The sequence below is a fragment of the Rhodococcus sp. 05-2254-5 genome, from assembly GCF_002258575.1.
In the GTDB taxonomy this organism is placed as follows: domain Bacteria; phylum Actinomycetota; class Actinomycetes; order Mycobacteriales; family Mycobacteriaceae; genus Rhodococcoides; species Rhodococcoides fascians.
The window spans coordinates 1-56,636 of record NZ_NOZG01000034.1 but is presented as its reverse complement, the minus strand read 5'-3'; the positions used below and the strand labels follow the sequence as shown (position 1 = coordinate 56,636).

General features: G+C 64.4%; 56 protein-coding genes (1 of these 56 running past the window's edge). 27 read left to right on the top strand and 29 right to left on the bottom strand.

Going from position 1 to position 56,636, the window contains the following annotated elements; all coding sequences use genetic code 11:
* On the bottom strand, window positions 1–2,170 hold the 5' portion of the coding sequence (locus CH278_RS26625; protein ID WP_081701697.1) for an AMP-binding protein. It extends 431 nt beyond the left edge of the window; the window shows 2,170 of its 2,601 coding nt (coding positions 1–2,170); its start codon is at window positions 2,168–2,170; the stop codon falls past the left edge of the window.
* 135 nt (window positions 2,171–2,305) lie between these two features.
* On the opposite strand from CH278_RS26625, the gene CH278_RS26620 reads away from it, so the two are divergent.
* From CH278_RS26620 to CH278_RS26605, 4 genes are all read left to right on the top strand, one after another.
* Window positions 2,306–2,965, top strand: a complete 660-nt coding sequence (locus CH278_RS26620) for a response regulator transcription factor (protein ID WP_027496156.1) — start codon at window positions 2,306–2,308, stop codon at window positions 2,963–2,965.
* A 1-nt stretch (window position 2,966) separates the two neighbouring features.
* Complete coding sequence (locus CH278_RS26615; RefSeq protein ID WP_256991910.1) at window positions 2,967–4,382, top strand: sensor histidine kinase; 1,416 nt, start codon at window positions 2,967–2,969, stop codon at window positions 4,380–4,382.
* Between the two features lie 122 nt (window positions 4,383–4,504).
* Window positions 4,505–5,869: an MFS transporter gene (locus CH278_RS26610; protein ID WP_032372988.1), complete on the top strand. Its 1,365-nt coding sequence runs from the start codon at window positions 4,505–4,507 to the stop codon at window positions 5,867–5,869.
* A gap of 25 nt (window positions 5,870–5,894) precedes the next feature.
* Window positions 5,895–6,833 carry a TAXI family TRAP transporter solute-binding subunit gene (locus tag CH278_RS26605; RefSeq protein WP_052068625.1) on the top strand — a complete coding sequence of 313 codons (939 nt, stop codon included), beginning with the start codon at window positions 5,895–5,897 and terminating at the stop codon, window positions 6,831–6,833.
* Between the two features lie 18 nt (window positions 6,834–6,851).
* Here CH278_RS26605 and araA read toward each other — a convergent pair whose 3' ends face one another.
* The 9 genes from araA to CH278_RS26560 form a co-directional block, all read right to left on the bottom strand.
* Window positions 6,852–8,336 carry an L-arabinose isomerase gene (gene araA, locus CH278_RS26600; protein ID WP_032368850.1) on the bottom strand — a complete coding sequence of 495 codons (1,485 nt, stop codon included), beginning with the start codon at window positions 8,334–8,336 and terminating at the stop codon, window positions 6,852–6,854.
* A gap of 36 nt (window positions 8,337–8,372) precedes the next feature.
* The gene (locus CH278_RS26595; protein WP_032401214.1) at window positions 8,373–9,050 is read right to left on the bottom strand and encodes an L-ribulose-5-phosphate 4-epimerase; all 678 of its coding nucleotides are present in this window, start codon (window positions 9,048–9,050) and stop codon (window positions 8,373–8,375) included.
* Window positions 9,047–10,720, bottom strand: coding sequence for a ribulokinase (araB, locus tag CH278_RS26590; RefSeq protein WP_094623324.1), 1,674 nt, complete (start codon window positions 10,718–10,720; stop codon window positions 9,047–9,049). Before araB ends, CH278_RS26595 begins: the two co-directional genes overlap by 4 nt.
* Window positions 10,710–11,735 carry a LacI family DNA-binding transcriptional regulator gene (locus tag CH278_RS26585; protein WP_052068631.1) on the bottom strand — a complete coding sequence of 342 codons (1,026 nt, stop codon included), beginning with the start codon at window positions 11,733–11,735 and terminating at the stop codon, window positions 10,710–10,712. The genes araB and CH278_RS26585 overlap by 11 nt, the downstream gene beginning before the upstream one ends.
* A 32-nt stretch (window positions 11,736–11,767) precedes the next feature.
* Window positions 11,768–12,805 carry a galactofuranose ABC transporter, permease protein YjfF gene (yjfF, locus tag CH278_RS26580; protein ID WP_256991909.1) on the bottom strand — a complete coding sequence of 346 codons (1,038 nt, stop codon included), beginning with the start codon at window positions 12,803–12,805 and terminating at the stop codon, window positions 11,768–11,770.
* Window positions 12,802–13,866: an ABC transporter permease gene (locus tag CH278_RS26575; RefSeq protein ID WP_080730100.1), complete on the bottom strand. Its 1,065-nt coding sequence runs from the start codon at window positions 13,864–13,866 to the stop codon at window positions 12,802–12,804. Before CH278_RS26575 ends, yjfF begins: the two co-directional genes overlap by 4 nt.
* The gene (locus CH278_RS26570) at window positions 13,863–15,494 is read right to left on the bottom strand and encodes a sugar ABC transporter ATP-binding protein (protein ID WP_052062875.1); all 1,632 of its coding nucleotides are present in this window, start codon (window positions 15,492–15,494) and stop codon (window positions 13,863–13,865) included. The genes CH278_RS26575 and CH278_RS26570 overlap by 4 nt, the downstream gene beginning before the upstream one ends.
* Before the next feature lie 10 nt (window positions 15,495–15,504).
* Entirely contained in the window at window positions 15,505–16,506 is a 1,002-nt protein-coding gene (locus CH278_RS26565; RefSeq protein WP_094623368.1) for an ABC transporter substrate-binding protein, read from the bottom strand.
* 116 nt (window positions 16,507–16,622) lie between these two features.
* A complete protein-coding gene (locus CH278_RS26560) occupies window positions 16,623–17,633 on the bottom strand; it encodes an aldose epimerase family protein (protein ID WP_179274528.1) in 1,011 nt (336 codons plus the stop codon).
* Window positions 17,634–17,730: 97 nt separating this feature from the next.
* On the opposite strand from CH278_RS26560, the gene CH278_RS28120 reads away from it, so the two are divergent.
* From CH278_RS28120 to CH278_RS26550, 3 genes are all read left to right on the top strand, one after another.
* On the top strand, window positions 17,731–17,862 hold the full coding sequence (locus tag CH278_RS28120) for a hypothetical protein (protein WP_256993741.1): 132 nt from the start codon (window positions 17,731–17,733) through the stop codon (window positions 17,860–17,862).
* On the top strand, window positions 17,841–19,058 hold the full coding sequence (gene fdhA, locus CH278_RS26555; protein WP_027496167.1) for a formaldehyde dehydrogenase, glutathione-independent: 1,218 nt from the start codon (window positions 17,841–17,843) through the stop codon (window positions 19,056–19,058). Before CH278_RS28120 ends, fdhA begins: the two co-directional genes overlap by 22 nt.
* 108 nt (window positions 19,059–19,166) lie before the next feature.
* A complete protein-coding gene (locus tag CH278_RS26550) occupies window positions 19,167–19,370 on the top strand; it encodes a zinc-ribbon domain-containing protein (protein ID WP_027496168.1) in 204 nt (67 codons plus the stop codon).
* Between the two features lie 56 nt (window positions 19,371–19,426).
* On the opposite strand, the gene CH278_RS26545 is transcribed toward CH278_RS26550, so the two are convergent.
* Window positions 19,427–20,584, bottom strand: coding sequence for a beta-ketoacyl synthase N-terminal-like domain-containing protein (locus tag CH278_RS26545; protein ID WP_032368854.1), 1,158 nt, complete (start codon window positions 20,582–20,584; stop codon window positions 19,427–19,429).
* Window positions 20,585–20,775: 191 nt separating this feature from the next.
* Between CH278_RS26545 and CH278_RS26540 the strand changes: the two genes are divergently transcribed.
* Entirely contained in the window at window positions 20,776–22,383 is a 1,608-nt protein-coding gene (locus tag CH278_RS26540) for a diguanylate cyclase domain-containing protein (RefSeq protein ID WP_032401217.1), read from the top strand.
* Window positions 22,384–22,495: 112 nt separating this feature from the next.
* Entirely contained in the window at window positions 22,496–23,398 is a 903-nt protein-coding gene (locus tag CH278_RS26535) for an arabinofuranosidase (RefSeq protein WP_094623367.1), read from the top strand.
* Window positions 23,399–23,413: 15 nt separating this feature from the next.
* Here CH278_RS26535 and CH278_RS26530 read toward each other — a convergent pair whose 3' ends face one another.
* The 3 genes from CH278_RS26530 to CH278_RS26520 form a co-directional block, all read right to left on the bottom strand.
* Window positions 23,414–24,433: a phosphotransferase family protein gene (locus CH278_RS26530; protein ID WP_094623322.1), complete on the bottom strand. Its 1,020-nt coding sequence runs from the start codon at window positions 24,431–24,433 to the stop codon at window positions 23,414–23,416.
* Window positions 24,430–25,638: an acyl-CoA dehydrogenase family protein gene (locus CH278_RS26525; protein ID WP_094623321.1), complete on the bottom strand. Its 1,209-nt coding sequence runs from the start codon at window positions 25,636–25,638 to the stop codon at window positions 24,430–24,432. Before CH278_RS26525 ends, CH278_RS26530 begins: the two co-directional genes overlap by 4 nt.
* An 82-nt stretch (window positions 25,639–25,720) precedes the next feature.
* Window positions 25,721–26,350, bottom strand: a complete 630-nt coding sequence (locus CH278_RS26520) for a TetR/AcrR family transcriptional regulator (RefSeq protein ID WP_094623366.1) — start codon at window positions 26,348–26,350, stop codon at window positions 25,721–25,723.
* 153 nt (window positions 26,351–26,503) lie between these two features.
* Here CH278_RS26520 and CH278_RS26515 point away from each other — a divergent pair, with 153 nt between their 5' ends.
* The 4 genes from CH278_RS26515 to CH278_RS26500 all read left to right on the top strand — a co-directional run bounded on the left by CH278_RS26515 (window position 26,504) and on the right by CH278_RS26500 (window position 30,691).
* Entirely contained in the window at window positions 26,504–28,141 is a 1,638-nt protein-coding gene (locus tag CH278_RS26515) for a class I adenylate-forming enzyme family protein (RefSeq protein WP_057473993.1), read from the top strand.
* Window positions 28,138–29,430 (top strand): MFS transporter, encoded by a 1,293-nt coding sequence (locus tag CH278_RS26510; protein ID WP_094623320.1) that lies wholly within the window; start codon window positions 28,138–28,140, stop codon window positions 29,428–29,430. Before CH278_RS26515 ends, CH278_RS26510 begins: the two co-directional genes overlap by 4 nt.
* A 70-nt stretch (window positions 29,431–29,500) precedes the next feature.
* Window positions 29,501–29,836 (top strand): DUF2834 domain-containing protein, encoded by a 336-nt coding sequence (locus CH278_RS26505; protein WP_143536322.1) that lies wholly within the window; start codon window positions 29,501–29,503, stop codon window positions 29,834–29,836.
* 30 nt (window positions 29,837–29,866) lie between these two features.
* A complete protein-coding gene (locus CH278_RS26500) occupies window positions 29,867–30,691 on the top strand; it encodes a dienelactone hydrolase family protein (protein ID WP_032364700.1) in 825 nt (274 codons plus the stop codon).
* A gap of 41 nt (window positions 30,692–30,732) precedes the next feature.
* On the opposite strand, the gene CH278_RS26495 is transcribed toward CH278_RS26500, so the two are convergent.
* On the bottom strand, window positions 30,733–31,098 hold the full coding sequence (locus tag CH278_RS26495; protein WP_094623318.1) for a DUF1330 domain-containing protein: 366 nt from the start codon (window positions 31,096–31,098) through the stop codon (window positions 30,733–30,735).
* Between the two features lie 159 nt (window positions 31,099–31,257).
* Between CH278_RS26495 and CH278_RS26490 the strand changes: the two genes are divergently transcribed.
* A complete protein-coding gene (locus tag CH278_RS26490) occupies window positions 31,258–32,157 on the top strand; it encodes a 3-hydroxyacyl-CoA dehydrogenase (protein WP_080966328.1) in 900 nt (299 codons plus the stop codon).
* Between the two features lie 113 nt (window positions 32,158–32,270).
* On the opposite strand, the gene CH278_RS26485 is transcribed toward CH278_RS26490, so the two are convergent.
* Window positions 32,271–33,473 carry a helix-turn-helix domain-containing protein gene (locus tag CH278_RS26485; RefSeq protein ID WP_143536321.1) on the bottom strand — a complete coding sequence of 401 codons (1,203 nt, stop codon included), beginning with the start codon at window positions 33,471–33,473 and terminating at the stop codon, window positions 32,271–32,273.
* 128 nt (window positions 33,474–33,601) lie between these two features.
* On the opposite strand from CH278_RS26485, the gene CH278_RS26480 reads away from it, so the two are divergent.
* The 6 genes from CH278_RS26480 to dctA all read left to right on the top strand — a co-directional run bounded on the left by CH278_RS26480 (window position 33,602) and on the right by dctA (window position 40,768).
* Window positions 33,602–35,266, top strand: a complete 1,665-nt coding sequence (locus CH278_RS26480; RefSeq protein WP_032393403.1) for an FAD-binding dehydrogenase — start codon at window positions 33,602–33,604, stop codon at window positions 35,264–35,266.
* Between the two features lie 2 nt (window positions 35,267–35,268).
* The gene (locus tag CH278_RS26475) at window positions 35,269–36,198 is read left to right on the top strand and encodes an MBL fold metallo-hydrolase (RefSeq protein ID WP_094623317.1); all 930 of its coding nucleotides are present in this window, start codon (window positions 35,269–35,271) and stop codon (window positions 36,196–36,198) included.
* Between the two features lie 113 nt (window positions 36,199–36,311).
* On the top strand, window positions 36,312–37,358 hold the full coding sequence (locus CH278_RS26470) for an ABC transporter substrate-binding protein (RefSeq protein WP_027496182.1): 1,047 nt from the start codon (window positions 36,312–36,314) through the stop codon (window positions 37,356–37,358).
* Between the two features lie 59 nt (window positions 37,359–37,417).
* Window positions 37,418–38,407: a FecCD family ABC transporter permease gene (locus CH278_RS26465; RefSeq protein ID WP_080729059.1), complete on the top strand. Its 990-nt coding sequence runs from the start codon at window positions 37,418–37,420 to the stop codon at window positions 38,405–38,407.
* The gene (locus CH278_RS26460; protein ID WP_027496184.1) at window positions 38,404–39,183 is read left to right on the top strand and encodes an ABC transporter ATP-binding protein; all 780 of its coding nucleotides are present in this window, start codon (window positions 38,404–38,406) and stop codon (window positions 39,181–39,183) included. The genes CH278_RS26465 and CH278_RS26460 overlap by 4 nt, the downstream gene beginning before the upstream one ends.
* 154 nt (window positions 39,184–39,337) lie before the next feature.
* Window positions 39,338–40,768, top strand: coding sequence for a C4-dicarboxylate transporter DctA (gene dctA, locus CH278_RS26455; RefSeq protein ID WP_094623316.1), 1,431 nt, complete (start codon window positions 39,338–39,340; stop codon window positions 40,766–40,768).
* Here the strand turns inward: dctA and CH278_RS26450 are convergent.
* The 7 genes from CH278_RS26450 to CH278_RS26420 form a co-directional block, all read right to left on the bottom strand.
* Window positions 40,690–41,970, bottom strand: a complete 1,281-nt coding sequence (locus CH278_RS26450) for a PP2C family protein-serine/threonine phosphatase (RefSeq protein WP_094623315.1) — start codon at window positions 41,968–41,970, stop codon at window positions 40,690–40,692. The genes dctA and CH278_RS26450 overlap by 79 nt on opposite strands.
* A 17-nt stretch (window positions 41,971–41,987) precedes the next feature.
* On the bottom strand, window positions 41,988–42,422 hold the full coding sequence (locus CH278_RS26445; protein ID WP_032368860.1) for an ATP-binding protein: 435 nt from the start codon (window positions 42,420–42,422) through the stop codon (window positions 41,988–41,990).
* Window positions 42,419–42,808, bottom strand: a complete 390-nt coding sequence (locus tag CH278_RS26440) for an STAS domain-containing protein (RefSeq protein WP_027496186.1) — start codon at window positions 42,806–42,808, stop codon at window positions 42,419–42,421. The genes CH278_RS26445 and CH278_RS26440 overlap by 4 nt, the downstream gene beginning before the upstream one ends.
* Before the next feature lie 31 nt (window positions 42,809–42,839).
* Complete coding sequence (locus tag CH278_RS26435; protein ID WP_139278545.1) at window positions 42,840–43,190, bottom strand: STAS domain-containing protein; 351 nt, start codon at window positions 43,188–43,190, stop codon at window positions 42,840–42,842.
* Window positions 43,191–43,347: 157 nt separating this feature from the next.
* Window positions 43,348–44,940 carry a phytoene desaturase family protein gene (locus tag CH278_RS26430; protein ID WP_094623314.1) on the bottom strand — a complete coding sequence of 531 codons (1,593 nt, stop codon included), beginning with the start codon at window positions 44,938–44,940 and terminating at the stop codon, window positions 43,348–43,350.
* Complete coding sequence (locus CH278_RS26425; protein ID WP_094623313.1) at window positions 44,937–46,307, bottom strand: APC family permease; 1,371 nt, start codon at window positions 46,305–46,307, stop codon at window positions 44,937–44,939. The genes CH278_RS26430 and CH278_RS26425 overlap by 4 nt, the downstream gene beginning before the upstream one ends.
* 171 nt (window positions 46,308–46,478) lie before the next feature.
* A complete protein-coding gene (locus CH278_RS26420) occupies window positions 46,479–46,916 on the bottom strand; it encodes an SRPBCC family protein (RefSeq protein WP_027496188.1) in 438 nt (145 codons plus the stop codon).
* 237 nt (window positions 46,917–47,153) lie between these two features.
* Between CH278_RS26420 and thiD the strand changes: the two genes are divergently transcribed.
* From thiD to CH278_RS26405, 3 genes are all read left to right on the top strand, one after another.
* The gene (thiD, locus tag CH278_RS26415) at window positions 47,154–47,945 is read left to right on the top strand and encodes a bifunctional hydroxymethylpyrimidine kinase/phosphomethylpyrimidine kinase (protein ID WP_094623312.1); all 792 of its coding nucleotides are present in this window, start codon (window positions 47,154–47,156) and stop codon (window positions 47,943–47,945) included.
* A 154-nt stretch (window positions 47,946–48,099) separates the two neighbouring features.
* On the top strand, window positions 48,100–48,405 hold the full coding sequence (locus CH278_RS26410; RefSeq protein ID WP_032364705.1) for a membrane protein: 306 nt from the start codon (window positions 48,100–48,102) through the stop codon (window positions 48,403–48,405).
* Window positions 48,402–49,907: a Mur ligase family protein gene (locus CH278_RS26405; protein ID WP_094623311.1), complete on the top strand. Its 1,506-nt coding sequence runs from the start codon at window positions 48,402–48,404 to the stop codon at window positions 49,905–49,907. The genes CH278_RS26410 and CH278_RS26405 overlap by 4 nt, the downstream gene beginning before the upstream one ends.
* Window positions 49,908–49,918: 11 nt before the next feature.
* Here the strand turns inward: CH278_RS26405 and CH278_RS26400 are convergent, their stop codons facing one another.
* The 6 genes from CH278_RS26400 to CH278_RS26375 form a co-directional block, all read right to left on the bottom strand.
* Complete coding sequence (locus tag CH278_RS26400; protein ID WP_027496191.1) at window positions 49,919–50,134, bottom strand: hypothetical protein; 216 nt, start codon at window positions 50,132–50,134, stop codon at window positions 49,919–49,921.
* A gap of 28 nt (window positions 50,135–50,162) precedes the next feature.
* Window positions 50,163–50,420 carry a lipopolysaccharide assembly protein LapA domain-containing protein gene (locus CH278_RS26395; RefSeq protein WP_174557318.1) on the bottom strand — a complete coding sequence of 86 codons (258 nt, stop codon included), beginning with the start codon at window positions 50,418–50,420 and terminating at the stop codon, window positions 50,163–50,165.
* Window positions 50,421–50,508: 88 nt separating this feature from the next.
* The gene (locus CH278_RS26390) at window positions 50,509–50,679 is read right to left on the bottom strand and encodes a CsbD family protein (RefSeq protein ID WP_008718579.1); all 171 of its coding nucleotides are present in this window, start codon (window positions 50,677–50,679) and stop codon (window positions 50,509–50,511) included.
* Window positions 50,680–50,793: 114 nt separating this feature from the next.
* Window positions 50,794–51,600, bottom strand: coding sequence for a transglutaminase-like domain-containing protein (locus tag CH278_RS26385; RefSeq protein WP_027496193.1), 807 nt, complete (start codon window positions 51,598–51,600; stop codon window positions 50,794–50,796).
* Window positions 51,601–51,684: 84 nt separating this feature from the next.
* On the bottom strand, window positions 51,685–52,704 hold the full coding sequence (locus tag CH278_RS26380) for an LLM class flavin-dependent oxidoreductase (protein WP_027496194.1): 1,020 nt from the start codon (window positions 52,702–52,704) through the stop codon (window positions 51,685–51,687).
* Between the two features lie 80 nt (window positions 52,705–52,784).
* Window positions 52,785–53,366 (bottom strand): TetR/AcrR family transcriptional regulator, encoded by a 582-nt coding sequence (locus tag CH278_RS26375; protein WP_179274527.1) that lies wholly within the window; start codon window positions 53,364–53,366, stop codon window positions 52,785–52,787.
* A gap of 93 nt (window positions 53,367–53,459) precedes the next feature.
* Here CH278_RS26375 and CH278_RS26370 point away from each other — a divergent pair, with 93 nt between their 5' ends.
* The 4 genes from CH278_RS26370 to CH278_RS26355 form a co-directional block, all read left to right on the top strand.
* Window positions 53,460–54,602 carry an acyl-CoA dehydrogenase family protein gene (locus tag CH278_RS26370; RefSeq protein WP_094623310.1) on the top strand — a complete coding sequence of 381 codons (1,143 nt, stop codon included), beginning with the start codon at window positions 53,460–53,462 and terminating at the stop codon, window positions 54,600–54,602.
* 43 nt (window positions 54,603–54,645) lie between these two features.
* Window positions 54,646–56,256 carry an acyl-CoA carboxylase subunit beta gene (locus CH278_RS26365; protein ID WP_094623309.1) on the top strand — a complete coding sequence of 537 codons (1,611 nt, stop codon included), beginning with the start codon at window positions 54,646–54,648 and terminating at the stop codon, window positions 56,254–56,256.
* Complete coding sequence (locus CH278_RS26360; RefSeq protein WP_032393277.1) at window positions 56,253–56,480, top strand: acyl-CoA carboxylase epsilon subunit; 228 nt, start codon at window positions 56,253–56,255, stop codon at window positions 56,478–56,480. Before CH278_RS26365 ends, CH278_RS26360 begins: the two co-directional genes overlap by 4 nt.
* Window positions 56,481–56,494: 14 nt before the next feature.
* The coding region (locus CH278_RS26355) for a biotin carboxylase N-terminal domain-containing protein (protein ID WP_143536319.1) at window positions 56,495–56,636 on the top strand (142 nt) is incomplete at its 3' end.

Genomic DNA, 56,636 nt, shown 5'->3' with positions numbered 1-56,636 from the left:
CCGCTTGCGCCGCAGCCCAACCCAAGGCGAACAACCAGAAGACCACCGACGCGGTCAGAATGCGGTTGGGGCTGTCGTCGATGTCGATCAGGCCGTAGCGGGCGACGAGTCCCAGGCCCACGAGTCCCATCGGGAACCAGAACGGGTGACAGCGTTCGAGACGATCGACGAACGGCACGAAAAGCAGAGCAGCTACGGCGAGAACGATGTACACGATCGCTTCGACGAACCAGTACCGCCATTCCGCAGACCACCCGTCCGGGCCGAGGATTCCGTTGAGTAGAAATGCACTGGTGATTCGATAGTCCCCGGTGAGGGCGATGACAGATCCGATCCACAGCATGCTGGGAACGGCTATTCGGGCGACGCTCCTCAGTACACGCCGCAACCGCTCGTTGCGGTCGGCTGCGCCGAGGTGAAAGCGGGCGAAGTTGTAGCCGGCAATTCCGAGTAGTACGTGCGCTCCGCCGAGTACCGCGAACAGGTGAATGTGTGAGCCTACGATCAGAACGATCGCCAGGGCGCGCAGCAGAACGTTCGTCTCCACTCGGCGCCAACCGCGGCGCATGCGCGGGCCGCGATCCAACTCTCGCACCGGTGTGGTGTGCCAATTCTCGGGGAGATGGCCCAGCATGGCCTCGAGTCGCAGGGACATACGGACGTACGACAGGGAGTCGCCGCCCGAACTCACGAACGTACTGTCGTCGTCCACCTGCGCGCAGTGCAGGATCTCGGCGAACAGCGCCTTCACGTCGGCGGTGGTCGAGACGGCGTACGACGGGTCGAGCCCGTGCCGGTCCGCGATGTCCGCGACCGCTCGCAGATCGGGTTTGCCGGTGGGCGTTCTCGGCAGTTCGTCGACGAGGCAGACTCGGACCGCGGCAACGGGGAGGCTGCTGGTCCGAGCGGCCGTGCGGCGGACCTCGTCGACGTTTCCGCCCTCCACGACGACGACCAGCTCGTCGACACCACCGGTGCAGCACGCCGTCAGCCCGTGCTGTGCGAGTGCGGACTCGACGTGCTGCAGGTCGATACGCAGACCGAACACCTTCGCGAATCGACTTCGTCGCCCCACCACCTCGTAGAACCCGTCGTCCGTGAGCCGCGCGAGGTCGCCGGTGTGTAGTTCGCCCGCGAGGGTGTCACCGAGGCGAAGGTCGTCGGGACCCTCTGCGTAGCCGAGCATGACATTCGGCCCGGAGTAGACGAGTTCGCCTGTCCCACTCGGGGAGTCGTCGACTGTCTCCAGGCGGAAGGAACCTCCGGGAATCGGACGGCCGATTGTGTGCGGGTGGGCGGCGGCGAGATCGGATGGCAGATAGGCCATTCGGGCGGTTGCCTCGGTCTGCCCGTACATGACGAACAGATCCCATCCCCGACGTCGACCCAGCTCGGCATATTTCCGGACGCGATCCGGCGGCATCTTGCCACCGGCCTGCGTGATGTAGCGCAGCTCGGGCAGATCCAGCCCTTCGAACCCCATCCGGTCGAGTAGATCGAAGGTGTACGGCACGCCGGCGAACGTTGTTCCGCGCTGAGTCCGCACGAGGTTCCAGAAGTTGGGATCGGTGACGGAAGAATCGGTCAGAATCAAGGCGGCACCGCGTAGAAGGTGGCTGTGCACGACCGATAACCCGTAGCAGTAGTGCATGGGCAGCGTCGTCACCGCTCGGTCGGTGGCGCGGATGCCGAGATACTCCGCGATCGACTCGGCGTTGGACTGCACGTTTCGGTGCGAGAGTCGGACGAGCTTGGGCGAACCGGTCGAGCCGGACGTGCTGAGCAGCAACGCGAGGTCGGGGTGCAGGTGATGCCCAGGTTGTCGGTCATCCTTCTCGATGACGCTGTGGCCGTCGACGGTGCGAACCACCACATCGGGCCGGTAGGCGTCGATCAGGCCGTCGAAGTGGCCGGAACTGTCGCCCGGAGCCAGCAGTACCGGATGCCCGGCCCGCAGCGCCGCCAGATACGTGACGATCACGTCGACGTCGTTGGAACCGGCGATCAGCACGAGACAACGCGTCGTCCCGAGTTCCGATACCCGACGCTCGACACGTTCGTCGAGGTCACGGTAGGTAAGCGTCTCGTGTGCCGCGATCAGGGCAGCTTCGTCACCGAAGCGGCCGAGGTCGCGCGCGAAGCGCACACCGGGGCGGTCGAGGTACGTCATCTCGCTGAGCACCGACGGAGTCTATATAAGGAATGCCGAACCTAACTAGAGGTCCTGTAGTGTTTACATCGCTCGGCATTGTCATGGTCGCTCCACGGGGGGCGAGGCGGCAGATCGTGGCCTAATCTCGAGGCGATGCGAATAGCGGTGGTGGAGGACGACGACGGCGTCGGCGACGCGTTGGTGGATGCGCTGACCGAGGTGGGGCACGACCCTGTCCGGATGCGCCGCGGTGCCGACCTGCTGCTCGGGTACCACGGCATGGGTGTCGTTCTCCTCGATCTCGGCTTACCCGACATGGACGGCCTCGAGGCGCTTCGTAAGCTGCGGACCTTGAGTTCGGTGCCCGTGGTGGTGCTGACCGCGCGGGACGACGAGCGGTCGGTGGTCCGAGCTCTGCGCGCGGGCGCGGACGACTACGTCGTCAAGCCCGCTCGATTGGGGGAGTTGCACGCGAGGCTGGAAGTGGCGGCGCGGCGTCGGAGCGCAACGAGTGATGCGGCGGTGGATCGGCTCGAGTTGGGCGACGTGGTCGTCGATCTCGTCGGGCGCAGTGTCGAAGTCGACGGGCGAGACATCGGGCTGACCACCAAAGAGTTCGACCTGCTTGCGCACCTGGCGACCCGAAGTGGTGAAGCGGTGAGCCGCGAACAGCTGATGGATGCGATCTGGGGCGATGCGTACGTGGCGATCTCGCGATCGCTCGACGTGCACATGACGACGTTGCGTGCCAAGCTCGGCCGACCCGGGACCATCGCCACGATCCGCGGCTTCGGCTACCGCTGGGACGGCTGACGTGCGGCGCCGGGTTCTCGTGGTGCTGATGGTCTACTCGGCCGTCGTCGTTCTCGCGCTGTCGGTTCCGCTGGGATTGTTGCTGGGGCGCGAACGCGCCCAACGATTCGGTGAGAATCGAGCTGCCGCTGCAACGTACTTCGCGGAACTGAGCTCCCGGGAGGACGAGTCGGGTGATTCACGAATCCGAGAGTCGGTGCAGCGCTACAACGATCTGTACGGCGAGGGGATCGTGGTGGTCGACCGCACCGGAGCGGTCCGTGCTGCATCGGGTCTGGATACGACGCGCACGGACGTTCAACAGGCGGTGGCCGGTGCCCTGCGCAATCAACGCGGTGGCCTTCCGTCGAGTGTGACGCCGTGGTCGCCGTCGTCGGTACTGGTGGCAGCACCGATCGGTGGGGGAACGCAGGTCGACGGTGCCGTGGTGATCGCAGCCTCCACCGACGCGGCCCGCCGGGATGTGGCGATCGGGTGGGCGGTGATCGCTGTCGGTGCGCTGCTGATCTTGGCCACGGTGGCGCTGATCGCTGCTGCGTTGTCGCGCTGGGTCGTTCGTCCACTGACGTCGTTGTCGATGCGAGTCCAATCGTTCGGCGACGCCTTTCACGATCGCCGGCCTCTCGACGACTCGCCACGTCTCGAGTCGGACGCACACGTCGGTCCGCCCGAGGTTCGAGCGCTCTCGCGTGCGTTCGACGCGATGGCAGACGATGTGGAGAACGCGACCGCTGCGCAGCGTCGTCTCGTGGCCGACACCGCCCATGCATTGCGTAACCCGTTGGCGGCATTACGAATTCGACTGGACGTGTTGGGAATTCGGGTGCCCGAATCGGTCGCCGAAGCGCACCAGCGAACGACACTGGAGGTCGATCGGCTCGACTCCGTTGTCGAGGATCTTCTCGTTCTCGCTGCTGCCGAGACGCCGGTCCTGCATCGCGAGACCGCGTGCGACGTACTGTTCGTGCTCACCGACAGAGTCCGATTCTGGTCGAGCGCACTGACAGTGGCCGGGCTGACCGTCCATGTCGCGGATCCCGACCCGGGAGCCGATCACACTGCTGCGGTACCGGAGGAAGACCTGGTGCGCATGCTCGACGCGATCCTGAGCAACGCGACCAAGTACGCCGGTTCGGGAGCGGAGGTCGATATCGACTGCCGAGCCGGCGACGATCACGTCGTGGTGTCGATCACCGACACCGGCCCGGGTGTATCCGCTGCCGAATTGCCGATGATCGCGGACCGGTTCTTTCGGGCATCGAGTGCTCACGGGGCCGGAACGGGGCTCGGCCTGGCAATAGTCGCGGCCCTGATCGAACGAGTGGGAGGACGCCTCGAGGTCGACGCTCATCGACCGTCCGGTTTGATCGTCCGAATGCTGCTCCCGCGTCACGGCTCGAGCGGGTCCCTGTCCTAAGGGAGTGTTAGGAAACGCGAAACAGCTTGGTTCTCGCTGTGCTGGGGGTCACAGTAGAAGGACTTCGGTTGCCGTCACGCGTTCGGCGACCACCCGCAAGCTATCTGTGGAAGGACCTGCCCATGGCCAACGAGGCCACTTCGACCGCTGGTTCGTCTCGTGCGAACCCGCCGGTCTCGTCTCCCGCAGCCACCCGCCGCGCCGTGTACAACACACTGCGTGGGTCGTCGGGCAACCTCGTCGAGTGGTACGACGTGTACGTCTACACCGTCTTCGCGACGTATTTCGAGAATCAGTTCTTCGACTCGGCGGACAAGAATTCGACCATCTACGTTTACGGGATCTTCGCGGTCACGTTCCTGATGCGTCCGGTCGGTTCGTGGTTCTTCGGACGATACGCAGACCGGAACGGTCGCCGAGCCGCACTGACATTCAGCGTCTCGCTGATGGCGGCCTGCTCGATGGTCATCGCGTTCACCCCCGGCCGGGAGAGCATCGGTGTGTGGGCCGCGGTCATTCTGATTCTGTGCCGTCTGGTGCAGGGCTTCGCCACCGGTGGTGAGTACGGAGCGTCGGCGACATACATGTCCGAGGCCGCCACTCGTGAGCGTCGCGGATTCTTCTCCTCGTTCCAGTACGTCACGCTGATCGGTGGCCACGTTCTGGCGCAGGTCACGTTGCTGCTGATGCAGGTCTTCTTCGAGCGGGAGCAGATCGAGGACTTCGGTTGGCGCATAGCGTTCTTCATCGGTGGCGTCGCCGCAGTGGTTGTCTTCTGGCTGCGCCGCAGCATGGACGAGTCCCTGACGAAGGATCAGCTCGAGGCAGTTCGTAGCGGTGCTGACCAGGCGTCCGGATCTCTCAAGGAATTGGTCGGAAAGCACTGGCGCGCTCTGCTGATCTGTTTCATGGTGACCGCCGGTGGCACCATCGCGTTCTACACCTACAGCGTCAATGCACCCTCGATGATCAAGGCAGCGTACGAGGATCGCGGAATGACCGGGACCTGGATCAACCTGTTCGGGCTGATCTTCCTGATGTTGCTGCAGCCCATCGGCGGCTTGATCAGCGACAAGGTGGGACGCAAGCCTCTGCTGGTCTTCTTCGGCGTCGGCGGCGTGCTCTACACCTACGTGCTCATCACGTACCTGCCGTCGGCTACGTCGGTGGTGCAGTCCTTGGCGCTGGTCTGCGTCGGCTACGTCATCCTCACCGGTTACACCTCGATCAACGCGATCGTCAAAGCCGAATTGTTCCCCTCGCACATCCGCGCATTGGGAGTCGGCCTCGGTTACGCGCTGGCGAACTCCGCGTTCGGCGGTACCGCTCCGTTGATCTACCAGGCCGCGAAGAACGGTGGGCACGTCGGGTGGTTCATTCTGTACGTGACCGTCGTCATCGGCATCTCGCTCCTGGTGTACATCTTCGTGCTGCGGAACAAGACCGAGACCGTCCTCGACAGGGAGCAGGGCAAGGCCTTCGCGTGACCTGTGACGACTTACAGTGAGTGACATGCTCCGGCCCGCTGCGTTGTTCTCCCGAAGAACAGCTCTGCGGGCCGGTGTCGTGTCGCTGACCGCGGTGGCCATGGGAGCCTGTGCCACGGACCCGCCGATGCAACTGCGCCTGGCGGCGGGCGAGGTGGGCGGCTTCTTCTGGGAGTTCTCCGGCTTGCTGTCCGACGCGGCTGCCGGACTGTCGGAGGTCGAGGTAGTGCCGCTCACGACATCCGGTTCTCTCGACAACCTCGACGCGTTGATCTCCGGTCGTGCCGAACTGGCGATGACGCTGATCGACGCCGCATACAGCCACCCGAGTACCGACCTGGCCGCGGTCGGATGTGTCTACGAGAACTACTTTCAGGTCGCTGTGCGGGCGGACTCGACCATCCTCGCAGCGAGCGATCTACGGGGACGACGAGTGAGTACCGGCGCGCCCGGATCGGGGGCAACGGTTCTCTCGCATCGGATCCTCGACGCGGCCGGCGTCTCGGGACCGGATGCAGTTCGTGAAGTTCAATTGTCGATGAAGGCGGCTGCGACCGCGTTGTCCGACAACGAGATCGACGCGGTGATGTGGGCGGGTGGATTGCCGACCCCGGCTTTCGCCGACCCGAGTAGCGAGATCCGCTTGCTCGAATTGGGCAGTCTCGTTCCGAACCTGCGTCGGGCGTTCGGCACCGCGTACGAGGCGGTCCCGGTTCCGGCGAACGTGTACGGCTCGCACCCGGAGGTGACGACCGTCGGAATTCCGAATCTGCTGTTGGCCCACCCCGATGTGCCGAACCGAGTTGTCGCAGCCCTAGTGAGCGTTCTGCTCGACCGATCGTCGGCCCTGGTCCCCGGGCAAGCGATCGGCAGCCAATTTCTCGACGCACGCTCACTGGTCATGACGGGCGGTATTCCTCTGCACCCCGGGGCCGAAGAGGAATACCGCGCTCGCCACGGTTAGACGGCGGGCACTACCAGCTCACAACCTCGCTGCGAGTCGGTGGTAGGCCGCATTCCATCGGAGAGTCTGCTGGAACCCACGCGTCGTGGTGCCGGAATCGATAGCGAGCAGCTCGACACCGATCATGTCCGAGAATGCCTCCAGCACAGGCAGACCGATGGCGGTGCTCAACACCGTGTGGTGGGGTGCGCCTGCAGTCAACCACGATTCGGCCGACACCGACAGCGAGGGCTGCGGTTCCCACACTGCGCATGCCACGGGTAGTTTCGGCAGCGCCTCGTCGGGCTCGACCACGTCGATCACGTTGGCCGTCAATCGGAATCGCTCACCGACGTCGGACAGTCCGACGACGACGCCATGCCCCGGATCGGCGGTGAATCGCAGCCGCACCGGATCCTCGCGGCCGCCGATCGAGAGTGGATGAATTTCCAGTGTGGGGCGAGACGTCGTGATGGACGGGCACACCTCCAGCATGTGTGCACCGAGGATCTTCTCCTCACCGGGGACGAGGTGGTAGGTGTAGTCCTCCATGAAGGACGTACCGCCCTCCAGTCCCTCGGCCATCACCTTCATGCCGCGCAACAACATCGACGTCTTCCAGTCGCCCTCGCCGCCGAAGCCGTAACCGTCGGCCATCAGTCGCTGCACCGCCAATCCCGGCAACTGACGCAGGCCGCCGAGGTCCTCGAAATTGGTGGTGAACGCCTTGAACCCGCCGTCGGTGAGGAACTGCCGCATTCCCGCTTCGACGCGTGCGCCGTAGCGGAGGGAGTCGTGACGATCCCCGTCCTTGTCGAGGCTCGGTGCGATGTCGTAGAGCGACCGATACTCGTCGACGAGTTCCGAGACGGCCGACTCGCTGACGCTGTCGACCACGTCCACGAGATCGTTGACGCCGTAGGTGTTCACGGAGACGCCGAACCGCAGCTGCGCCTCCACCTTGTCGCCCTCGGTGACCGCGACGTCGCGCATGTTGTCGCCGAAGCGGGCCAGTTTCAGCGAACGCAATTCGGCCCGGCCGAGTGCCGCGCGCGCCCACTGCTCCGCCCGCGTCCGTACCGACGGATTGTCGACGTGGCCCGCGATGGTGGTGCGCAGTACGCCGACCCTGGACTCGATGTGCCCGAACTCGCGATCACCGTGCGCAGCCTGGTTCAGATTCATGAACTCCATGTCGATCGTGGACCAGGGCAACGACATTCCGGCCTGCGTGTGCAGGTGCAGCAGTGGAACATCGAGCGCGTCCAAGCCTGCGATCCACATCTTGGCCGGCGAGAAAGTGTGCATCCAGGTGACGACGCCGATGCAGTCCTCGGCGGCGTTGGCCTCGCGCATGCACCGCAGGATCGCGGACGCGTCGAGCAGCACCGGCTTCCAGACGACGGATACCGGTAGTGCGCCGTCGAGTTTGTCTGCGATCTCCCGTGACTGGACTGCTACCTGCTCGAGCGTCTCGGGACCGTAGAGGCCTTGGCTGCCGGTGAGAAACCATACTTCGGACATGGAGAATGTACCTTCCGTGGAAAAATGTGGCGCTGATCAGCGCTGGCCGTAGACGTTCTGGTAGCGGTCGTAGAGTGCGTCGACCGACGCGCGGGGGATGGGAAGTGGTTGTCCCAGTTGATACGACAGGTGCACCGATCGGGCCACGTCCTCGCACATGACCGCCGCTTTCACCGCAGATCGGGCCGACGGGCCAACGGCGAAGACGCCGTGGTTCTGCATGAGTATTGCCGGAGAGCGGCTGTCTGCGAGGGTGTCGACGATGCCGCGCCCGATCGAGTCGTCGCCGATCACGGCGAACGGACCCACCGGAATGTCGCCGCCGAATTCGTCGGCGCACATCGTGGTCACGACCGGAATGGGTTCTCCTCGTGCGGCCCACGCCACCGCGTAGGGCGAATGAGTGTGCACCACACCGTTGATATGGTCGAGGTGCCGATAGACGTATGCCTGCGCCTCGGTGTCCGAGGACGGCGCGTGGTCTCCTTCGACCACTCGACCGTGCAGATCGCACACCACCATGTTGCCCGGTGTCAGGTCGTCGTAGGAGACGCCGCTCGGCTTGATGACCATGAGGTCTCGACCGGGAACGCGCGCGGACACGTTGCCCGCCGTCCACACGACCAAACCGTAGCGCACCAGTTCCGCATGCAGTGCGCACACGTCCTTGCGAATCTCCTCGACGACCTCGCGAACATCGTCGACAACTGTCATTTCGCTTCCAGCTTCCTCGTCAGGGCTGCGCGACGCAGTGATCGCAGCCGGCGCATGGTCGGTACGTCCCGACCGAAGCGATCGTGCAGTTCCAGGTAGATCTCGTACAGCGAGTCGTATGCCTCCGAGCGGGACTCGTCCGGAACGAATGCACCGCGGCGGACCTTGCCCATCGACTTCGACGCCACCGGCACGTCCGGGTAGCAGCCTGCGGCCACTGCCGCGTGGATGGCGGAGCCCAAGGCGGGGCCCTGTGCGGACGCGATGACGGACAACGGCATACGTAGCACGTCGGCGTAGATCTGCATCAGCAGTGGGTTGCGGGCCAGACCTCCCGCCACGACGAATTCTTCGACGGGAACGCCGCTGTCGCGGAACGTCTCGACGATGACGCGGGTGCCGAATGCCGTTGCCTCGAGCAGTGCGCGGTAGGTGTCCTCGGGCCGCGTCGCAAGCGTCGATCCGATGACCAGGCCGGACAGTTCGTGATCGACCAGGATCGACCGATTGCCGCTGTGCCAGTCGAGCGCGACCAGACCGTGCTCGCCCACCTCTTGGGCCGACGCGAGCCGCGTCAGGTATTCGTGCACGGACTCGCCTGCGGCAGTTGCCGCTTCACTGTAGGACGCGGGAACTCCGGTGCGGGTGAACCACCCGAAGATGTCGCCGACCCCACTCTGGCCGGCCTCGTACCCGTACGACCCAGCGACGATGCCGCCGTCGACGACGCCGCACATACCCGGAACGTCGTTCAACACGGTCGAACTCATGACGTGGCAGGTGGATGTTCCCATGATGGCGACCATGCGGCCCGATTCGACGGCACCCGCAGCCGGGGCCGTGACGTGCGCATCCACGTTGCCGACCGCGACGGCTATCCCCTCGGGCAATCCCGTCCATGCCGCGGCCTCGGCGGTCAACGTGCCTGCACGCGAGCCCAACTCGCCCAGCGGTTGGTCGAGCTTCTCTGCCACGAACCCACCGAACCCGGACGCGAGCTCGGTGAGGAAATCGACGGAAGGATACTTGCCGTTCTGATAGATGCCCTTGTATCCCGCGGTGCAGGCATTACGCACGTAATTTCCGCACAGTTGCCAGACGATCCAGTCGGCCGCCTCGACCCACCGGTCCATGGCCTCGTAGATCTCGGCGTCCTCCTCGTGAATCTGCAGCGCCTTGGCGAATTCCCATTCCGAGGAGATCAAGCCGCCGTAGCGGGGGAGCCAGCTCACGCCGCGTCGGGCGGCCAGTTCGTTGATCCGGTCGGCCTGTCCCTGCGCCGCATGGTGTTTCCACAGTTTGACGTATGCGTGTGGGCGATCGACGAACCGCGGGTCTTCGCTGAGCGGCGTGCCGTCCGCGTAGGTCGGCACCATGGTGCATGCGGTGAAGTCGGTCCCGATGCCCACCACCTGCTCCGGCTCGATGCCCGCGGCGGCCATCGCAGCGGGGACGGCGCGGCGTAGGACGTCGCGATAGTCGTCCGGCACCTGCAGAGCCCACGCGTCGGGTAGTCGTACGGTACTGCCGGGCAGAGTCTCCTCGAGTACGGCGTGGCGGTATTCGTGTACGGCAGATGCAATTTCGGCACCATCGGACACACGGACGACTACGGCACGGCCGGAGAGAGTGCCGTAGTCCACTCCTACCGTGTAGCGGTCACTGGACATGCGATTCTCCTTGTTGCGGTGCAACGGTTGTGGTCGGTTTCGGTGCAGTGGTGCTGGACGATCGAACGACGAGTTCAGGATCGATGGACGCCTCGGGCGCGGCAGTGTTGTCCAGTGCCGCGCGCAGGACGTCGATCGCGCGTCTGCCGACTTCGGTGAAGTCCTGGCGGACCGTCGTCAGTGGTGGAATCAGGAAAGCAGCCTCGGGGATGTCGTCGAATCCGACGACGGCGAAGTCCTCGGGCACACGGCGGCCGCTCTCGTGGAAGGCGCGCAGCAAGCCGAGGGCCATCTGGTCGTTGGCGCAGAACGCGGCCGTGACGGTGTGGTCCTCGGCGAGGCGGAGCCCGTTCTCGTAGCCGCTGCGTGCGGACCAGTCGCCGCGGAGGACCGGTGTCCACGCCAGCCCGGCCTCGTCGAGCGCATCCTGCCACCCTTGTTCACGGCCGCGGGATTCGGTCCATCCCTGCGGTCCGGACAGATGCACGATGCGTTCGTGACCTGCCTCGATCAGGTGTCGGGTGGCCAATCGAGCGCCGCCGACCTGATCGATGCCCACGGTCCAGGTCGAGGTGGAGGGGTCACCTTCGACGACCACGACGGGAACGACGGACTCCTCGGATCGAGCCGCTGCCACAGCGTCGTCGGTGGCGGCGATCAACACGATGCCCTCGACGCCCTGGTCGTGCAGGTGATGCAGTGCGCCGACGAGTTCGTCGTGTGTCAGCGTTGCGAGACTGACTGCGCTGACGGAGAATCCGGCATCACGTGCCGCGCTCTGCACGGTGCGATGCGTGGTGCTCGGCCCCCAGAACCCGCCTTTGGAGCCGATGATTCCGATCGACGCGGAGCGTTTGGTGACCAGTGCCCTGGCGGCACGATTGGGACGATAGCCCAGTTGGTCGATGGCATTCTGTACCCGGTCGCGGGTTTCGGGGCGTAAGTTGTTCTGGCCGTTGATGACCCGTGAGACCGTCTGATGGGATACCCCGGCCAATCGGGCGACGTCGGTCATGACCGGCGCCTTACCGTCGATCCCTGTGTTGGTCACCTCTTTCTCGCCGTCAGCAGACGTTGGGCGAGAACGAACACCAGGAGCAGCACTCCGATCGTGATTCGCGTCCACCACGAGCTCAGGGTTCCGTCGAAGGCGATGAAAGTCTGTATGGCACCGAGGATCAGGACCCCCACCAGCGAGCCGAGGACGTACCCGCGCCCACCGGTGAGCAACGTTCCGCCGATCACCACCGCAGCGATGGCGTCGAGCTCCATGCCGACGGCGTTGAGGCTGTAGCCCGACAGTGCGTAGAAGGAGAACAGTAGGCCGGCGAGCGCCGCGCAGAATCCGCTGATCGTGTAGACGCCGACTTTCACAGCCGCCACCTTGAGCCCCATCAGCAGCGCGGACGCTTCGTTGCCACCGATTCCGTAAACCGAACGTCCGAAACGAGTGCAGGCCAACACGTATGCAGCAATCGCCACCGTGACCAGCGCGATCACCACGCTCCAGGTGATGGTGTAGCCGCCGGGTAGTTCGATGACGGCGAATGCGATGGAGGAGAACGTGTCGTCGGTGATCGGGATCGACTCGACACCGATCATGTAGCACAGGCCCCGGGCGAGGAACATCCCGGCGAGGGTGGCGACGAACGGCTGAATCTGCAGATAGTGGATGAGTGCACCCATGACGGTGCCGAGCACGGCGCCACACAGCAACACCACGGCCATGACCAGCAGCGGTGGCCAGCCCAATTGCAGTGTGCGCGCGGCGATCATCGTCGAGAGTGCGACGACGGACCCGACGGAGAGATCGATTCCGCCGGTGAGGATGACGAAGGTCATCCCTACCGCGAGGACGATGAGGAACGAGTTGTCGATCAGCAGTGACAGGAACACCTGTGGATCGGCGAAGCCGCTGTAGCGGAATTCGCCGAGTCCGAACAGACCGACGAACAGCGCGAACGTGGCGATGACCGGCAGAAACCGAGACGGTGGGGAGTACCGCTTCACGCGGTCCCAGGTCGAGGGCGCGGGGCCCGGTGCCGCCGCGGTAGTCGTGGGGGGAGCAGTCATGAGGTCGCTCACGGTCGTACCGCCTTGGTGGAGTCGGTGCGGAACCACGTCCGCAGTGATGCGCGGGCTCGTGGTGATTGCAACAGGCAGACCACGATGATGACGACCGCTTTGAACAGGTAGTTGGCCTCGGAGGGGATACCGACATTGGTGATGGTGCGCGTGAGTGTGCCGATGAGCAGGGCACCGACGACGGTGCCGGCGATGGAGAATCGACCACCGGTCAGAGCAGTACCGCCGATGACGACAGCGAGGATGGCGTCGAGCTCGATCCACTGGCCCAGACTGTTCGCGTTCACCGAGTTGGTGTTCGCAGCGATGATCAGACCGGCCATTCCCGAGCACACCGCGGCGAACACGTAGACCGTCCAGACGATCGTCCGCGACTGGACGCCTGCCAATCTGCTTGCCTCCGGGTTGATTCCGACGGCTTCGACGAGCATCCCCAGTGCGGTCCGCCGGGTCAACAGTGCGGTTGCTGCCACGACCACGAGGGCGATGATCAGTGCCAGTGGAAGTCCGAGAAGCGTGCCCGACGCGAGAGTGCTGAAGGCCGGGTTGTTGACTGTCGTGATGTTTCCGTCGGTGATCAACATGGCCAGGCCACGTCCGGCGACCATCAGAATGAGCGTCGCGATGATGGGTTGAATCCCGAAGACCGACACCAGAAGGCCGTTCCACAGACCCAGCAGCAGACATACTCCCAGTGCCCAGACGACAGCCATGATCATCGTCGTGGTGGCACCCTCGTCCGGTGCCGCGACGATGCGAGTACACGCAACGGCGGCAGCGATGACTGCCACTGCGCCCACGGAGAGGTCGATGCCGCGGGTTGCCACCACCAGCGTCATGCCGACGGCCACCAGAATGAGCGGCGCGGAGTTGCGTGCGATATCGACGATGTTTCCGAACAGGCCACCGTTTTCGATTCGAATGTCGAGGAAGTCCGGTGTCACAACGACATTGACGACGATCAGAGCTATCAGAGCCAGCAGCGGCCAGACGACCGGCTGGGCGAGGGCGGCACGTGCGCGAGCGGGCGCGCCGGCCGATGGTTCGAGGGTTTCGGTCATGATGCGACATTCCTGTCGGTGGTCGAAGTGGCGGCCGCGACGGGTTCGTCGGTGCGCACCCCGGCTGCGATGGTGGCGAGCACGTCGCCGACCGACACACCGTCGTTGATACGTTCGTCGATCTTGCGGTGATCTCGCATGACCACGATGCGGTCACTGAGGCGCAGGATCTCTTCGAGCTCGGCGGAGATGAACACCACCGACATTCCGCGCGCGGCCAGGTCGGCCACCAGGGTTTGGATCTGCGCTTTGGCACCGATGTCGATTCCGCGTGTCGGTTCGTCCAGAATCAGAAGTTCGGGTTCGGTGATGAGCCAGCGGGCGAGGAGCACTTTCTGTTGGTTGCCGCCGGACAGGTTGCGCATCAACGCGTTCGGATCGGCGGGCCTGATGTCGAGTGCAGAGATGTATTCCTTGACGAGCTTGGTGCGGGTGGCACGGGGGATGGGACGAAGCCATCCACGCTTGGCCTGCAGAGCGAGCAGCATGTTGTCGGCCACCGTCAGATCGGCCACCACACCGTCGGCCTTGCGATCCTCGCTGGTGAGGGCGATGCGCTGATCGGCGGCCTGGCGTGGACTGCGAATGCGGTGCTTGGTCGCATGCACTTCGATCGATCCGGAGTCCGATCGATCGGCTCCACCGAGCAGGCGAGCAAGCTCGGTACGGCCGGACCCGAGCAGACCGGCGATGCCGACGACCTGTCCCGCATGAAGACGCAGATCGGTTGCTTCCAGTGCGCCCTTGCGTCCGATGCCCAACACTTCCACGACGGGCGTCTGTTCGTCGGAAACCATCACCGGCTCGCGGCTGTCGAGTTCGCGCAAGGTGTCCAGTTCCCGACCGATCATCAACTCGACCAACTCGAACTGCGGAGTGTCGGCGACCAGGCGCTCGGAGACGAGCTTTCCGTTGCGCAGGATCGTCATTCGATCGGAGATCCGATAGATCTGGTCGAGGAAGTGCGACACGAAGACGATCGAGGTTCCGTCTTCCCTCAGCCGTTCGATGACGGAGTACAGGGTTTCGACCTCGTCCTTGTCCAGGCTCGAGGTCGGCTCGTCCAGGATGAGGACGCGGGCGTCGACATCGACTGCGCGGGCGATGGCGACGAGCTGTTGCACGGCGATCGGATGGTCCCCGAGGACCGACGACGGCTCGATGTCGAGGCCCAGCCGGTCGAGAGTCGTTCTGGCACGGCGGTTCATCGCTCGCGTGTCGATACCGCCGATGGCCCCCAACAGTTTTCCGGGTAGGCGTCGGGGCTCGCGGCCCAGGAGCATGTTCTCTGCGACAGTCAGATTCGGAAGTAGGTTCACTTCCTGGTAGACGGTGCTGATACCTGCAGCCTGGGCCGCGCTCGGCGTCGCGAACTCGTGTTCGGTTCCGTCGATCGTGACCGTTCCGCTGTCGATCGAGTAGACCCCGGTCAGTGCCTTGATCAACGTCGATTTACCGGCACCGTTCTCACCCATCAGCGAATGCACCTCGCCGGGGAAGAGCCGCAACGACACCCCGTCGAGGGCTCGGACGGCACCGAAGGTGATCGAGATGTCTTTCATCTCCACGAGCGGAGTCGGCTCTGTGCTGGGGATCGGCTCCGCGGTGGGAACGGTGTCGGTATGCATGCGTCGACTCTCAGTACTGGCGGTCGGCGAGTACTGCTGCCGCCTGGTCGGGCGTGAAGGTGGTCTCCTCGGTGACGACCCTCTTGGGAACGTCCTCGCCCTTGACGACCTTGTCCGTGAGCTCCATCAGCTGCGGTCCGAGAAGTGGGTTGCACTCGACGATGAAGTCGATCTTCTTGTCCGCCAGTGCTTGCATTCCGTCCTTGACGGCGTCGACGGTGATGATCTTGATGTCTTTTCCGGGTACCAGCCCGGCTGCTTCGATGGCTTGGATTGCGCCCAGGCCCATGTCGTCGTTCTGGGCGAAGACGACGTCGATCTGGCCTCGGTTGGAGTTGAGGAACGACTCCATCACCTGCTTGCCGCCGTCACGAGTGAAATCGCCGGTCTGTGACGCGGTGATCGCGATGTTCGACTGGCCGCCGGTGGCGTCGCGGAATCCCTCGGCCCGGTCGATGGCGGGAGCGGCTCCGGTAGTTCCCTGCAGTTCGACCACGTTGATCTTGCCGTCGCCGGTGGTGTCCGCAGTGGCGCTGTTCTGCACCAGCCAATCGCCAGCCTTCTTGCCCTCCTCGACGAAATCGGAGCCGAGGAACGTGGCATACAGCGAATCGTCGGTGGTGTCGACGGAGCGGTCGGTGAGGATCACCGGGATGTTCGCGCGCTTGGCTTCCTGGAGGACCGGCTCCCATCCCGTCTCGACGACGGGGCTGAAAGCGATGACGTCGACCTTCTGCTGGATGTACGTGCGAATCGCCTTGATCTGGTTTTCCTGCTTCTGCTGCGCGTCGGAGAACTTCAACTCCATGCCGGCTGCGCTGGCCGCGTCCTGGATGGAGGTGGTGTTGGCCGTGCGCCATCCGCTCTCGGCACCGACCTGGGAAAAGCCCAATACCGTTGCGCCGTCACCGCCGCCGGACGCGTCGCCGTCGCCTCCGCTACTGCACGCACTCAGGACGATCGCACCACTCAGAATGAGCGCGCTCGCCGCAAAAATTGTCTTCGACGCCATGGTGATCTCCTCAATGTCGCCACTCCACTGTGACGTGTGCAACACAGTGTGAGCGTTAACATCGGGCCGCGTCAAGACTTGAAACGTTTAATTTCCAAAATTTTGTGAGCGCTCACTCAAGCGCGAAGTGCAGAAAATCTCCACTCGATCACGGACCGGTACGTCTGGCCCGGTCGCAGCACCGCAGAGGTAAAGTTCGGGTGATTCGGTGAATCAGGGAACAGCTGGGGTTCGAGTGCGATGCCGTCGCCTTGGCGCAGCATCGAGCCGCGTCGAGACACGTCGCTGCCGTCCAGGAAGTTGCCTGTGTAGACCTGCACTCCGGGCTGATCGGTCCACAGTTCCAGTGTCGTTCGACTGCGCTCGGAGCTCAGGATCGCCGCACGCCGAAGCCCCGTACCGTCGACGACGAAGTTGTGGTCGACACCCCGGGCGGTCAGCAACTGCGGATGAGCTGCTCGGGCCAGGTCTCCGACTCGTCCCGGCGTGCGCAGATCCAGCGCGGTGCCATCGACGGATTCGATGGCACCGGTCGGGATTCCCTCGGTGTCGACCGGGGTGTACGTCGAGGCGAACACCTGCAGGGTGTGATCGTCGATGCCATGGCCATCGAGATCGAAATACGCGTGCGAGGTCAAGTTCACCACCGTCGGCGCGGTGGTCGTCGCCGTCGACTCCAACCGCACACGATCGGTCGTGACGGAGAACTGGGCCCGCGCACGGACTTCACCCGGGTAGCCCTGATCACCGTCGGGGCTGATCAACTCGAACTCGACCGAATCCGGTGATCGCCCGATCACCGTCCAGGGTCGTGAGTCGAAGCCGTCGGTTCCGCCGTGCAGGTGGTTGGTGCCGTCGTTGATCGTCAGTTGCACCGCCTGCCCGTCGATCTCGAACCGGCCGTCCTCGATCCGGTTCGCGTACCGGCCGACGGTAGAGCCGAAATAGGCAGTGGACGAACGAAGCTCACGCTCGCCCGCCACGCCGACGAGAACGTCGCGGCGCTCGCCGTCTCCTCCGGTCACCGACATTCGTTGCAGGGTCGCGCCGTAGGGGAGTACCTCGACCTCCACCCCGGGCGAACGTCCGATGGTGATGGTCTCGTTGTGATCGTCGTCGGTGGGCACCGGTCGACGATAGCTCCGGAGAGTGAGATCGGTCCCCGGATTGCTTCGTGCGGCGGGCGACGCACCATGTATTCGTAGGTGCGCATACTATGGTGTGATGCAGGCCACATCACTGCGCATTGATCGTCTCGATGAGATGAAAATAGCTATCGCGCAGGCGATCTCGGTCTGTCGAACGCAGCCGGACACCGTCGAACAGGAGAAATCGTGGCAGACAACAGAGCAGTGACGTACGCCGGACCAGGCAAAGTCGAGGTTCAGGACATTGCTTTTCCAGGCCTGGAATTGACCGACGGGCCCGGCGTGAACCCGGCCAACGTCGGCCGCAAATGCGAACACGGCGTGATCCTGAAGGTCGTCTCGACCAACATCTGCGGCAGCGACCAGCACATGGTCCGTGGACGCACGACGGCACCCGAGGGTCTGGTGTTGGGCCACGAGATCACCGGCGAGATCGTGGAGGTCGGGCGAGACGTCGAATTCTTGAAGGTCGGCGACATCTGCTCGGTACCGTTCAACATTGCTTGCGGACGGTGCCGAAACTGCAAGGAGCGCAAGACCGGCATCTGCCTCAACGTCAACCCGGATCGACCCGGTTCTGCGTTCGGTTACGTGGACATGGGCGGATGGGTGGGCGGCCAGGCCGAGTACGTCATGGCACCGTACGCGGACTTCAATCTGCTGAAGTTCCCCGACCGCGATCAGGCGATGGAGAAGATCCTGGACTTGACCATGCTCTCCGACATCTTCCCGACCGGATATCACGGCGCGGTCACCGCGGGAGTGAAACCCGGTGCGACGGTGTACATCGCGGGTGCGGGCCCGGTCGGTCTGGCGGCCGCGGTCGGAGCACAATTGCTGGGCGCGTCGGTGGTGATCGTCGGCGACATGAACGCCGACAGGCTGGCGCAGGCACGAACGTTCGGCTGCGAGACCGTCGACGTGGGCAAGGGCGCGCCGCAAGATCAGATCGAACAGATCCTCGGTGTCCCGGAGGTCGACGCTGCGGTGGACGCGGTGGGATTCGAGGCTCGCGGACACGGCGGAGACTCGTCCCACGAAGCACCGGCCACGGTGCTCAATTCGCTGATGGACATCACCACCGCGGGCGGTGGCATCGGAATCCCCGGGCTCTACGTCACCGGCGATCCGGGCGGCGTGGACGAGGCCGCACAACGCGGCGCTCTCTCGCTCAGCCTCGGCACCGGTTGGGCGAAGTCGCTCTCGTTCGCCACCGGGCAGTGCCCGGTGATGAGCTACCACCGGGAACTGATGAATGCCATTCTCAAAGAACGAGTCTCGATTGCGAAGGCGGTGAACGCAACGGTCATCACTCTCGACGACGCACCGCGCGGCTACCGTGAATTCGACAGCGGAGTCGCTCAGAAATTCGTCATCGACCCGCACGGCATGATCGCGAGCTGACAGCGTTCGGCCCAGCACTCGTTCGAGCCACCGCCTCGGAACGCGAGGGTGGCTCGAACGACTGCTGCGCCGAGTCCGGCAGCAGTTCGAGCCACCTATGCTGGTCCGATGTTTCTCCTCTTCGGCTTCGGCAGCAAGCGCAAACACGTCGGCCCTGGCGCAACGCGAAACTGCCCGCGGTGCCACAACACGACCCAGTGGGCGAGAATGAAGCAGTACCAGCAATTCACGCTGTTCTTCGTCCCGGTTGCGCGGTGGAAACGCGTCGAATTCGAGGAATGCGGAATCTGCGGGGCCGGGGTGTCGATCTGAACGGGCTCGCGCGCCCGTGACGGTGCGGGCGCGCGAACCATCCGGCAGACCGTCGCTCACGCAGGAGCCAGCACCACCACCGAATTGTGTCCTCCCATTCCCAGCGAGGATTTCATCGTCAGACCTGGCTCGGCTGCGGTGAATCCGTCGAGCAACTGCGGGTGTCCGTCGGAGACCTGTGGGGCCGCAGGAACCAGTCCGCGATCGAATCCCATGACGGCAGAGATGGTTTCGACGGCCGACGCCGCGCCTTGGCAATGCCCGGTGAGCGGCTTCACCGAATACACCTGCGCGTGTGAGCCGAGCACCGTCTCCAGCATCTCCGTTTCCGCGGCATCGCACTGAGCGGTGCCTGGCCCGTGCGCATTGAGGTAGCGCACCTGGCGCGCCGTGGCACCGGCGTCCGTCAAGGCGGCTTCGAAGCAGTCTCGTACCTGCGTCAGGGCCGGGTCGATGGACGTCGCGTGGAACGCGTCGTGAGTCATCGAACCGCCCAGTACCCGCGCGTACGCAGCATCGCTACGGTTGGTGAGTACGAAAGCTGTTGCTGCTTCGCCCATTCCGAACCCACGACTACCTTCCTGGAACGGTCGGCAGCCCTCCTGAGGTTCCACGTCGACCACCCCGACGCCGAGCGCGACGAAATGGTCGATGTTCTCCGGCGTCAGAGACAGGTCGGTGGCGACGAAGACGACGTCGTCGACGAAGCCGGTATCGAGCCACATCTTGGCGGTGAGAAGGCCGGCGTTGCCCGACGCGCACATGGCCGAGACGTTCATAGCCGGGCCGTGAAAGCCGTGCTCCTGCATCAGCAGTGATACCGGGGTCGACGGCATCAGCGTCAGGTAGTCGCGCACCCGCCGCACACCGCCGTCCTCCAGATAGAAGTTGCGCCACTCGTCCACTTCACCCAGGACGACCGCATGCACCAGACCGACCCGCCGACCGGGCCGCCAGCCCCGAGCGAGTGCGTCGTCGATGGCCTCGCGTGCGGCGCCGCGCAGTGCGCGGCCGAAGCGGCTGGTGCCGTCGTCGGTCTGCCCGCCGTCGGGCACTTTCGCAAGCCACACCGGGTTGCGGCCCGGGTGTGACCGGTTGTGGTGCAAGGTGGCGGCAGCCTTACCGCTGGCCAGACCGGTCCACAATGCGGCCGTACCCCAGCCGTAGCCGGACACTGCGCCGATCCCACTGATGTCGATGCCGTGAGATGTCATGATCGATTCCCGTTCCTTCTCGAGTTGTACGAGCCGTTTTCGGCTGGTTCCTCGATTTAGCCCCGCAAACAAGCACTGGGTCCAGTCGGAAAACGGACATAAGTGTCGAACCGTGCAGAAGATTCCGGCTCGGCCCACAGAAGTGGTTGAATCGAGTGTCGACAGACCGCCTACGAACGCGAGGACCGCAGATGGCCCCAGGGGAGCGCGACGTCGTCGGCGACCCCGAAGCCGATCCCGGGTCGCCCGGTCTTGCAGATCGTTATCGGGTTCTGATCGAACACTCGCCCGACGCGATCGTCGTCCACAGGCGAGGCAACCTTGTCTACGTCAACCCTGCGGGGCTCCGGTATCTGCGCGCCGACAGTCTCGGTGCGGTGGTGGGCCGTCCGATCACCGACTTCATCGCGGCCGTGTCGATCGGGCCGATGCTCGAGCGCATCGCCGCCCTGGACGTGCACGGAACCGCCAGTTCGGCCTCCGAGGCGGAGGTACTCGCCCTCGATGGATCGACTCTGACCATGGAGGCGGTCTCGGTCCGCACGGTGTGGAACGGAGAACCTGCATTTCAGGTCATCCTTCGCGACCTCACCGAACACAAGGCCGCACAGAAGGCGCTGCACTATCAAGCCGCGTTGGTCGAGCACGTCAGCGACGCCATCGTGGGGGTGTCCTCCGACGGGGTCGTGTCCAGTTGGAACCCTGCCGCGGAGTCGGTCTACGGACGGCGCGCAGCAGATGTGCTCGGCCTCTCCGTATCGAATGCAGTGGGGGTGCCCTGCGACCCGGTGGCCATTCTCGCGGCCGGCGGCCGGCTGTGGGACTCGCATCTGCGCGCGGACGGGACGGCGTTGGCGATGGTGGTCTCCGCGGCCCAGATGCCCGACGGGTGGGTGTTGGTCTGCGCCGACCAGAGTGCCGTCCGCCGGGCCGAGGAGCATTACACCGCCGTGGTGGAATCGCTGGAGGCAGGTGTCGTCGTACTCGACCACGCCGGTCGCATCACGTCGGCGAACCTCGCGGCGAAGACGATCCTCGACATCCAGGTGGGATCGGCGACGACGGGACAGTCCGCTGTGCTGCCGTTCCGGGTGTACGGCACCGATCAGCAACCCATTCGGCGACTCGAGCACCCCGTGGCCGTCACCGGCAGAACCGGGAAGCCGAGCCAGTCGGTGATCGGAGTCGAACGTCGTCGGGACGGACGACATTTCTGGCTTTCTCTGACTGCGACCATGCTCAACTTCGGCGGCCCGTCACCCTCGATCGTGGCAACGTTCGTCGACGTCACCGATGCCTATCGGACGAGCATGAAGCTCGAACACGCGGCAACCCACGACGACCTCACCGGGCTTCCCAATCGCCCGCTGATTCTGGCGCGGCTCGACCAGGAGCTGTCCCGGTCGAGTCGGGAGGATGCCATGGCGGTGTTGTTCATCGACCTCGACAACTTCAAGACCATCAACGACCTGCACGGACATACGGTCGGTGATGCCGTACTCGGTATCGTGGCCGCGCGGTTGACGCGGGCTCTGCCCGACGACGCATTCGTCGGACGCATCGGCGGTGACGAATTCGTGGCTGTGGTGCCGTGCTGTGTGGGGTCGGAGGCGGACGACGTCCGGGCGGAACTCGCAACCCCGATCACGACGGCAGACCGAGAACTGACGGTGACCGCCAGTATCGGCTGCGTGACCGTCGGCAGTGGTGATTCTCGCACTGCCTTGGACATTCTCGACGATGCCGACCACGAGATGTATCAGGCCAAGCCGGTGTCTCAGTACTCGGCACAGTCGTAGGGTTCGGTAACGAACAGGCACGACTGTGCACTGTTGTTACTCGTGGGGCTCGTGCGTCGTACATACTTCAGCGGTGATCAGGACCCTGCGCAAGCACACCCTCGCCATTCCCATGACGCTCGTCGCCGCCGTCGGGCTGTTGTTCGGCGCAGCGGGGTCGGGTAGCGCTGCGCCTGCGGTCACGTACACCATGGTGGCCTTCAGTAACGACAGCGATCGCAACATGGACGTGTACAAGTCCAGCAACGGAACGGACTTCACCACGGTTGCGACCGCCGCGTACACGCCGCCCTCCGGTGTGGTTCGTGACTCCAGCATCTTTCGAGCCGCCGACGGTATGTACTACGTGACATATACGACGGGCGGCGGCGCGGAAATCGGCTTTGCGCGCAGCGCAAATCGGGTGGATTGGGAATTCTTGCAGAACCTTCCGATCCCGTTCTGCTGCCTGCTTCTACCCGGGACCGGGGCGGGTACCGGCTCGGCGGGGTCCTCGGAACTCCCGTCTCTGTCCCCGTTCACCACCAAGGCGTGGGCACCGGAGTGGTTCGTCGAGGGCGACCGCGTCAGCATCATCGTGTCGTTGTCTGCCGGCGGAGGGTTCGTGCCGTATCTCATGACGGCGACCGATCCCGGCCTGACGACGTGGAGCTCGCCGGTTCCGTTGGTGGGAATCATCAACGACCACATCGACACCACGGTGGTGAAGGCCGGGTCGACCTACCACGCCTTCACCAAAGGTGAGAGCAACAAGGTCATCGAACACTGGATCGCGCCCGCTCTGGGTGGTCCCTACGTTCGGGACCTCACCTTCCGCGATTTCGGCCCGTTGAAGGAAGGGCCCGCCGTCGTCGAGTTGCCCGACGGTACCTGGCGGTTGTACTACGACGACTACACGAACCAGAAGTACTTCTACTCCGACAGCGCCGACCTGAACGGCTGGTCCGCACCTCAGGAGCTTCCGGCGCTGTCCGGAATCGTTCGCCACATCGGCATCATGAGAGAAGCTGCGTAGCAACAGCTTCTGCGGTCAGCCCGCCGACAATGCTCGGAGGCCGGCCGCGATGAATTCTCCAGTTGCTTCGGCGGCGTTGCGTGCTCCGGCACCGGTATCGGAGCCCGACAGTGCGCGGTGGGTGATGCCCTCACCGATCACACCGAGCTTGAAGTTGGCCAACGCCACGTAGAAGCCCCAGTTGTCCACCTCACGGCCCGATCGAACGGCGTACTGCTGCACCAGATCCGCCGCCGATGGGTAGCGGTCGCTCGTCCAGGCTGCGTCGGCACCGAGAACGGCATCGAACACGGGTTGCCGGTACACGCACATCAGCGCCACATCGGTCAACGGATCGCCGAGTGTGGACATCTCCCAGTCCACCACGGCTGCAACAGAACTCACGTCCTCGGCATCGAGAATAGTGTTGTCGACCCGGAAATCGCCGTGCACGATGGACGCCGCCGATCCGGTGGGCACCGCAGCTTCGAGGGCCCGGTGAAGTCGGTCGACGTCGGGTAGCTCCCGTGTCTTCACCGTCTGCCACTGACGCGCCCACGTGGCGACTTGGCGAGCAACGAAACCATCGGGGCGACCGAACTTTTCGAGACCCACGGCCGCAGGATCGACGGCATGCAGCTCGGCGAGCACCCGCACCAATTCGGCGGCGTTGTCTGCGACCTGCTCGTCCGTCAGATCGCGCAGATCCTCGCGTGTGCGCACGACGCGCCCGGGAACGAAACGGACCACCGTCATCGGAGCACCGAGTACGTCACCTTCTCGGTCGAAGGCCACGGTCTCGGCCACCGGCACCGCGGTGGACGCGAGCGCGTCGGTCACTGCCCACTCCCTGGCCATGTCGTGCGCCGACGGGGTCAGGCCACTGGTCGGGGGCCGACGAACCACCCACGTCGAGGTGTCGTCGTACACCTTGTACGTCAGGTTGGAGCGACCGCCGCTGATCATCTCGACCGTCAGCTCACCGTCGACATCGATGCCCTCGGCACGCAGGAATCGTTCCAGAGCAACGCGGTTCATGCCCGGTAGGTCGCTCATGACTGCTCCTGTGCGGCGCGCTTCGCTGCCCCGACCGCTCGTTTGGCGATAGCCCAGCGATGCACTTCCGACGGGCCGTCGTAGACCCGGAACGGACGTACTTCGCGCGAAAGCCGTGCCAGTGGCAGGTCGTCCGATACCCCGAGCCCGCCGCACATCTGGATGCTGCGGTCCACGATGCGAAAGATGGCCTCGGCTGCGAACGTCTTGGCGATGGAGGTTTCGTTGCTCGCGTGGCCGCCGCGATCCAGCTCGAAGCAGGCCTTGATCAAGAGGGCACGCGATGCGGCGATGTCGATCTCGTTGTCGGCGACCATCTTCTGGATCATGCCGAGATCGCCGAGCTTGCCGCCGAACCCTTCGCGCTGGGACACCTGGGCGACGGCGATGTCGTGCGCCCGTCTCGAGGCTCCGAGCCACCGCATCACGTGGGTCATGCGGGCGGGTCCCAATCGCACCTGGGCGTAGGCGAAGCCCTCGTCGACGGCCCCGAGAACGTTCTCGTCGGGCACGAAGACGTTCTCGAAGAACACTTCGCAGTGCCCGCCGATCATGGCTTTGTCCAGGGTTCCGATGTGACGGCCGACCGTGATGCCCGGTGTGTCGGCCGGGGCGAGGAACATCGTGGCTCCGCCTCGGTCACCCGGCTTTCCGGATGTACGGGCCATGATGATGAAGAACCCTGCGCCGTCGGCTCCGGTGATGAACCACTTGTGTCCGTTGATCTTCCATCCACCGTCGGTCCGTTCGGCCGCAGTGGTGAGGGCCGAGGGATCGGAGCCGGCACCCGGTGCCGGCTCGGTCATCGCGAATGCAGATCGTTGATCGCCGCGGGCGAGAGGGGCGAGGAATTGATCCTTCTGTGCCGGCGATGCGATGTGCGCCAGCATGTGGACGTTGCCCTCGTCGGGTGCACCGAGATTGAGTGCGATGGGGCCGAACAGGGAGTAGCCCGCTTCCTCGAACACCGGTGCGCGGTCGCTCATCGACAGACCGTGCCCGCCGTATTCGACGGGTGCGTGCGGTGCGAACACGCCCGCTTCCTTGGCTGCGGACTGCATCTCGACCCGGAGGCCGTCGCCACCTGCGTCGGCGATATTGCCCAGAAACCGATCCTCGATCGGGAGCACGTATTCGCGAGTGAACGTACGTGTTCGGTCGATCAGCTTCTCGACGTCTGCGTCGAAGGTGAGGTCGATGGCCATTCTGCACTCCCTGGTCGATACCGACCGAACACTCGCTCGGTCTCTTGAAGACTGGCATACGCGCAGGTTTCGGTCAAGGAACTCACGTCCTGTGTGCAGTGCCTCGGCCGGTAGCAGCACCGACCGTTCGGCGTGCGATATCGAGGTACACCTCGACCAGTTCGGCCGGCGTCATCGGGCCATCGGGTCGGTACCAGGTGGCCACTCCGATGCACATCGTGGTGACGGCCCGGCCGGCATCCGCGGGGTGCGGGGTGTCGAAGACCCCGGACTCGACTCCGTCGGTGACGATGGCGTCGAGCAGTCGTTGCTCTTCGTCGCGCTTGGCGATGTAGGCGGCGCGGTTGGCCGGCTCGAGACTGCGAATCTCGGTGGAGCACACGAACGCGGCATCGCGGCGATGGATATGGAACAGCAGCAAGGACTCCACGACCGCGTCGAATCGGTCCTTCGGCGACGAACCCGCCCCGTCCATGGCCGATCGAGTCCGGTGCAACAGTTCGTCCATCGACGCATTCATGATGCCGACCAGGAGGGCCTGCTTCGACGGAAAGTGGTGATACAGACCGGGAACCGACAAGCCGGCACCCGCGGCGATCTGCCGCACCGACGTGCCGTGGTAGCCCTGCTCGACGAAGATGCGCAAGGCCGACGCCAGCGCTGGGGACAGTGCCGCGCCCTCGTATGTTCGCCAGTCGCCGATCGAGGTCATGCGATCACCGTAGAGGGCACAGCGAACTGGGCCGGGCGTTCGCACCGGGTTGACACCGAAGTTGTGATCCGCAACACTATCGAGGATGCAGACCGAACGAGTGTTCGGTCGGTCCACGTGGGCCGAAAATCTGCTCGAGCGGAAGGGCCGTTCATGACCCTCGACAGCGCGACCGGGCCTGCAACTGTTCTCGCCGCCTGGCGTAGCCGAGTCGCCGACACCCCGGACCGGCCGGCGCTGGCGTACTTCGACGCCGTGCTCACGGTGCGCGAGGTGGACGAGGCGTCCGATGCACTTGCCGCCGCACTGTTCGATCGAGGAGTGTCACAGGGCGATCGCGTCGGCATCTATCTGCAGAACATTCCGCAGTACGCCTTGACGTTCCTCGCGTTGTGGAAGATCGGGGCGGTCGCGTTGATCCTCAACCCGATGTACCGCAACCGTGAACTTCGCACCTTGATCGACGATGCAGAACCTGTCGCGCTCGTCTGCGACGAACACGATCTCGATTCTGTGGGGGCGACGTTGCGCGGCAGTTCGATTCGACTGCTCGTGAGCACCAGCGGACTGGACCTGCAGACACGCGACGACCCACGAGTCTTTGCGTCGACGTCACGCGTGACACCCCGGCCCGACGACGATCTGATGGGTCTGATCGACCGCTACCGTGGTCGATCTTTCCCCGAAATCGATCCCGAGCCGGACGATCTCGCGCTACTGGCCTACACGTCAGGAACCACGGGTCCGCCGAAAGGCGCGCAGATCTCGCACGCGAACGCTTTCGCGACTGCCCTCGATTTCGGGGAACGGGCCGGTCTCGACGACGGCGACGTCGTGTTTGCCGTCGCACCGCTGTTTCACATCACCGGCGCGATGCTCGACGCGGCGGTGGCCCTGATCCGCGACTGCATGCTCGTGTTCGCGCATCGTTTCGACGCGGCAGTCACTCTCGACGCTGTCGTCGAGCATCGTGTCACCTACACCATCGGTTCGATCACGGTGTTCAACGCGATCTCCGCAACCGAGGGTGCGACGAGGGCCCACTTCGAGTCGGTGAAGGCGTTGTATTCCGGAGGCGCACCTATTCCGCCCGCCACCGTCGCCGCGTTCGAGTCCCAATTCGGTTGCTACATCCACAACGCATACGGGATGACCGAAACCACCGCGGGAGTCATTGCCGTGCCACCCGGCGTGCGCGCGCCGGTGGACGCGGCCAGCGGTTCACTGTCCGTCGGGTTGCCTCTTCCTCGCGTGACGTTACGAACGCTCGACCCATCGGGGGAGCCGACGGCCGCGGGAATCGCAGGGGAACTGGAGATCTCGGGTCCGCAGGTGGTGTCGGGCTACTGGCGCAATCCGGACGCGTCCGAGTCGACGATGCCAGAGGGACGTCTGCGCACAGGCGACGTGGCGATCATCGACGAACACGGCTGGGTGTATCTCGTCGACCGGCTCAAGGACCAGATCAACGTGTCGGGATACAAAGTGTGGCCCCGAGAGGTCGAAGATGCACTCTACGAACATTCAGCGGTGTTCGAGGCCGCTGTGGTGGGCAGGCCGGATGACTATCAAGGGGAATCGGTGGTGGCGTACGTGTCACTCCGGCGCGACGCCACCACGACGCCGGATGAACTGATGGCCTTCGCGCGTGAACGACTGGCCGCGTACAAGCGTCCGAAATCCATCCACATCATCGACGAACTTCCCAAGACCCAGACCGGGAAGATTCGACGTGCAGCACTCAAACCTGTTCCTGTGAACAATAATTCGATCGAAAGTGGCACTCCATGACTGTCGGATCATCGCACGACACCCGCTCGGCACCGAATATTTCCTCACGGAAGAAATCACTGTTCGCCAGCACGATAGGCAACGTACTCGAATGGTACGAGTGGAGTGCCTACGCAGTGTTCGCGCCGTTCATCGCGGCGGCCATGTTCAGTCAGGCCGATCCGGTCTCGGCATTGCTGTCCACGCTGGCGGTGTTCGCCGTCGGATTCCTGATGCGGCCTCTCGGCGGCATCGTGTTCGGACGCATCGCGGACAAGAAGGGCCGTAAATTCGTCCTCGTCACCACGATGCTGATGATGGCAACCGGCAGCTTGCTGATCGGCATCATGCCCACCTACGGTGCGATCGGGGCCTGGGCCTCGGTACTGCTGTTGCTCGCACGCGTCATGCAGGGTTTCGCGCACGGCGGCGAGTCGGCGACGGCGTATTCCTACGTCGGCGAGATCGCACCACCGAACCGACGTGGCATGTGGGGCAGCGTCGCGTTCGTCGCCATCTTCGGTGGATCGGCTCTCGCATACACAGTGGGTGGCGTCATCACCTCCACCCTGTCGGATTCTGCTGTCGGGCAATGGGGTTGGCGCATCCCCTTCCTCCTCGGCGCGCTCCTCGCTCTGTTCGCTCTCTACCTGCGCAAGAACATGGACGAGAGCGAGGTGTTCGACTCGGAGCAGAACAAGGTCGAACAAGAACCGATCGCGCGTAAGACCGTCGTCAAAGCGATCGTGTTGATGATCGGAATGACGTCGGGAATCACGGCGGCGCACTACACCTGGACCTCCTACGTCTCGACGTTCGCCATCACGCAGCGAGGGATGAACCCGGACACCGCCTACTGGATGCTCGTCGTCGCGCAGTTGATAGCGCTGGTGTCGCTACCGTTCTTCGGTCGCCTTTCGGATTCGATCGGTCGGCGGCCGATGCTGGCGGCATTCGCCGTGCTGATGTTCGTGCTGCAGATCCCGCTGACGATGCTGATCTCGACGCAGTGGTGGTCATTGCTGCTGCCGTCGACGGTGGCCCTGCTCGTCATCGCCGTCCCGGCCTCGATTCTGTCGTCGACGTTGTCGGAGAGCTTTCCCACCCGACTCCGCACGCAGGCAATCGGATTCGCCTACTCGTTCTCGGTGGCGGTGTTCGGCGGAACGGCACCGTATCTCAACCAGCTGTTCCTCGGGTTGGATCTGGGCTGGGTCTTCGGCGTGTACATCATGTTCCTCGCTGCCCTGACCGGAGTCGCCTGCTTCTACATGAAGGAGACCAAGGGCATCCGGCTCGAGGACGTCTGACTCGGACCGGCCGACTCGGTCGAGTCGAACGACACGCCGGTGGTGTTGCGCGGTGCTCTACGTTGAGGTCATGAGAACCGCAGACGCCACTCGTCGACGCCTCCTGCTGCTGCTGACCGTCATCGGCTTCGTCGTCCCCAATGCCTACGTCGTCGGCTACTTTCGCGAGCACGGGGTGAGCGCGGGCAGCGCAGCGAAGTTCTTCTCCGAATGGGTGGCGTCCACGCCGACGCGAGCCTTGACCGCCGATCTCGGTATCACCAGTATCGCTTTCGGGATCTGGTCCAGAGGGGATGCGAAAGATCGCGGCGTCAAACATTGGTGGCTGGTTCCCGTCGGTACCGGCTCGGTGGGAATTTGCTTCGCGCTTCCGCTGTACCTGTTGCTGCGTGAGTATTCGCAGTGATGTCGCCGATCGAGAAAGAGGACCGCTTCGATGACAGATGACGCCCTTGCCGACTTCGAGCGAACCGAGTTCACCGCAGACGGGCGCACGGCGCCTGTCTATCGAATCGGCACCGGGCCGGCGGTCATCGTGATGTCCGAAATGCCGGGCATCACGCCGAGAGTGGCGGATTTCGCGCGCACCGTCGCCGGGATCGGATGCACCGCGATCGTGCCGCACCTGTTCGGCGTCGACGGTAAGGATCCTTCGACCGCGCCCCTGGGCGTGCTCGGGACGGTGGCAACGATCTCTCGCGCCATCGTGCCGGCGTGTATCAGTCGAGAATTCACCATCCTGGCCACCGGCAAGTCGTCGCGAGTCGTGGTGTGGCTGCGTGCTCTGGCGGCCGAGGAACACGAGCGGTGCGGCGGACCGGGCGTCGGTGCCATCGGAATGTGCTTCACGGGCGGGTTCGCCCTGGCCATGGCCGCCGACGATCGATTGATCGCACCGGTGCTGTCGCAACCGTCACTTCCGTTCGCGGCATCGAAGTCACGCAGTCGTTCCATCGACATCAGTGCCGGCGACCTTTCGAAGGTGAAAAGCCGTTGTGCTGCGGGAGATCTCACTGTTCTCGGTATGCGGTTCCAGGGCGACACGATGTGTCCCCCTGCACGGTTCGAGTTTCTGAGGGAACAACTCGGCGACGCATTCGTCTCCGTGGAATTGCCCGACTCCTCGTTCAATCCGGAAGCCTTCGGACCGCCGCACTCCGTCGTGACGGAAGGACTCATCGACGAGCCGGGTCAGCCGACGCGGCAGGCACTGGACCAGGTACTCGATCTGTTCCGCAGTAAGTTGCTCGCAACGCCGTGAAGCCCTGCGGCGCGAACACGATGCGAAGCCGAAGGTCGAATTCACGACCACGGAATCGTGGCCTGCAGAACCGCCTCCTTCAGCGCGGCGGTCCGTAACGCCGTCACCGTCTGATATTCGGGATCGGCCACCATCTCGCTGAACGCCTTACGTGACGGGTACTGGACCAGGAGTACTGTATCCCAGGCCTGCCCGTCCTCCGCGGCAAGTGCGGTCGAACCGTCGCCCGCGTACAGCACCGTCGCGCCGTAGCGCGGGAGGAAAGTCTCGTCCAGTGCTTTCGCATATTCTGCGTAGGAGTCGCGACCACCCTCGGCGAACCGAAGCAGGTTGAGCATCACCACCGGACCGCCGGGATCTTCTTCGAGGTAGCGCTTGAGGTCTCTTCCGCGGGGATCGACAGCCATAGTTCGAGTATGCGTGAGCCGTCGATCCTGTGGAGTGCACAGCGCCGTTGTCGGTCGAGTCGATCCGCTGTCGGCCCCCACGAGACGGTGGCTCCGCGCTCAGCGGTAGAACTGGGGGAGCGGGAAACCAGTAACTCGATAAAGGGAAGTGTGTCGTCAATGTCCGATGTTGAGAACGTGACCGTATTCGGAACCGGAGTGCTCGGTTCACAGATCATGATGCAGGCTGCCTACCACGGAAAAACCGTTGTGGGATACGACATTTCCGACGAACTTCTGGCCAAGCTGCCGGACCGCTGGGAATGGATGCGCGGGTACTACAAGCGTGACCTGAAGACTTTCGACGAGGCGCGCTTCGACAAGGCCATCGAATCCATCACGACCACCACCAGCGTCGCGGAGGCTGTTTCGGACGCCGACCTGGTGATCGAAGCAGTTCCGGAGGATCTCGACCTGAAGAAGAAGGTCTGGTCGGATATCGGCGCTTCCGCCCCGCCGAAAACTATCTTCGTGACCAACTCGTCGTCGCTACTGCCCAGCAGTTTCGCCGAGGCCACCGGGCGGCCGGAAAAGTTTCTCGCATTGCACTTCGCCAACCTCGTGTGGCGATACAACACCGGTGAAGTAATGGCAACTGCTGCAACAGATCCTGTCTACTTCGATGTCGTCCTGAGCTTTGCTTCGGAGATCGGTCTCGTTCCCGTTCCGGTCCGAAAGGAAATTCCTGGATACGTGCTGAACAGTCTTCTGATCCCGCTGCTGCAGGCGGGAGCCAACCTCTACGTCGGCGGGGTTGCCAATCCGGCGGACATCGACAACGTGTGGCGCATAGCCACCGGGGCACCCGCCGGTCCGTTCCAGATATACGACACTGTCGGCTTCAACGTCGCAGCACATATCGCGCGCGCACACGGTGGCGAGGATCAGGTCAAATTTGCCGACATACTGCAAAAGGGTATCGACGCGGGAAAGACCGGTCTCGGGGACGGTGAAGGCTTTTACACGTACGACTCCGACGGCAAGCGACTCGATGCTGTCGAGTCGTGGAACATCAACTGAATCACTCGATCCCGCCTGTCGGTGATCCTGGGATCGACGACCCGGGCTCGAGTAATCGGTCATGGGCGCATGTGCGCACGACCACCGGCGACGCCGAATTCAGCCGAGCCGGGTCAACCGAGTTGGCGTAGTTGTATCGCGGTGTCCAGCGCCAACCGATGCCACGCCGAACGCGGATCCCGTCCGGTCAGTTCCTGAGCCCGGCGCAGTCGATAGCGCAAAGTCTGCGGGTGCACCTGCAGTCGGGCGGCTGCAGCCGTTGCTGTGCCGGTGGAGATGAAGGCCGAAAGACCCAGCAGGATATGCTCGTTCGCTGCCTCGGTCAGCGAGCCGAGCACGCTACGCACCACCTCGCTCGTGTCGGCGGTCGGGCGCGCTGTCAACAGTGCCAACAGCTGACCGTCGCCCTGATCGAGCAGTGCCCGGCCGTCGAACGCGTGATCCGGTGCGGTCTCGAGCGCTTCCGAGGCGAGTCGCCACGAACTGCTGATATCGGTAACGGTCGATCTCTCCACGAGGCATCCGCGCAGCCGCAGATCCCGACACGCGAGGTCGACCTCGGCGCGATGGATCGACGGCGGCAGCAGCGCGATCGCGCGTTGTTCGCGCCGAGTGCACAAGTGTGTCCGTTGATCCGCCGTTGTGGTGCGGTCCGGAGGGGCGAGGCCCATCGCAAGCACCAGAGACTCGACGGTGTCGTCGGACATGGGTCGGCCCGGATCGGTGGACTGCACCACGAGCAGGTTCGGGTGCGTCGGCAGCTTCAGGTCGAGTTCGCGAGTACGGTCCGACACCGCCCCGGGTGAGTTGTGTCTGGCAGCCAGCAAGTCGTCGAGCAACGCGGCGTGCGCCTGCGCACGGTTGGATGTGAGCTGTTCGCGCGCAATGACATACGCACCGATGATCTCCTCGGATATGGCGTCGATCGCGTCGAGCACGCCCAGGCCGAGTTCGGCGATGTCCGGCGGGTCGAGTACTTCCAGATACTCCGTTGTCACGTGCCGAACGAACACGCTCGACGCGACTCGATACGCGCGCAGCACATCGGCCAGCGGCCGCCCGTCTGCCGCGCGTGCGGAACCTATGGCTCGGAATCTCTTGTGGTCGCGGTCGTCGATCGTTCGATCGCCGTGCGCCCACAGGGCCATCAGCCGCCTCAGTGACCAATACGCGATGGCCTCGACATCGGCCAATTGTGCACCCTGCAGTGATCGGTAGACCGGGATCGCGTCGCGAATCGCGTGTACTGCGGATGCGACGACGGGGCCCAGATCCGATTCGATCTTCGCGACCACGGCGACCCGCGCCGGGTACATCGATCTACCTCGCACTCTTTATCAGCACCTGATAAATCCTATACTCATTCGACTCGATTTCCTTGAGTTCCGACGCCGACGACAGCACAGTCGAGGGAGACACCCGGGTCGAGCAGAAGAGTGGGGCAATGGACGCAGACGTGATCGTGGTGGGGGCCGGCTTGGCCGGACTGGTGGCAACCGCCGAACTGGCCGACGCGGGAAAGCGCGTGCTGCTCCTCGACCAGGAACCCGAGCAGAACCTGGGTGGTCAGGCCTTCTGGTCCCTCGGCGGACTGTTCATGGTCGACACGCCCGAACAGCGTCGAATGGGCATCAAGGATTCGGCGGATCTGGCGTGGCAGGACTGGCTCGGCACAGCGACGTTCGATCGCGGCATCGACGACCCTGCAGGGGAAGACTACTGGGGTCATCGGTGGGCCAGGGCATACCTCGATTTCGCGGCAGGTGAGAAGCGGTCGTGGCTCCACGCTCAGGGAATGCGATGGGTCCCCATCGTCGGATGGGCCGAGCGCGGCGGTTACCTGGCCGAGGGGCACGGAAATTCGGTTCCGCGATTCCACCTGACGTGGGGCACCGGGCCGGGTGTCGTCGCGCCGTTCGAGCGTCGCGTACGTGAGGCTGCCGACAAAGGGTTGGTGCGCTTCGGTTTTCGGCATCGGGTCGACGGATTCGTCGTCGACGGGGGAGCGGTGGTCGGAGTTCGCGGTGCGATGCTCGAAGCCAGTGCCGCGGAGCGAGGGGCAGGAAGTACCCGCGTCGAAGTGGGTGAGTTCGAGCTCCGCGCCGGAGCCGTGCTGGTGACGGCAGGAGGAATCGGGGCCAATCACGATCTGGTGCGCGAGAATTGGCCGGCGCGGCTCGGGACGCCGCCGAAGTCGTTGATCTCCGGAGTGCCGGAACACGTCGACGGCCGAATGCTCGGCATCACCGAGAAGGCCGGAGGCCGGCTGGTCAACAAGGACCGCATGTGGCACTACACCGAAGGCATCAAAAACTGGAATCCGATCTGGAAGAACCACGGCATCAGAATCATTCCGGGCCCGTCGTCGATGTGGTTCGATGCCCGCGGGCAACGGTTTCCGGTTCCGAACTTCCCCGGATTCGATACGCTGGGAACGCTGAAAGCAATCCAGGACAGCGGTTTCGAGTACTCGTGGTTCGTATTGACCCAGAAGATCATCGAGAAGGAATTCGCGTTGTCCGGGTCGGAACAGAACCCGGACATCACCGGCAAGAACCTCAAGCTCGTTCTCGGGCGGGTATTGCCCGGTGCCAGCGAACCGGTGGAGGCATTCAAGAAGAACGGCGAGGACTTCGTCGTCGCAGATTCTCTCGAAGAATTGGTCCAGGGCATGAACCGAATCACCGGCGAGGACTTGATCGACGGTGTCGACCTCAGGCGTCAGATCGAGTCGCGAGACCGTGAGGTGGACAATCCTTTCACCAAGGACCTGCAGATCTCTGCCATCCACAATTCCCGGCGCTCGCGCGGTGAACGCATCGCGCGGACCGCTGCACCTCACAAGATTCTCGATCCCAAGTCGGGTCCGCTGATCGCGGTGCGGTTGAACATCATCACTCGAAAGACGTTGGGCGGCATTCAAACCGATCTCGACGGTCGCGTTCTCGACTCGATGGGCACTGCCGTCGAGGGGCTGTGGGCTGCCGGTGAGATCGCCGGATTCGGCGGCGGCGGTGTGCACGGCTACCGGTCCTTGGAAGGAACCTTCCTCGGTGGATGCATCTTCGGCGGACGGCAGGCAGGGCGAGCCCTGGCGGCGCAGGCGTGAGAGTGCCGCGTTCGCTCGGTAGACCCCCACTGCCCGGTGCGGCCGACATCGCCACCACGGCATCGGCGAATCCCCGCTCCCCGGTGTCGGTCTCGTTTCTCGGGGTGAGCACGCTGCTGTTCGACGACGGCGAGTCGGCGATCCTGACCGACGGTTTCTTCTCGCGTCCGTCCCTGCCGAAAACCCTTCTGCTGCCGCTACGTTCGGACGGCCCGAGAATAGACAGTGCGTTGGGTAGAGCCGGCATCGGGACGCTCGACGCGGTGGTGTGCGCGCATTCTCATTTCGATCATGCCCTCGACTCCGCAGCGGTGGCACTGCGCACCGGCGCTGCCCTGGTCGGTGGTGCTTCGACCGCACAGATCGGGCGGGGCGCGCAGATGCCCGAGGGTCGCATCACCGTCGTCGCCGACGGTTCCGCGGTCGAGCTGGGTCACTTCACTGTCACGTTCGTCGAGTCGGTTCACTCGTATCCGGACCGAGCTCACGGGACGATCGACCGGCCGCTGCGGCAGCCTGCTCGGGTGCGAGCGTTCCGGTGCGGTGAGGCGTGGTCGATGGCAGTCGAACACCGTCCGAGCGGCAGGCGGGCTCTCGTCCACAGCAGCGCCGGGTTCCGAGCGGGCATGCTCGACGGGCTTTCCGCCGAGGTGGTGTACCTGTCCATCGGTCAGCTGGGGCGCCGAACACGCGAGTACATCGACGAGTATTGGCGGGAGACGGTGTTGTCGGTGGGGGCTCGGCGCGTCGTGCTGACGCATTGGGACGACTTCTTCCGGCCCCTCGACAGGCCGTTGCGGCCGCTGCCCTACGCCTTCGACGACATGCGCACCTCGCTCGACGTATTGACCGCCTGTGCACGCAGGGATGGGGTCGACCTGCAGTTGCCGACGCTGTGGCGGCGTGCGGACCCCTGGGCAGACATGGTCTGAGGCACCGAACGGGAGCGACCGAAATGCGCGGCGGTCGTCGAGCAAGATAGGGCAGGGTATCCTCTCCTCTGTTCGTCCTCCCGCTCAGTACGTCGAGAAAGTTCGGTCACCCCGTGAAAAAAGGTACGAGGCGCGTCGCTGCCCTCTCGTCGCTGGTTCTTGCTGCAGGTCTGATCACCGCATGTGGTGAGTCCGAGGAGGTGTCGCAGACCGCGGCCACGGGCGGCGACGGCAAGACCGTCTATCCGCTCGTACTCGACAACTGTGGCCAGTCGGTGACCGTCGACGCTCCGCCGCAGCGAGTGGTGTCTCTCGATCAGGATTCCACCGAGATACTGCTGTCGCTCGGTCTGCAGGATCGCATGGTCGGGACAGCGTCGTGGACGGATCCGATCCGCGAGAATCTCGCCGAGGCGAACGCATCCGTTCCGCGGTTGGCAGACAACGCGCCGACCTACGAGGTGGTGCTCGACACCGACCCGGATTTCGTGACCGCGTCGTTCGGCCGCCATTACAAGCAGGGCGGTGTCGCAGACCGTAGCCGCTTCGCCGAATCGAACATCGAGACGTATCTCGCACCCACCGACTGTGACAACGGCCTGAGCGTCAACGGTGGCAATCCCCGGACGACCCCGTTGACCATGGACGCGCTGTATCAGACCATTCGCGAAACGGCCGAGGTGTTCGACGTCCAGGAACGCGGTGAGAGCTTGATCAGCGAACTGCAAGGCCGTCTGGACGCGGCCACATCGGGCAACGACAAGACCGGTGAGAGCATCGCCTTCTGGTTCGCAGACACCAAGAGCCCGTACTTCGCCGGCCGCTCCGGAGCGCCTGCCCTCCTCGCCGATCAGGTCGGTGCCACCAACGTCTACTCCGATCTGCAGGACGACTGGGAAGCGGTCGGGTGGGAAACAGTGGTGGACCGCGATCCGTCCGTACTGGTGCTCGGAGACCTACTCCGCAATCGCTTCCCCGGGGACAAGCTGGAGGACAAGATTGCGTTCCTCGAATCGGACCCGGTCACCAGCACGATGGACGCGGTGAAGAACAAGCGGTACATCTCGCTGCACGGCGCCGAGATGAACCCCTCGATTCGGCTGGTCGACGCCGTCGAGAAGCTGACCGCAGGCCTGAACCAGATCGGGCCTCGGTCCTGAGCGCCACCACGGCCGAGCCGAGCGTCTCGGCTAAACGACAGATCGGCCTGCCCGCCGTCATGATCGGCGGGGTTCTCCTTCTGGTCGTCTCCGTGGCGATCGCGATGACGCTCGGGCCGGCGCAGATCTCGCTGGTCAACGTGCGTGACGTCGTGCTCAACCACCTGGGACTGGCGGACATCCCCGTCAGGGTGTCCAAGAACGCGATCGTGTGGGAAGAACGGCTCCCACGCAGCCTCGTGGCAGCTGCATGCGGCAGCGGCCTCGGGATCTGCGGGGTCATCATGCAGTCGCTGCTCCGCAACCCGCTCGCCGACCCGTTCGTGCTCGGCATCAGTTCCGGCGCGTCCACGGGAGCGGTGTTGGTCGGGATCCTCGGAGTCGGTGGGGCCGCGCTCGGACTGTCCGGTGGCGCGTTCATCGGGGCCCTGGTGGCATTCGGACTGGTGCTGCTGCTCGCTCAACTCTCCGGTGGCAACAACGACCGCGTGATTCTGGCCGGAGTGGCGTCGACCCAGTTGTTCTCGGCATTGACGTCCCTGGTGATCTTCGCGTTCGCCGATTCCGACGAGACCCGCGGCGTCATGTTCTGGCTGCTGGGCTCGCTCGAGGGTGTTCGCTGGGACGACGTGATTCTGTGCGCCGCAGTCGTCGCGGTCGGGACAGCCGTCTGCTTCTACTACGCATTCGTGCTCGACGCGTTCTCGTTCGGCAACGAGGTCGCGTCCTCACTGGGCATCCCGGTACGCAAGGCTCGCATCGCACTTCTGGTCGTGACCGCCCTCATCACGGCCACCTTGGTGAGTGTGGCAGGGGCGATCGGATTCCTCGGGCTCGTGTTACCGCATGCAGCGCGGTTCCTCGTCGGCTCGAGGCACGGTCGGCTCGTTCCGGTCACGGCGTTGATCGGAGCGGTCTTCATGGTCTGGGTGGACGCGGTGTCGCGCGTCGCGTTCGCGCCGACGCCGCTGCCGGTCGGCGTGGGTACCGCACTGGTGGGCGTCCCGGCATTCATCGCCATCCTGTCCAGACGGAAGAAGGCGTCATGACACTCTCGGCAACCGATGTCACGTGGCGTCGAGGCGGTGCGCTGGTCGTCGACGGGGTGTCCCTCGAGCCCGGCCCGGGCGATACCGTCGGGCTGCTCGGGCCCAACGGATCCGGCAAGTCCTCGCTGCTGCATCTGATGAACGGTGCCGTCAGGCCGACGTCGGGTGTGGTGACCCTCGACGGAACCGAGCTGTCCGCGATGCGTCGCAAGGACGTCGCGAAGATCGTGGCCGTGGTGAGTCAGCACGCCGACACCGACTTCGACATCACCGTCGCCGACGTCGTACGGCTCGGCCGCATTCCCCATCGAGGAGCGTTCGGCGGAGACGCAGCTGCAGATGCGGCGGCCGTGGATTCTGCACTGCGGCACACGGGTCTGGCAGGAAAGGCCCATTGCCTGTGGCATCAGCTGTCCGGCGGAGAACGGCAGCGCGCGCAGATCGCGCGCGCCCTGGCTCAGGAGCCGCGGGAACTGCTGCTCGACGAACCGACCAACCATCTCGACATCCATCATCAGCTCGAATTGCTGGCGCTGGTCGCACGGTTACCCATCACGAGCGTCATCGCACTGCACGATCTGAACCTGGCGGCGATGTTCTGCACGCAACTCGTGGTGTTGTCCGAGGGCCGGGTGGTGGCAGCAGGCGCACCCGCCGACGTGCTCACCGAGGAGTTGATCGCGCGGGTGTACCGCGTGCGTGCCCATGTGACCCTCGATGGACCGAACAACAGTCCGTCGATCCGATTCGAGCCCGGCCTCGGGGCGCACGTGTAACTCGACCTGCCGATCGAGTCGACTGGTTTCACCATCGACCATCACCGTCAACATCGCCGAAACATTTCTCGCGCACGATGGTCGCGCCGAAACATGGTGCGATGCGACGGAGGTGTCGCCGAGCACGACGGAAACTCGATCGAACGGTGAGCGCATGACAGAACGACCGACCGCAACGGACCGGGAAGCCGAACCCGATGTACGCCGAAAGTCTTGGTATGCATCTCTTTTCGTGCAGTTACTGATCGGCATAGTCGGAGGCATTGCGATCGGGTGGCTCTGGCCGGGCCTGGGTGCAGACCTCAAACCACTGGCCGACGGCTTCATCAAGCTCATCAAGATGCTGATCGCCCCGATCATCTTCTGCACCGTCGTCATCGGCATCGCCCATGTGGGCGACCTCAAGTCCGTCGGCCGCATCGGCGTCAAGGCCCTGGTCTACTTCGAGCTGATCACGACGTTCGCGCTCGTGTTCGGTCTGGTGGTCGGCAACATCGTCAAGCCGGGCTCCGGGTTCTCCATCGACCCGCAGACCTTGGCCACCGGTGCCGAGGCCGTCGACCAGAAGACCGGCAGCGGCGAGTTGCCGCACACCGTGGACTTCTTGCTGAACATCATTCCGACCTCCGTGGTGTCGGCATTCGCCGAGAACGCGCTACTGCAGGTGCTGTTCTTCGCCGTGCTGTTCGGCTTGGCCTTGGCGAAGTTCGGTGAGAAGGGCCCGCCGATCGTGCTCGAACTCGTCGATCACATCAGTCACATCTTCTTCACCATCATCGGTTGGATCATGCGCCTGGCACCCATCGGTGCCTTCGGGGCGATGGCATACATCGTCGGCCAGTACGGCATTTCGTCGCTCGGTAGCTACGGGAAACTGATCGCGTGCTGCTACCTGGCTGCCGTGTTGTTCATTGTCGTTCTCGCGGCCGTCGCGCGGTACTTCGCCGGAGTCAACCTCTGGAAGTTCTTGCGGTACATCAAGGACGAGTTGTTCCTCGCCCTCGGAACGGCGTCGACGGAGGTGGTACTGCCGCGCATCATGGTCAAGCTGACCGAGGCAGGGTGCTCCCGCACGACCACCGGTCTGGTGGTTCCGACGGGGTATTCGTTCAACCTCGACGGAGCAACCCTCTATCTGTCGATCTGCATTCTCTTTCTCGCGCAGGCTCTCGGCGTCGACCTGACACTCGGAGAGCAGATCGCTGCGGTGTTGATCCTGATGCTGACCTCCAAAGGCATGGCGGGAGTACCGGGTTCGTCGTTCCTCGCATTGTCGGCGACCGTTGCGGCCATCGGGCACGGGTCCATCCCGGTTGCGGCCGTGGCGTTGCTGCTCGGTGCCGACCGGATCATGGACTCCATGCGAGTATCGGTGAACCTTCTCGGCAACTGCGTCGCGACATTCGTCGTGGCGAACTGGGAGGGCCAACTCGACAAAGAGCGAATGCGCAGAGTGCTCGACGGTGAGGAGGTACCGCCGTTGGAGGCGATCGAGGAGTCGAAGGACTACGAACCGGTCGGATCGGAGCCGGAATCGGTAGCGATCGGGGGAACCTCGAAGGCGAGCAACGCCACGTCGTCCTGAAGTCCGTCACCGAACGAGGCCAACAATTCGGTCAGATCGTCGACGATCTTTGCCGCGGAGGTCCGGCCTCGTTCGGCGGCGAATGCGTGCAGACTGCCGTCGTCGTCGAAACGAGTTCGGCCCGGGCCGACGATCGCCTCGGTCAGCCCGTCGGTGTAGAACGCCAACACGTCACCGGGCTGCATCGTCACCGTCGCCGAGGCGAAGTGCGGTTCGGTGAGGGCTCCGACCAACTGCCCCCCGGTGGTGTCCACGAATTCGACGACGCCGTCGTGCGCGATACGAAGAGCCGGCGGGTGGCCTCCGCTGGCGAGGTGCACCACGGCACCGTCGGGTCCCGGCGCGACGGTACCGAAGACCACGGTGCAGAAACGCGGATCGTCGCCGTGAAACTCGTGGTGGAGCACCGTGTTGAGGTTCTCGAGTACGGCGATCGGATCCCGATCGAAGACCGCTGCGGCCCGCAGCGTGTATCGAGTCAGGGACGTGACGGCAGCCGCGCCCGCTCCTTTTCCGCTCACGTCGCCGAGGAAGAAACCCCACGTCGCGTTGTCGAGGGGAAACACGTCGTAGAAGTCGCCGCCCACTTCGTCGATGGACGCGGGGTGGTAATGGGCCGCCACCTGCATGCCCGTCGGCGCGGACAGGATCGGCGGCAACAGTGTGCGTTGCAGAGTCGACGCCAGAATCTGTACCTGAGTCTTCTCTGCTTCCGCCAACTTGCGGGCTTCCTCCGACGCGCCCAATGCATCCTGAGATCGGTCGAGAGCTGCTTCGGCGTCGTCCTGAGCTGCCTCGGCATATATCCGCGCATCCATCAGGTGCTGCTCGCGGACTCGGCGCTCGGTCTCGTTGTGCAGCGTCATGGTCACCGTCGTCGCACCGGACACCGCTCGCAAACTGTTGGCGAGCATCGACACCGCCGTCTGCGAGCCCGATGCGGGTGCGCCGGTGAGTTGCGCCGTCACTCCGATGGGCGAGTTGGAGTCGGACGACGTGGCTGCCGCGAGCAGTTCGCGCAAAACCGGTGCGAACCCGGGGCTGAAAAGATCCGTGACTGCGGTGCCGACCAGATCGTCCTGACTCAGTGCCGTGATGCGAGCGGCCGCCGCGTTGGCGTAAAGGATGTCGCCGGACGCAACGTCGATCGAAAAAACCCCGCACGGTGCGGAGTCGAGTAGTTCGGCAGCCGAGGCGGTCATGGCTTCTCCTACCAAGATTACGAGGGGCGGCCGGTTGATTCGGCCGTGACTGGGTTCCGCCACACTGCGGTGACCACGGTGCCCAGACCTGGACGGTGGTCGACGGTGAGGTCGTCGGACACTGCCTCGGCGAGCTGAAGCCCGTGGCTTCGTGTGGTCGTCGGTGCCGGCGGACGCCACGTGCCGGTGTCCGAGACGGTGACGGTCAGTGTCTCGCGTTCGTACGCTGCCGTGATCGTCATCGTCCCCGGTTCGGGCGCGGAGCTGTAGGCGTGTTCGACGACGTTGGCCAGGGCTTCGTAGGCCCCGAGAGCGATGTCGTCCACGAGAGTCCGATGCACTCCCAGGTCGAGCGCCCAACCCTGGAGTCGGCGCCGTGCGGCGCTGGCAGCAGCAGCCTCAGCGGTCGCAGTGTGACTCCACCGACTGGCGGGCTGTGAGTGGGACGTCATCGGCCACCCTCACTGTCGACCGCGCTCGACTGCACGTGCGCCACAGCCTCGGGAACGGTGGTGAAGGTGGCCATCACCCGGTCGATTCCGCTGAGTTGAACCGGGCGAACGACCACCCCGTCGACGGCGACCAGTGCCATCCGTGACGATTCGGGCAGCCGGTCGGACACCCGGACCAACACGGTGATGGCGCTCGACGACAGAAAGCTCACATCGGTCATGTCGACCACCAGTCCGCGTTCCGCGGCGTCAGCCGCAGGGAACGCAGCGGCGGACAAGTGGGGGATGGTATCCAGGTCGAGTTCGCCTCTGACTGTGATGACGGTTGTCGCGTCGTGCACATCCGAAACGATCTCGAACTGTCCTCCGGTCGGGTCGTCAGACATACGGCCGAGGTTACCTGTCATCGTGTCCGATTCACGATCCAGGCGCGTCGACGAACAGCTCGCCTGCACCCAGTACGTCGAGGACCATGCGCACCGAACGGGCCGGCGCGTGGATGACGATCTTGCCCGGGTGGGTGTATGTCGCGTCGACGATGGCATTCGCGACTCCCGAGTAGACGAACGACACCTCGGACAGGTCGATCGTGACCACGGAGGAAACGGCGGCCAGGCGATCGAGGCCGTGTACGAACTCGGCCCGGGTCGACATGTCGAGTTCACCGAAGGCGCGCAGGATGTTGTTCCCGTCGGAACGGACGATGGTGTCGAGTCGGAACTCGGCTTCGTCGTCGCGAACGGCGTTGTCCATGGTGGCAATGCTCATCGACATGTCGAGACCTCTTCCGGAGAAGTGCGCGGCCGGCTGGTGTCTCCGCCTGCTCGCTGGTTTGTTGTGTAGTCAACGATGCCAGTGCGAGATGTCGGACGGTGATGTCGACGATCTCGAGTCGGTAACGAAAGATCTCGTTTCGATAACGCCGTCATCGGGTCAGGAATTCGATCAGTGCACTGGTGACTTTCTTTCGCGCCCATCCGCGCGCCCCTCGCTGGCCGAGTGCGGCCCGAGCGGCGTTGGCCCCGGCCGCACCGTGGACTCCGCCCCCGGGGTGGGCGGACGCGGACCCGAGGAACAATCCTTCCACCGGGGTCTCCGCGCGCCCCAATCCTGGCGTGGGACGAAAGATCAACTGCTGCTGCAGTTGTGCGGTACCACCGTTGACCGCACCGCCGTGCAGGTTGGCATCGGCGCCGTGCAGATCACTCGGTCTCTGCACCACCCGTCCCACCACCGAATCGGCGAATCCCGGGGCATGCTGTTCCAACACCTGATCGACGCGGTCGGCGACGGTCTCGGCGGCCGAGTCGTCGACGACGCCGCGCGGCAGATGTGTGTAGGCCCAAGCGCTTTCGGTGCCCTCGGGCGATCTGGACCGGTCCGCTGTGGTCATCTGGCCGAACAACATGAACGGGCTCTGCGGGAGAACCCCGGTCGTGAGATCGGCCGCCCAATGGACCAGGCCGTTGTCGTCCGCACCGAGGTGGACGGTGCCTGCGTCGGCCAAAGATGCTGAGCGCCAAGGTATTCGACGGTCGAGAGCGTAGTTGAGCTTGACCACCGGGGTGTCCCACTCGAACGTACGTAAGTCGTCGTGCACGCGACGCGGGACCGCATCGAAGGGCAGCAACGACCCGTACAGCGCGGGGGCCGACACGTCGGCAACGATCGCTCGACGAGCGCGGAACGTCTCGCCACCTGTCGTGTGCACGGCGCGTGCACGACCGCCCCGCACGTCGATGGACTCGACGGGTCGACTGCACGTCAGCACAGCACCCGAAGCCTGAGCCCGGCGAATCAACGCGTCGGTCAATGCCGACGATCCACCTACGGGTGCCGGATACCCGACGTCCTGCGCGAGCATCGTCAGCAGATATCCCATCATTCCGCTCACCGGCGCGTCGGTGGGAACGTCGCCGTGCATCGCATTGCCCAGGAGCAGGCACCGCGCGGCCTCGCTGTGGAACAGCTCGTGGGCCATCACCCGTGCAGGCAACGCAGCGAACCGGACGAAGCGCAGTGTCTCGGAGACGCCGAGAGTGCGCGCCAATCGTGCTGCCGGCAGTACCGGTGGAAACGGCCCGAAGAGCGAACCGAGCAGGGGAGTGCGAACACGTTCCCACTGCTCGAACAGGCGCAGCCACGTGTCACCGTCGCGTACGTCGTGCTCACGCAACAGAGCAGCGGTCGCCTCGACGTCGTGATGGACGACCGGAGCGTCGGTGTCCTCCGGGGATCGCGCGTGGCCGTAGACCGTCGGCGAGTGAGACCACGTCAGTCCGTGACGCTCGAGCTCGAGTGCTGTCATGGCGGGCGAGGACACAGCCAGCGGATAGAACGCGCTGAACAGGTCGCTGGTGAATCCAGGAACCAGTTCGGCACTGCGGACGGCGCCGCCGGGTAGTTCGGCCGCCTCGAGAATCACGACGTCCCACCCCGCGTCGGCCATCGCCGCGGCGGCGACCAATCCGTTGTGACCGCTACCTATGACGACTGCGTCGACCTCTGTGGTGGTCATCGGGTGATGCTCCTGGGCTCGGTCGCGGTCTTGTTGCTCACAACCCTACCGACGTAGTACAGCGCGATTCCGACTGCGAGCAGCAGCCCGGCGCGGAGCCACGTGGCCGCGGACTGCTGAGTGAGCAGCACGGCGCACGTGATCAACGCCAGGACGGGAAGCGCCGTCGGCGTTCGGAAGTGGTCGGTGTCGGGTCGGTCTCGACGCAGCACGAGCACAGCAATGTTGGTACTGATGAAGACGAACAACAGAAGCAGCACCACCGTTTCGGCGAGTGCGGCCACGGAGCCGGTGGTGCACAACACCATTGCGACCACAGTGGTCGCGACAATGGCCGCCCACGGAGTCTGGCGGCCGGGCAGCACCTTGGCCAGGGCGACCGGAAGCAATCCGTCGCGGGCCATGCCGAAGGTCAATCTCGACGCCATGATCATCGTCAGCAAGGCACCGTTGGCGACGGCCACGAGGGCGACCAGACTGAAGACCCACGGTGGGATTCCGGCGTCGGCGGCGTCGACGACCTCGAGCAGCGGACCGGTGGACTGGGCCAGCGTATCCGCCGGAACGACCGTAGAGACTGCCAGACCGACCAGCACATAGACCACTCCGGCCGTCGTGACGGCTCCGAGCAGAGCCCGGGGATACACCCGCCGCACATCCTCGACCTCCTCGGCGATGTTGGCCGAAGTCTCGAACCCCACGAACGAGTAGAAGGCGAGCAGAGCCGCCCCCAGCACTGCCAGCGTCGGCGTGGTGTCGTCGGTGAATTCGAGCACCCGTGACGGCGCGCCGTCGCCGCGGCTCAGAACGAGCCCGGCCAGGGCGATGATCACGACGAGACCGGACACCTCGATCACCGTCATACCGAGGTTGGCCCGAAGAGATTCGGTGATCCCGCGGGCATTGAGAAGTCCGACGAGAAGTAGGAAGACGACCGCCGCAGGCACGGCGGGCACATCGAGAAACACTGCGAGATAGTCGCCCGAGAAGGCCAGCGCCAGACCTCCCGCGCTCGTCACACCTGCCGCGAGCATCGAGAATCCGACGAGGAACGACACTATCGGTCGCCCGAAGGCTCGCTGGGCGAACACCGCCGCCCCGCCCGCGCGGGGATACTTGGTCACCAATTCGGCGTACGACGCCGCAGTGAGCAAGGCCATCAGGAGAGCGAGCAGCATCGGCAGCCAGATCGCTCCGCCGACCTCACCCGCGATTTCCCCGACGAGAGCGTAGATCCCGGCACCCAGCACGTCACCGAGAATGAAGACGAACAACAACTTGCCCGAGATCGCCCGGCGCAGTGGCGTCGACGACCCGTCGGACTCGGAGCCGTCCGGGTGGACGCTCGGACTGTGGTCGGACGCCATCAGTGCCGGTTCCCGCTTCGGGGGCCGGTGCTGGAGACAGATCGAATCGATCGACGAAATGGGAGAGTCATGTGAATCGCATGCCCGCTGCATTCGGTCTTCAATCGTGTTCGGCCGTTCCGTTGCGGCACAGACGTTTCGGTGAGCGGGCCGTGCCTGACCCGGCAGGTTCTACGGGTTCGATGCGCGCTCCGCCAACAGCGCGAGACGCCTGAGTGCCTCGGAATTTCGGGGGTGAGACAGCGCATGCTGAACCCGGTTGGGCACGAGCTCGAACGGCGGTGTGCTCGCGTGCTCGATCATTTCGATCGTGCAGCCGGTCGCTGTCGGGTGCAACCGGACGGTGATGGAGGCGCGTCCGAACGGCATGGCCCTGGCTTCCAGCTGTAATTCGCGGTTCTCGTGAACGGCGACCGAGCGCGTGACGTCGCTGAGCACGAGCGGCCAGGCCCCGACCGAATGGTGGATGACACTGCCAGGAGCAGGCCACGCCGCGTCGACCGCTCTGATTCGGGATGCACCGACCACCCACATTGCGTAGGACCAGCCATCGGCAAGAACGTTCCACACGTCCTCGCATCGAGCTGTGGTGTCGCGTTTCGTCGTCACGCTCGGACCTCCGTCGTCATCTCGGTACGCCGCTACGCCGAACGAAAAGCGTTGGTATGCCGCCGTTCTCGGGGCACACGTACGGCGGTTGCGCAGTGGGGGACCGGCCTGGACTCGACTCGGATATCGGTGACGCTACCTGCCGCTGAGCCGGGGCACAACGCGGCAGCGGGCCCGGCGCACGCGGCTTCTCGACCACCCGGCGCGGTATGGGGCGTCGGTTGCCATAATGGGCCGATGTCGACAATCGCTTACGTGATCGCAGGTTCGGAAGCCACCGGCGGGGCCGGTCTGCAAGCAGATCTCAAGACGTTCGAGCGGTTGGGGGTCTACGGGGTCGGCACCATCACGTGCATCGTGTCCTTCGATCCGAAGGCCGAATGGGGCCACCGCTTCGTGCCGATCGACAGTTCGGTGATCGCAGATCAAATCGAAGTGGCCACCGCCGCTCACGATCTCGATGTCGTCAAGATCGGCATGCTGGGCACCCCCGCCACCGTCGCCACGGTCGCGGAATCACTGCGCCTGCAGCCGTGGCGTCATGTCGTGGTCGATCCCGTGCTGATCTGCAAGGGGCAGGAACCCGGTGCGGCTCTCGACACCGACAATGCGCTCCGTCGCGACATTCTTCCGCTGGCCACCGTCATCACACCCAACCTGTTCGAGGCGACGACGTTGTCCGGAATGGACTCCATCGACACCGTCGAGGATCTCGGTGAGGCAGCCAGGAGGATCGCCGACCTCGGCCCCCAGTACGTCGTGGTCAAGGGTGGCGCCGGCCTACCCGGAGACGAAGCCGTCGACGTCGTGTTCGACGGACAGGACCTCACCGTCCTGCGCGCCCCGAAGATCGGCGACGAGAGGGTGTCCGGCGCAGGATGCGTGTTCGCAGCTGCCATCACCGCCGAGCTGGCCAAGGGATCCGGCGTGCTCGACGCAGTGGCCACGGCAAAGGACTTCGCGCATGCCGGCATCGTCAGCCGGTTGTCGAGCCACGCTCCGTTCGCTGCCGTCGCCTGGCAGAACTGAGCCCGCCGGCCCGGATATCGATGACGGGTCTGCCTCGAGTGCTGCGAGGCTTCATGTTTGGACGGGTTCGCCGCGGGGACACTGACGTAATCGACGTGTTCCTGCAGGCCCGGAATGCGTCGCCGGTGAAGCGAACAGCAGTCGAGGAGACACCATGGCCCAACATGACCCCGCCGACTCCGGTGCCGAAGCGAACGACGACGACCGCACGATGCGCGGGCACGCCGGGGAAGCGATCGTCGACGCGCGCAATTGGCCCGGCTACATCTGCATCGGTCTCGCGCTGGTAAGCCTCGGTCTGACCTTGACCGCGGCCGGCTACGGGTTCGAGGGGTGGGCGTGGACGGGCGCGGTCCTCGCGCCCGTTCTGCTCGTCGCAGGCACGGTTCTGGTGTTGCTCGAGCGTCGCCGGGTCAAGGCACAGGAAGGCAAGAACCTGACCGACCCTGCGGGGCATTGATCGAGCCCGATCTCGGCAGGGGTGGCACGTCGTCGATCGGCGTCGGCGTGGAACTGAACGAGCTGGCACTCTCGATCGGAGCTGCGCCGCCGATTCGTTCCGTGCGAGTGACCGGGGCAAGCGACGATTCGCGAACGGTTCGTCCCGGTGACCTGTACGTGGCGTTGCCCGGCCGCCGAGCTCACGGCCTCGACTTCGAGCTCGAGGCCAAGGCCCGAGGGGCAGTGGCGGCGTTGTCGGACCGGGCCTCGACGGTTCTGCCGACACTCGTCGTGCCGCACCCCCGCCGCCGGGTCGGGGAGGTGTGCGCTCGCATTCATCGGTTCGCGCACCGAGACCTCGATCTGTACGGAGTCACCGGGACCAACGGAAAGACGAGCACCACCCTGCTGCTCGGAGCCGGGCTCGCTGCGGCGGGAGACTCCGTGGCGACCATGACCGGAATCGGTTTGGCGGGGCCGCGCGGCGAGGAAAAATCGGCCAGAACTACGCCCGAGGCGGCCACAGTGCATCGGACTCTGCGCCGTTTCCGAGACGAGGGCGCTACGGCGGTTGCCCTCGAGGTGTCCTCTCACGCCGTCACCGAGCATCGCGTCGACGGTCTCCGTTTCGCGGTGATGGGGTTCCTCAATCTCACGCCGGATCACCTCGATTACCACGGAGACATGGACAACTACTTCGCCGCGAAGGCCGAGCTGTTCTCGGCGCACCGATCGACACGCGCTGTGGTCAACGTCGGCGATCCGCACGGCAGAATCCTGGCGGGACGCCTCGATATTCCCTGTTGGACGTGGTCCACGGCCGATCGCGGTGCCGATGTTCGCGGCGAGAACATCGAGTGCACCGACGTCGGAACGTCCCTGGCAGCGCGAACCCCGATGGGCGATGTCGAGATCCGCCTACCTCTGCTGGGTCCGCACCAGGCCGAGAACGCTCTGGCCGCACTGACCATGGCGTTGGCGGCCGGCCGCGACATCGCAGCAGTCGCGGCAGGACTCGAACGCCTCGACGCCGTTCCCGGCCGCCTCGAACGTGTCGACGTCGGACAGCCTTTCCTGGCCGTCGTGGACTACATGCACAACACGGCAGGTCAGCGGGCGCTGCTGCCGTTCGTCCGCAGCGTGGTCTCGGGTCGACTGATCGTCGTCGTCGGGGCAACGGGCGAACGTGACCCGGGTAAGCGGTTTCCACTCGGGCGAACGGCAGCCACGTTGGCCGATGTGGTGATCGTCAGCGACGAGAGTCCGCTGTCGGAGGACCCCGGCACCATCCGAGCCGCAGTGGAAGAGGGAGCTCGGGCTGCACGCTCAGCGGTGGTGGTAGTCGAAGCCGACCGGCGGCGTGCCGTGGAGCATGCTGTGGCCATTGCTCAGCCCGGGGATGCCGTGGTCGTGGCGGGCCGGGGCTGCGATGCCGAACAAGTGTACGGCGACCACATCCTGCGATTCGACGACCGTGAGGTGTTGCGCGACGTCCTCGCCGCCCACGTCGCGCGGAGTTGAACGCGTTACCGCTACTGCGCTGCGGACGTACGTTTCCGAGCGGATTTGTCTGCTCGACGCTGTGCGAACCTGCCGGCGGACTTCAGGGCCTTGGATACGACATTGGCTCTGCCCGTTCGCTTTTCGAGGCTCACGCCGGCAAATGCCAGGAGCCGGGCAGCAATGGGCAAGCCGATCGCGACGACAAGGTAGCGGTAAAGATACTTGCGGGCCAGCAGCGGGATCATGCGGGAAGTCCTGTCGTGGGGGAGGTTGTCAGCGGACGGCCCGTCGAACCTTGACTGCTGCTGTTGCCGTCAGCGCGATGATCGCTCCGACGACGGCTGCACCGAGCATTGCGACGCCCTGCCCGAGATCGAAGTTCCAGCCGAGGAAGTTGATCGTGCTGTGAACGGTGTTCTGCAGCACGAAGATGACCAGTGCTGCAACGAGCACGACCGTGACGAGGAGGGCCAACTTCGAGGCGAATCCGCCGCGGCGCTTGGTAGTTGTGGTGTCCGATGTTGCAATCATGAGGGTTCCGTTCTGTGAAGTGGAAGGTGAGCAGAAACCGAGTGCCGCCGATCGCGGTGACCGGCGGCACTCGATGCGGGGCTGCTGGTTACTTGAAGGTGTCCTTGATGTTCTCGCCGACCTTCTTGACGCCGGCCGAACCCTGATCCTTCTTGCCCTCGGCTTCGAGGTCCTTGTTGTCGGTTGCGTCGCCGACAACTTCCTTCGCCTTGCCGATGGCGTCTTCTGCTGCGTTCTTGGCCTTGTCGATGAAGCTCATGGTGTGCACCTTTCGGGTGGCTGTGATTGTTGGTAACGGATAAATAGTCGGTTTTCGAGGCCGAAAGCAAACGTCGCAGGAAAGTGATCTGCATCACTCGAGCGACCGCGGCGGTCAGGTGAGGGAGACCAGCTCGGTGATGTCGTCGTGCGGAAGCTCGCCGTCGACCACTGCTGTGACGACGGAGCTGTTCAGCGTGATGGCACCCTTGTGGTTGTCCAGGAATGCGGTATCGGCGGCATCGCGGCCTACCGAAATGCGGACCAGAGTGGACCGCGGTGCCAGGCACGTGGCGTCGACGACACGCCACTGGCCGCCGACGAACGCCTCGGCGACGGCATGGAAATCCATCGGATCGCATCCGGGCGCGTACACGGCCACGAGGCGGGCAGGAACATTGACAGCGCGCAGCATCGCGACGACCAGATGCGAATAGTCGCGGCACACTCCCTGGCCTGCGAGCAGCGTGTCGACGGCTCCGTCGATCGGATCACTGCTTCCTGGAACGTAATTCAGACGTGCGCCCACCCAGGCGGAGATCTTGGCCAGCAGTTCCTCGGAATCGGCGTAATCGCCGAATTCTGTTGCGGCGAAACCGTAGAACTTGTCTGCTTCGGCGTAGCGGCTGGGCCGAAGGTAGAGCGACATGTCGTAGTCGGTGACGGGGGCCGGGGTGGTGTTGCCCAGGATGGTGGCGTCGTACGAGACCTGTAAGTTGCCGACGTCGGCGGGCATGACGTGAATGCGGTTGCCGTGCGGTCCGCTGACCTCCTTCGCCTCGACGGGATTACCGTCGAGAACGAAGGAGAGCGATTCGGTGACCGTCGTACCGGGGTGCGGTGCGATGGCGATCTGGAATTCGAGCGTGGTGGCGGCGGTGATGTCTACATCGAGGCGCGCGGATACGTCGCGTTTGAGCATGAGGACTCCTGGCAGGTGGGGGCGGGTGAACCTGCTGCCAGTACCCGTATCCGCCGAAACCAATCGCCCCTGGTCACCGAGTGATCAACGCCACCCCAGTGCGGGGGCCACGTCGCGCAGCAGCGTCTCCAGAACGTGTGCGCAGTACTCCACACCCAACTGGTTCGGGACGGTGAGCAGCAGAGTATCCGCGGCGGCGATCGCCTCGTCCGCTGCCAGTTCTTCGATCAGCCGATCGGGCTCACCCGCGTAGGTCTTGCCGAAACGAGCCTTGCCGCCGTCGAGGTAGCCGACTTGGTCGTCGCCGCTGCCCTCTCGGCCGAAGTAGGCGCGGTCGAGATCGTTGACGATCGGAAAGATGCTGCGGCTCACGGATGTTCGAGGAGCGAAGTCGTGGCCCGCGTCGCTCCACGTCTTGTGGAAGCGTTCGATCTGTTCGGCTTGCAACTGATGGAAAGGCACCCCGGTGTCTTCGCTGAGAAGTGTGGAGCTCATCAGATTCATGCCCTGGCGCGCCGTCCACTCGGCCGTCTCGCGGGTGCCTGCGCCCCACCAGATGCGTTGGCGCAGACCCGGTGCGTGAGGTTCGAGGCGCAGCAGGCCGGGCGGGTTGGGGAACATCGGCCGCGGGTTCGGCTGAGCGAAGCCCTTGCCTTCCAGCAGGTCGAGGTAGATGCGGGTGTGCTCGCGAGCCATGTCTGCGTGGTCGGAGCCCTCCGCGGGGGAGTATCCGAAGTGGCGGTACCCCTCGATGACCTGTTCGGGCGATCCCCGGCTTACGCCGAGTTGCAACCGCCCGCCCGAGATGAGGTCGGCAGAGCCGGAATCCTCGGCCATGTAGAAGGGATTCTCGTACCGCATGTCGATGACGCCGGTACCGATTTCGATGGTGCTCGTCCTGGCTCCGACGGCGGCGAGCAGCGGAAACGGCGACGAGAGCTGGTTGGCGAAGTGATGGACGCGGTAGTACGCACCATCGGCTCCGAGTTCCTCGGCCGCGACCGCGAGGTCGATCGACTGCAACAGCACATCCGATGCCGATCGGGTCTGCGACTGCGGGGACGGTGACCAGTGTCCGAAGGACAGAAATCCGATCTTCTTCATCGTGTGCTCTTTCGTTGAAGGATCAACTATGTTCGTACGACTCAGCGCACAGCCGGGTCGATTCATTCCCGGTGCCGGAACTACGCCCCGATACCCGCCGTCAACAACTTCGCCAGCTCGAGGTAGGCATCGCCGTCACTCAGACCGGTCAGGCGGAACACCTCGCGCGTCTGGATGCGCACCATGACCGAGGATGCGACGTCACCGACGAATGCCGCATGGACGTCGCGTACCTCGCCACTGGCCACACCCTCGCTGATCAGCTCCTGGACCCGTCGTGCCGCGATTGCGGTGTTGCGTTCGTACACCGAACGGGCCGATTCGAGCGACGCGAGATCGGTCATGAATTGCTCGGACGCAGATTCCAGAGCGGCACCGACTGCGGTGAGATACGTGGTGATGCGGTTGCGGGTTCCGTTGACCTCGGCAACCGCATTCTCGACCTGGGTGGTCATGGACTTGAAGTAGTGCACGGTTGCGCCGCCCACCAGCTGATCCTTGCTCGACGCCAACGTGTACAAGGTGGATTTTGAGCAGCGGAGGCGAGCCGCGATGGTGTCGAGCGTCAGGTGAGCGAACCCCTCGGCCAGGAACAGGCTGACGAGTTGGTCGAACAATTCCGAACGGCGAGCCGTGGCATGCGAGGTCACGGGTGCGTTCACATCCAGGATGGTACTGCATCGTCTTGTGCAGTACTGTGCATCAGTACTGCGGATCATTCTTCAGTACTGATGCCGAACATCCCGGAGGTTCTAGTGCCCGTCGCTCGTCTGTTGCCCACCGCCGAAGCGCGCGACCTTCTCGCGCTGACCCGCGATGTGGCAGACAAGGTGCTCGACCCGATCGTCGACGAACACGAGCGCAACGAGACCTATCCGACGGGAGTGTTCGCCACTCTCGGCGAAGCCGGACTGTTGAGCCTGCCGTACGCGGAGGAATGGGGCGGCGGAGGTCAGCCGTACGAGGTGTACCTCCAAGTACTCGAGGAATTGGCATCACGATGGGCGGCCGTTGCAGTCGCGGTGAGCGTGCACGGTTTGGCCTGCTATCCCGTGATGGCGTTCGGTACCGATCAGCAGAAGGCCGACAAGCTTCCCGACATGCTCGGCGGATCGCAGATCGGTGCCTATTCGCTGTCCGAGGCGCAGGCCGGTTCCGACGCAGCGGCCCTGAGTTGCAAGGCGAGCGCGGCCGACGGTGGGTACACGGTCAACGGGTCCAAAGCATGGATCACCCACGGCGGTGTTGCTGATTTCTACAACCTGTTCGCCCGCACCGGCGAAGGCTCCAAAGGTATCTCGTGTTTCCTCGTTCCCGACGGGACCGAAGGCCTCAGTTTCGGCAACCCCGAGGAGAAGATGGGGTTGCATGCGATCCCGACCACGTCGGCGCACTACGACAACGTGCACGTTCCCACCGAATGGCGCATCGGAGCGGAAGGCCAAGGACTGCAGATCGCCTTCAGTGCGTTGGATGCCGGAAGGCTCGGAATCGCCGCTATCGCAGTAGGAATCGCCCAGGCTGCACTCGACGACGCCGTGAAGTACGCGCAGGAACGCACTGCGTTCGGCAAGAAGATCATCGACCATCAGGGTCTTGGGTTCGTGCTGGCGGACATGGCCGCCGCAGTCGACTCCGCACGCGCGACCTATCTCGACGCGGCTCGCCGTCGGGACGCCGGACTTCCGTACTCCCGCAACGCTTCTGTGGCCAAGCTGATCGCTACCGATGCGGCCATGAAGGTGACGACCGACGCCGTGCAGGTGTTCGGCGGGTACGGCTACACCAGAGACTTCCGCGTCGAGCGCTACATGCGCGACGCCAAGATCACGCAGATCTTCGAGGGCACCAACCAGATTCAGCGTCTCGTCATCGCCCGATCACTCGCGACCAACTGACCATCCGCACCTTGCTTTCCACACACACGTAGGGGACATCTGCATGACGACAACCGAACCCGATATCCATACCACTGCGGGTAAATTGGCCGATCTTCGTAAACGTCTGGGGGCTGCGGAGATGCCGTCGGGTGAGGCGGCGGTGGAGCGGGTCCACGCGAAGGGCAAGTTGACCGCGCGCGAGCGGATCACGGCCCTGCTCGACGAGGGCTCGTTCGTCGAACTCGATGCGTTGGCGCGGCACCGATCACAGAATTTCGGGTTGGGTGACAATCGCCCCTTCGGTGACGGTGTCGTCACCGGCTACGGCACCGTCGACGGCCGCGATGTGTGCGTGTTCTCCCAGGACGCGACCGTCTTCGGCGGCAGTTTGGGGGAGATCTACGGCGAGAAGATCGTCAAGGTGATGGACCTGGCGATCAAGACCGGGCGGCCGTTGGTGGGCATCAACGAAGGCGCCGGGGCCCGCATCCAGGAAGGGGTGGTCTCCCTCGGGTTGTACGGGGAGATTTTCCACCGCAACGTCCGCGCATCCGGGGTGATCCCGCAGATCTCGGTGATCATGGGCCCCGCCGCCGGCGGACACGTCTACTCCCCAGCGTTGACCGATTTCGTGGTCATGGTCGATGGCACCAGTCAGATGTTCGTCACCGGCCCCGATGTCATCAAGACCGTCACCGGGGAGAACGTGACGATGGAAGAACTCGGTGGCGCGCACACCCACATGGAGAAGTCCGGGGTCGCGCACTACGTCGCGTCCGGGGAGCAGGACGCCCTCGACTACGTCCGCGACCTCCTGTCCTATTTGCCGTCGAACAATCGGGCCGATGCCCCGCGCACGGTGGCGTCGGATCCGATTGTCGGATCCATCGAGGATTCGTTGACGGCGGAGGATCTCGAACTCGACACTCTGATCCCGGATTCGCCGAACACTCCGTACGACATGCACGAGGTGATCCGCCGGATCCTCGACGACGACGAATTCCTCGAAGTCCAGGAGGGTCGGGCTCGCAACATCATCGTCGGGTTCGGGCGGATCGACGGTCGGTCGGTGGGGATCGTGGCCAATCAGCCCACCCAGTTCGCCGGCACCCTCGATATCGATGCCTCGGAGAAAGCAGCCCGGTTCGTCCGCACGTGTGATTGTTTCAACGTTCCGATCATCACGTTGGTCGATGTGCCGGGGTTCCTGCCCGGGACGGGGCAGGAATACAACGGCATCATCCGGCGTGGAGCGAAGTTGTTGTATGCCTACGGGGAGGCGACGGTCGGGAAGATCACCGTCATCACCCGTAAAGCGTATGGCGGGGCGTACGACGTGATGGGGTCCAAGCACATGGGTGCCGATGTGAATTTGGCGTGGCCGACGGCGCAGATCGCGGTGATGGGTGCCTCGGGTGCGGTCGGGTTCGTCTACCGCAAGCAGTTGCTCGAGGCGGCGAAGAACGGTGAGGACGTCGATGCATTGCGGCTGACGTTGCAGCAGCAGTACGAGGACACGTTGGTCAACCCGTACGTCGCTGCCGAACGCGGGTACCTCGATGCGGTCATCCCGCCCAGTCACACCCGCGGACAAATCGTGACCGCGTTGCGACTGCTCGAACGCAAACAAGTGACCCTGCCCCCGAAGAAACACGGAAACATCCCACTATGAGCGGCGAAGCGAATCATGCTGCTGCGTCCGCCAGTTGGTCGTTTCGCGGAAGTCCGACGGACTCCGAGATCGCTGCTGTCGTTGCGGTTCTGACTGCCGCGCAGTCGTCGGTGGCCGAGGACGTGCCGGCCCCGATCGATCTGTGGGGTCGACCTGAAGATATGCATCGTTACGGACTCGCCAGTGCCCCAGCTCTTTTCGTCAATGCTCGATTCGGCCAGTGAAGGACTTCGCACAGATGACCACCTCTACCTCCCATAAGAAGATTTCCAAGGTTCTTGTTGCCAATCGTGGTGAGATCGCGGTTCGGGTGATCCGGGCGGCCGCTGATGCCGGGCTGGCCAGTGTCGCTGTGTACGCCGAACCCGACGCCGACGCAC

Excerpts from the sequence above, each read along its gene's own strand:
- CH278_RS26365 (WP_094623309.1), top strand. The coding sequence starts at position 54,646 with ATGACGACAACCGAACCCGATATCCATACCACTGCGGGTAAATTGGCC.
- CH278_RS26390 (WP_008718579.1), bottom strand. The coding sequence starts at position 50,679 with ATGAGCTTCATCGACAAGGCCAAGAACGCAGCAGAAGACGCCATCGGC.
- CH278_RS26400 (WP_027496191.1), bottom strand. The coding sequence starts at position 50,134 with ATGATCCCGCTGCTGGCCCGCAAGTATCTTTACCGCTACCTTGTCGTC.
- CH278_RS26360 (WP_032393277.1), top strand. The coding sequence starts at position 56,253 with ATGAGCGGCGAAGCGAATCATGCTGCTGCGTCCGCCAGTTGGTCGTTT.
- CH278_RS26570 (WP_052062875.1), bottom strand. The coding sequence starts at position 15,494 with ATGCATACCGACACCGTTCCCACCGCGGAGCCGATCCCCAGCACAGAG.
- CH278_RS26500 (WP_032364700.1), top strand. The coding sequence starts at position 29,867 with ATGACAGATGACGCCCTTGCCGACTTCGAGCGAACCGAGTTCACCGCA.
- araA (WP_032368850.1), bottom strand. The coding sequence starts at position 8,336 with ATGTCCGAAGTATGGTTTCTCACCGGCAGCCAAGGCCTCTACGGTCCC.
- araB (WP_094623324.1), bottom strand. The coding sequence starts at position 10,720 with ATGTCCAGTGACCGCTACACGGTAGGAGTGGACTACGGCACTCTCTCC.
- CH278_RS26490 (WP_080966328.1), top strand. The coding sequence starts at position 31,258 with ATGTCCGATGTTGAGAACGTGACCGTATTCGGAACCGGAGTGCTCGGT.
- CH278_RS26530 (WP_094623322.1), bottom strand. The coding sequence starts at position 24,433 with ATGAGCGACCTACCGGGCATGAACCGCGTTGCTCTGGAACGATTCCTG.
- CH278_RS26610 (WP_032372988.1), top strand. The coding sequence starts at position 4,505 with ATGGCCAACGAGGCCACTTCGACCGCTGGTTCGTCTCGTGCGAACCCG.
- CH278_RS26450 (WP_094623315.1), bottom strand. The coding sequence starts at position 41,970 with ATGACCGCCTCGGCTGCCGAACTACTCGACTCCGCACCGTGCGGGGTT.
- CH278_RS26480 (WP_032393403.1), top strand. The coding sequence starts at position 33,602 with ATGGACGCAGACGTGATCGTGGTGGGGGCCGGCTTGGCCGGACTGGTG.
- CH278_RS26575 (WP_080730100.1), bottom strand. The coding sequence starts at position 13,866 with ATGACCGAAACCCTCGAACCATCGGCCGGCGCGCCCGCTCGCGCACGT.
- CH278_RS26550 (WP_027496168.1), top strand. The coding sequence starts at position 19,167 with ATGTTTCTCCTCTTCGGCTTCGGCAGCAAGCGCAAACACGTCGGCCCT.
- CH278_RS26545 (WP_032368854.1), bottom strand. The coding sequence starts at position 20,584 with ATGACATCTCACGGCATCGACATCAGTGGGATCGGCGCAGTGTCCGGC.
- CH278_RS26465 (WP_080729059.1), top strand. The coding sequence starts at position 37,418 with ATGATCGGCGGGGTTCTCCTTCTGGTCGTCTCCGTGGCGATCGCGATG.
- CH278_RS26395 (WP_174557318.1), bottom strand. The coding sequence starts at position 50,420 with ATGATTGCAACATCGGACACCACAACTACCAAGCGCCGCGGCGGATTC.
- CH278_RS26565 (WP_094623368.1), bottom strand. The coding sequence starts at position 16,506 with ATGGCGTCGAAGACAATTTTTGCGGCGAGCGCGCTCATTCTGAGTGGT.
- CH278_RS26435 (WP_139278545.1), bottom strand. The coding sequence starts at position 43,190 with ATGAGCATTGCCACCATGGACAACGCCGTTCGCGACGACGAAGCCGAG.
- CH278_RS26440 (WP_027496186.1), bottom strand. The coding sequence starts at position 42,808 with ATGTCTGACGACCCGACCGGAGGACAGTTCGAGATCGTTTCGGATGTG.
- CH278_RS26485 (WP_143536321.1), bottom strand. The coding sequence starts at position 33,473 with ATGTACCCGGCGCGGGTCGCCGTGGTCGCGAAGATCGAATCGGATCTG.
- CH278_RS26535 (WP_094623367.1), top strand. The coding sequence starts at position 22,496 with ATGACGCTCGTCGCCGCCGTCGGGCTGTTGTTCGGCGCAGCGGGGTCG.
- CH278_RS26505 (WP_143536322.1), top strand. The coding sequence starts at position 29,501 with ATGAGAACCGCAGACGCCACTCGTCGACGCCTCCTGCTGCTGCTGACC.
- CH278_RS26425 (WP_094623313.1), bottom strand. The coding sequence starts at position 46,307 with ATGGCGTCCGACCACAGTCCGAGCGTCCACCCGGACGGCTCCGAGTCC.
- CH278_RS26525 (WP_094623321.1), bottom strand. The coding sequence starts at position 25,638 with ATGGCCATCGACCTCACCTTCGACGCAGACGTCGAGAAGCTGATCGAC.
- CH278_RS26410 (WP_032364705.1), top strand. The coding sequence starts at position 48,100 with ATGGCCCAACATGACCCCGCCGACTCCGGTGCCGAAGCGAACGACGAC.
- CH278_RS26540 (WP_032401217.1), top strand. The coding sequence starts at position 20,776 with ATGGCCCCAGGGGAGCGCGACGTCGTCGGCGACCCCGAAGCCGATCCC.
- CH278_RS26595 (WP_032401214.1), bottom strand. The coding sequence starts at position 9,050 with ATGACAGTTGTCGACGATGTTCGCGAGGTCGTCGAGGAGATTCGCAAG.
- CH278_RS26460 (WP_027496184.1), top strand. The coding sequence starts at position 38,404 with ATGACACTCTCGGCAACCGATGTCACGTGGCGTCGAGGCGGTGCGCTG.
- dctA (WP_094623316.1), top strand. The coding sequence starts at position 39,338 with ATGACAGAACGACCGACCGCAACGGACCGGGAAGCCGAACCCGATGTA.
- CH278_RS26520 (WP_094623366.1), bottom strand. The coding sequence starts at position 26,350 with ATGACCTCGATCGGCGACTGGCGAACATACGAGGGCGCGGCACTGTCC.
- CH278_RS26495 (WP_094623318.1), bottom strand. The coding sequence starts at position 31,098 with ATGGCTGTCGATCCCCGCGGAAGAGACCTCAAGCGCTACCTCGAAGAA.
- CH278_RS26510 (WP_094623320.1), top strand. The coding sequence starts at position 28,138 with ATGACTGTCGGATCATCGCACGACACCCGCTCGGCACCGAATATTTCC.
- CH278_RS26385 (WP_027496193.1), bottom strand. The coding sequence starts at position 51,600 with ATGCTCAAACGCGACGTATCCGCGCGCCTCGATGTAGACATCACCGCC.
- CH278_RS26430 (WP_094623314.1), bottom strand. The coding sequence starts at position 44,940 with ATGACCACCACAGAGGTCGACGCAGTCGTCATAGGTAGCGGTCACAAC.
- CH278_RS26605 (WP_052068625.1), top strand. The coding sequence starts at position 5,895 with ATGCTCCGGCCCGCTGCGTTGTTCTCCCGAAGAACAGCTCTGCGGGCC.
- CH278_RS26515 (WP_057473993.1), top strand. The coding sequence starts at position 26,504 with ATGACCCTCGACAGCGCGACCGGGCCTGCAACTGTTCTCGCCGCCTGG.
- CH278_RS26445 (WP_032368860.1), bottom strand. The coding sequence starts at position 42,422 with ATGACGTCCCACTCACAGCCCGCCAGTCGGTGGAGTCACACTGCGACC.
- CH278_RS28120 (WP_256993741.1), top strand. The coding sequence starts at position 17,731 with ATGCAGGCCACATCACTGCGCATTGATCGTCTCGATGAGATGAAAATA.
- CH278_RS26380 (WP_027496194.1), bottom strand. The coding sequence starts at position 52,704 with ATGAAGAAGATCGGATTTCTGTCCTTCGGACACTGGTCACCGTCCCCG.
- CH278_RS26585 (WP_052068631.1), bottom strand. The coding sequence starts at position 11,735 with ATGACCGACGTCGCCCGATTGGCCGGGGTATCCCATCAGACGGTCTCA.
- CH278_RS26620 (WP_027496156.1), top strand. The coding sequence starts at position 2,306 with ATGCGAATAGCGGTGGTGGAGGACGACGACGGCGTCGGCGACGCGTTG.
- thiD (WP_094623312.1), top strand. The coding sequence starts at position 47,154 with ATGTCGACAATCGCTTACGTGATCGCAGGTTCGGAAGCCACCGGCGGG.